Source organism: Stenotrophomonas sp. AR029, assembly GCF_047520695.2.
GTDB lineage: Bacteria > Pseudomonadota > Gammaproteobacteria > Xanthomonadales > Xanthomonadaceae > Stenotrophomonas > Stenotrophomonas sepilia.
In genome coordinates, this window is record NZ_JAXBQQ020000001.1 from 1,305,053 (window position 1) to 1,362,287 (window position 57,235).

Consider the following 57,235-nt stretch of genomic DNA (forward strand, 5'->3'; position numbering starts at 1 on the left):
GTTCGGCTGCCGTGACCGTGGCGTTCCGGTCTACATCCTCAATGCCCGGTTGTCGGCGCGTTCGCTGCGCGGCTACCGGCTGCTGGCCGCATTGATCCGCCGCGCCCTGCGCACCGTCACCTGCGTGGCCGCGCAGTCGCAGGACGATGCCGAGCGCTTCGTGCAGCTGGGGGCGGAGCCCGGCCAGGTGCAGGCACTGGGCAACCTGAAGTTCGACATCACCACGCCGGACGTGCAGGGCTTCGTCGAACAGTTCCATGCACGGGTGCCGGGCGCGCGCCCGGTATGGATCGCCGCCAGTACCCATGATGGCGAAGAGCAGGCGGTGATCGACCTGCACCGCCGCCTGCGCCAGCAGCATCCGGATCTGCTGCTGCTGTGGGCACCGCGCCATCCCGAACGTTTCCCGAAGGTGGAAGCGCTGGCGCGCGAACAGGGCTGGAGCGTGGCGACCCGCCGCGTGGACCAGTGGCCGCACGCCGCCACAGACGTGTTCGTCATCGACACCCTCGGCGAGCTGATGCCGTTCTACGCCTGCGCCCAGGTCGCCTTCGTCGGCGGCAGCCTGCAGGCCATCGGTGGCCACAACCTGCTGGAGCCCGCTGCGATGGGAACCGCGGCGGTGACCGGCCCGCACCTGCACAACTTCGCGGAAATCTCCCGGCGCATGCGCGAGGCCGGTGCGCTGCTGATCGGCGAAGATGCGCAGGCGGTGGGCGACCTGCTGCAGCATCTGCTTGAAGATGCGCAGGCCCGCGAAGACATGGCGCGTGCGGGCTGCACGTTGGTCAGCAATGGCCGTGGCGCGCTGCAGCGCACGCTTGCGCTGGTCGCACCGCACCTGCCACCACCGCGCGAGTGATCCCGGCAGCGCGGCGTCGGCGGCGCTGCGCTGCGTTGTCGTGATCAACTTCATCAATTCTGCTTAGCGACGATTTTTCTGTCGTTGCTGGACCGACCCTGCCGATGGCAGCGTGCCTGCCATCACATCGTGGCGCACGCAGCACCGATTCCGATTCCGCAGGACGACGCAGGCTGCCAGCCTGCTGTCGACCGCGCTTGGGCGGATATCAAGGGAACTTGCGATGGACGGCGACAGGGGCAGGGACGGCACCGGTGGGGCGCGCTTGGGGATGGACCACCTGGCTGTGGTGGCACTGACGCTGCTGGTGGGCGGCAGCGTGATCGCGCTGGTGGGCCAGCACACGGCGGCACAGGCTGGCCCGGCCATCGTACTGAGCCTGTTGCTGGCCGCACTGGGGGCTGGCCTGGTGCTGTGCTGCCTGCAGGATCTGGTGCTGCGACTGCCGGCGGCCGATGGCCTGTACGGACTGTTGGCCGCCAGCTGGGGGCCACGGGTGGCCATCGTTCTGGGCGCGATCCTGTTGCTTGAGCTGACGGCGACCACGGCGGGCGCGGCACAGTCCATGGCCCGCCATGTACATGCCGTGCTGGCTACCGGAGGCCTCCATGCCAACGACTGGCTGCCCGTGCAGGTAGCGGCGGCCATGGGTCTGCTGATGTTGAGCGCGCTCGCGTTGCTGCCGCCGCGGGGTGTGGCTCTGGCGGCCTGTGCGCTGCTGACGGTGAAGATCGGTGTGGGGGTGTTGCTGCTGGCGCTGGCGGCGCGTCATGTGCACTACGGGCATTGGATTCCCTGGCTGCCTCCGGCGACCGCACCGTATCGCTTCGGGCTGGGGGGCGTGCTGGCGGCTGCGGTGCCGCTGCTGGGCATATTTGCCAGCGTGGGCCTGGCACTGGGCTTTCCTGCGCTGCGCCGCCAGGGCGCGATGTGGCAGCCGGCGGTGCTGGCGCTGGTCTCGTTGCTGGCGATGCTGCTGCTGATCGTGCTGGCAGCATTGCAGGCCGGGCTGGTCGAGTTTTCCGCGCTCGCCAGTACCCGGCCACTGGCGGTTGCGCTGCAGGTGCACCCCCAGCTGCAGTGGATGCTGCCATTGTTGCCCCTGGCCGGGGCAGCGGGCCTGGCCGCCCTGCAGTTGGTGCTGCTGATGCTGGCCGTCCGGTTGGCCACATCGTTGTGGCCCCGCGCAGCTGACGCGGCGGGACGATCCCGCACGCGCCTGAGCGCAATGGTGGTTGCGCTGCCGGCGGTGATGCTGGTGCTGGGGCTGCCGCAGGGCACCTTGCCGGCGCTGCCGGGTCCGGCAACGCTGGTGGTCATGGCAGCGCTGTGCCTGGCGGTGCTGCGGCGTCGGGATGACACCCGGCAAGGCGCAGCCGGCTGCGGGCTGATGATGTCGATGCTGGCCCCCTTGGCAGCCGTGCTGTGCGCGCTCGCGGCGTTGGAACGCCTGCGCGCATGGCCGGGCTGACGGTTCGTGGGGCCACGCCGGGGCGCGCGCGTGTGGATACAGCATCTGCAAAAAAGCCACCCTCGCGGGTGGCTTTTTCGTTGCAGGGGCGACGACTCAGTGCGTGGTCGTGGCCGGGTTGCCCGCGTCCTGGGTCAGCAGCCGATTGACGTCCTGCAGTTCGGCCACGTCCAGCGCACCCAGCGACTGGCTCAGCAGCAGGCGGTTCTGCAGGAAGGTGTAGCGGGCCTGGGCATAGTCCAGCTGTGCCGAGAACAGGATGCGCTGGTTCTGGATCACATCCAGCACGGTACGGGTACCGACTTCCAGGCCGACCTGCGAAGCGTCGTACGCGCTCTGCGCCGAGACCACCGCCAGGCGGCGGGCTTCCACTTCGCTGATGCCCTGAACCAGGGTCTGGTAGGCATTGCGGGTATTGCGATCCAGGGCACGCTTCTGCTGCTCGTAGCCGTCCTGGGCGATGTCACGCTGCGCCAGCGCCTGGCGCACGCCGGACTGGGTGGCACCACCGGAGAAGATCGGCACGCTCAGGGTCAGGCCGATGCTGTTGGTGCGCGCATCCGGCGACAGCGAGCCGGCACCGGTGCTGTCGCCCCAGGTGGCGCTCTTGCCCCAGCTGCCGCCCAGCGACAGGGTCGGGTAATGACCACCACGGGCAGCCTGCACGCCGGCTTCGGCGGCACTGACCTTCAGCTCCTGCGCCTTCAGCGCCGGATTCTGGGTGGTGGCCTGCTGCACCAGCTCGTCGATGTTGCCGCGGTTGGCCGGCACTTCCGGGCGGAAGTCCGCCGGCAGGCCACGCAGGTTGGTCACCGGCTGGCCGGTCAGTTCGGTCAGGGCCTGGTAGTTATCGGCCAGGGTGTTCTGCGCGATGATGGTGTTGGCGCGCGCCTGGTCGTACTGGGCGCGTGCTTCGTGCACGTCGGTGATCGGCGCCAGGCCCACTTCCAGGCGCTTGTCGGCGAAGTCGAACTGCTTCTTCGCGGCCGCTTCATTGGTCTGTGCGGCGTTCAGCGATTCGATCGCCACCAGCACATTGAAGTAGGCCGCCGAGGTGCGCACGATCAGGTTGTCGTTGGCCGATTCGAGGGTGAAGTCCGCCGCCTTGCTCAGCTCACGCTGCGAGCGCAGGTTGTTGATCTGGGTCCAGTTGAACAGCGTCTGGCTGCCGTCGATCGTGTAGGTGCGGCGCTTGTTGGTGAACGAGCCGGAGTTGGCGTCGGCGTTCGGCTCGCTGCGCGTGCGGTTCAGCGCGGCCTGGCCGTTGATCTGCGGCAGCAGGGCGGCACGCGCCTGCACGGCGCCTTCCTTGTCGTACAGCCGGGTCGATTCGGCGGCCGACAGCTGCGGATCGCCGTTGCGGGCCATTTCGTAGACCTGCAGCAGGTCGGCGGCATGGGCGGACAACGGCAGCAGGGCAGTGGCCAGCGCAACAGCGAGGGATCGGCGGATCATTGCGGCTTCCTTGGACTCAGAGGTGGAACTGGGGGGCCGGGGCGGCACCACGCAGGTAATCGATATCGGTCTCGAACAGGGACTCGGAGCTACCGTCGGCCTTGACCAGCAGGGCCTCCATCGCCGGCGAGCGGCCGTGGATCACGAACAGGCGGCCACCCGGACGCAGCCACGAGGCGAACTGTGACGGCACCACGTCGACCGCACCAGTGACACAGATCACGTCAAAGCGGCGTTCGGTCTGCCAGGACAGGGCATCGGCCACTTCCACGCGGACGTTGCTGCCCAGGCCGGAGGCGTCCAGGCGGGCACGCGCAGCGGCGGCCAGCTCCGGGTCGATTTCCAGGCTCAGCACATCGCGCGCCAGCGCGCCGATGCAGGCCGACAGGAAGCCGCTGCCCGTGCCGATTTCCAGCACTTCGTCACCCGGCTGCAGGTCCAGTGCCTGCAGGGTACGGCCCTCGATGACCGGCTTCATCATCTTCTGGCCGTGGCCGATCGGCAGTTCGACATCGGCGTAGGCCAGTGCCCGGTGCGCGTCGGCGACAAAGGCCTCGCGCGGCAGGCGGGCCAGGACGTCGAGCACCTTGATGTCCAGCACGTCCCAGGGACGGATCTGCTGTTCCACCATCAGTTCGCGGGCGTGGGCGTAATCAATCGTCATGAGGTTCAAATCCAGCGCAGTGGGCCGGCCATTTTACCGGTGCCGGAGGCCGGCGGCGCGCCCAGAGCATCAGCTGCCGGGGGCCGGGGTCGCAGTGCCGGAAGTCATCGCGACCTCCGGTTCGTTCAGTTTTGGTTATTCAGCCGTTCCGGCCCCTCGCGGCGCGTAGGCGCGCAGGAAGAAGTCGATGCTGGCGGTCACGTGGGCAAGAGGGTCGCATTCCACGGGTGACAGTGGCATGCCGCACATCATATGCATGTGCACTTCGCCCTTGACCAGGGTCAGGAACTGCTCGCCGGCCAGAGCACAGTCGGGGATATCCAGTTCGCCACGTTCGGCGCGGGCACGCAGGAAATCGGCCAGCGCCTCGCAGGTACGCTCGGGGCCGGCTTTCCAGAACAGCGCGCGCAGGCGTTCGTCGGTCTCCGGCGCCATCATCATGCGCTGGATCGAGATCGCCGCGTCGGAGGTGATCAGCTCGAAGAAGGCCAGGCCGATACCGATCAGCTGGTCGCGCAGCGGGCCGTCCGCGTCGGCTACGAACAGCGCGTCGGGCAGCATTTCAATGCACTTTGACTGCACCGCCTCGGAGAACAGCGTCTCCTTGTCGCCGAAGTGGCTGTACACAGTCAGCTTCGAGACGCCGGCCTGAGCGGCGATGGTGTCCATGCTCACGCCGGTATAGCCCTGTTCGATGAACAGTGCCTTGGCTGCTTCAAGGATCGCCGCGCGTTTGCCGAGGTCCTTGGGGCGCCCGGGTCCGGCGGCCTTGGCAGCGGGCTTGGCCGACGGCTTGCGGGAAATGTGGGAACTCATCGCGACAATACTAGACCAAGCGGTTCGATATTTATACTATACCGGCCGGTTTATTAAATTGGGCCGGCAGTCGCGGCTCCTCCCTTAGTTGCAACCCTGCGTTTTCAGGACGTTGACCGATGAAGATCGTGCGCTGGATGGGCGGTATGGTGTGGATGGCTGCGCTGGCAGCCTGTTCGGGGCAGGAACAGGCGCCACCGGCGGCCGTACCGGTGCTGGTGGTTCACCCCGGCGAGCAGGCCGGGCAGGCGCCGGCGGCGTTCCCGGGCACGGTGCGTGCGCGACAGGAAAGCCCGCTGTCGTTCCGCGTTGGCGGCAACCTGGTCAAGCGCCACGTCGATGCCGGGCAACGGGTGAAGAAGGGCGACGTGCTGGCCGAGCTGGACGTGGCCGACTTCGCGCTGCAGGCCCGTGCCTCGCAGGCGCAGCTGGCGGCAGCCGAAGCCGATCTGGTGCGCGCCCGCGATGACCTCAAGCGTTACCAGGTGCTGGCCGACCAGCAGCTGGTCAGCCGCTCGCAGCTGGACCAGCAGTCCGCCGCGTTCAAGGCCGCGCAGGGCCAGGCCAACGCCGCCCGCGCCAACCTCGATGTGCTCCGCAACCAGGCCGGCTACGCACAGCTGCGTGCGCCGGCCGACGGTGTGATCGCCAGCCGCGAGGCCGAGGCCGGGCAGGTAGTGTCCGCCGGGCAGACCATCTTCAACCTGGCCGCCGACGGTGGCCGCGAAGTGCTGATCGACCTGCCCGAGGCCACCATCCGCGACTATGCTGTGGGCCAACCGGTCGAGGTGGAGTTGTGGAATCGCCCCGGCCAGCGCCTGCCGGGCACGATCCGGGAGATCGCCGCCGCTGCCGATCCGCAGGCACGTACCTATGCGACCCGGGTCAGCCTGCCCGCCGATGCGCTGGCCGACGTCGAACTGGGCCAGAGTGCACGCGTCTACAGCAGCGCCGGTCGCCACGGCACCCTGCAGCTGCCGCTGGGCGCGCTGCAGCGTGGTGCCAACGGTGCCGCCAGCGTATGGGTGGTCGATCCGGGCAACAGCACGCTGAAGGCCGCAACGGTTACCACCGGTGCGTTTGGCAGCGAGACGGTACCGGTACTGTCGGGCGTGAGCGGGGGCGACTGGGTAGTTGCTGCGGGTGGCCACCTGCTGCGGGCCGGCCAGCCGGTGATCGCCGTGGACCGGCAGAACCGTCCCGTGCTGAAGCCGGCTACGCCGGCCGCTGCCGCCAAGGCCAGGGAGTAAGCCGGTGCGCCGCTTCAATCTTTCCGAGTGGGCGTTGTCCAACCGCCCGCTGGTGCTGTTTGCGATGCTGGCTTTCGCGCTGATCGGCGCATGGTCGTACAAGCATCTGGGCCAGTCCGAGGACCCGCCGTTCACCTTCAAGGCGATGGTGGTGCGCACATTGTGGCCGGGGGCGACCGCCGAGCAGGTCTCGCGGCAGGTGACCGAGCCGCTTGAGAAGGCGCTGATGAATACCGGCGAGTACGAGTTCATCCGCTCGTACTCGCGCCCGGGCGAATCGCAGATCATCTTCATGGCGCGCGACAGCCTGCGTTCCAGGCAGATCCCGGACCTGTGGTACCAGGTGCGCAAGCGCGTGGGCGACATCCGCCCGACGCTGCCGCGCGAGATCGTCGGTCCGTTCTTCAACGATGAGTTCGGCGACACCTACGGCAACATCTATGCGTTGACCGGCAAGGGCTTCGACTACGCGGTGATGCGCGACTACGCCGACCGCATCCAGCTGGAACTGCAGCGGGTGCCCGACGTCGGCAAGATCGACCTGGTCGGCCTGCAGGACGAGAAGGTGTGGATCGAACTGTCCAACACCCGGCTGGCCACGCTGGGCGTGTCGATGCAGCAGGTGCAGCAGGCGCTGGCCGACCAGAACGCAGTGACCGGCACCAGCTTCTTCGAGACCGCCACCGATCGCGTGCAGCTGCGGGTGACCGGCCAGTTCAACGACATCGAAGCGATCCGCCAGTTCCCGATCCGCGCCGGCGACCGCACCGTGCACCTGGGCGACATCGCCGAGGTCAAGCGTGGCTTCGCCGATCCGGCGTCGCCGAAGATGCGCTTCATGGGCGAAGAGGCGATCGGCCTGGCGGTGGCGATGAAGGATGGCGGTGACATCCTCAAGCTCGGCGCCAACCTCGATGCCGAGTTCGAACGCCTGCAGAAGACCCTGCCGGCCGGCATGCAGCTGCGCAAGGTGTCCGACCAGCCGCAATCGGTGGAAGAGTCGGTCGGCGAGTTCGTGCAGGTGCTGACCGAGGCGGTGGTGATCGTGCTGCTGGTCAGCTTCTTCTCGCTGGGCCTGCGCACCGGCCTGGTGGTGGGCGTGACCATCCCGCTGGTGCTGGCGATGACCTTCTTTGTCATGCACTACTTCGACATCGGCCTGCACAAGATCTCGCTGGGTGCATTGGTGCTGGCGCTGGGACTGCTGGTGGACGATGCGATCATCGCGGTGGAGATGATGGCCACCAAGATGGAGCAGGGCTACGACCGCCTGCGCGCCGCCAGTTTCGCCTGGGAGTCGACCGCGTTCCCGATGCTGACCGGCACCCTGATCACCGCGGCCGGCTTCCTGCCCATTGCCACTGCGGCATCGAGTACCGGTGAATACACCCGCTCGCTGTTCCAGGTGGTGACCATCGCGCTGGTGGTGTCGTGGATCGCAGCGGTGCTGTTCATCCCTTACCTGGGCGACAAGATGCTGCCGGACCTGTTCAATCCGCAGCCGCCGAAGCCGGGCAGCCTGTCAGCGCGCTGGCACGCCAAGCGCCAGCAGTGGGCCGACCGCTATCCGGCGCTGGCCAATCTGATCGCGCCGCCGCAGCACGGGCACGACCACGATCCGTACCAGCGCCCGTTCTATCGTAGTTTCCGTCACTTCCTCGATACCTGCCTGCGGCATCGCTGGTGGGTGATCGCGGCGACCATCGGCCTGTTCGTGTTCTCGCTGATGATGTTCCGCTTCGTGCCGCAGCAGTTCTTCCCGGACTCGACCCGGCCGGAACTGATGGTGGACATCGAGCTGGCCGAGGGCGCCTCGCTGCGCTCGACCCAGGCCCAGGCCGAGAAGCTTGAGAAGCTGCTGTCCAGCCGCGAGGGCATTGCCAACTACGTGTCCTATGTGGGCACCGGTTCGCCGCGCTTCTACCTGCCGCTGGACCAGCAGCTGCCGGCGACCAACTTCGCCCAGTTCGTGGTGCTGGCCAAGGACATCACTTCACGCGAAAGCACCCGCGACTGGCTGCTGCACGAGGTGATCCCGAAGTTCCCGGACGTGCAGATGCGCGTGACCCGCCTGGAGAACGGCCCGCCGGTCGGCTATCCGGTGCAGATGCGCATCTCCGGCGAGCACATCGAGAAGGTGCAGGCGATCGCGCGGCAGGTCGAGGCCAAGGTGCGGGAGAACCCGCACGTGATGAACGTCAACCTGGACTGGAGCGAGCCGAGCAAGGTGGTGCGCCTGGTGGTCGACCAGGAGCGCGCCCGCGCGCTGGGCGTGAGCAGCGCCCAGGTCAGCCAGTTCCTGTCCAGTTCGTTGGCCGGGCAATCGGTAAGCGTGTATCGCGAGGGCAATCGCCAGATCGAGATGCTGCTGCGCGGGCCGGCCGATGAGCGCAATCAACTGGAGCTGCTGTCCAGCCTGTCGATGCCCACCGCCAACGGTGGCAGCATCACGCTGTCGCAGGTGGCGACGATGGAGTACGGCTTCGAGGACGGCATCATCTGGCACCGCAACCGGTTGCCGACGGTGACCGTGCGCGCCGACATCAGTGATGGCATGCAGGCGCTGGACGTGGTGCATCAGATCCTGCCCACACTGGACGGCATCCGTGCCGAGCTGCCCAGTGGTTACCTGCTGGAAACCGGCGGTACCGTGGAGGATTCGGCGCGTGGCCAGAACTCGATCAAGGCCGGCATGCCGCTGTTCCTGGTGGTGGTGGCCACGCTGCTGATGCTGCAGCTGCGCAGCTTCTCGCGTGCAGCGATGGTGCTGGTGACCGCGCCGCTGGGCATCATCGGCGCGACCCTGTTCCTGCTGCTGTTCCGGGCGCCGTTCGGCTTCGTGGCGCTGCTGGGCACGATCGCGCTGGCCGGCATGATCATGCGCAACTCGGTGATCCTGATCGACCAGATCCAGCAGGACATCGATGCCGGGCATGACCGTTGGCATTCGATCATCGACGCCACGGTGCGCCGCTTCCGCCCGATCGTGCTGACCGCACTGGCAGCCGTGCTGGCGATGATTCCGCTGTCGCGCAGCGCGTTCTACGGCTCGATGGCGATCTCGATCATGGGCGGCCTGATCGTCGGTACGGTGCTGACCCTGGTGTTCCTGCCGGCATTGTACGCGGCGTGGTTCCGGGTGAAGCCCGATGAATCCGGGGCGTGATGCCGACCGGGGTCGGATCCCTTTCCCTCGGGGAAAGGGCTCTGACCCCACCCATGCCGGTTGCTCCCTTCCCAGGTAGGTGCCAACCTTGGTTGGCACGGATGCATGCATTCACGCATGGCGTGGATCTACTGCAGCTGCAGGCCGCTCCGCAGCACCGGCAGCAGCCATTCGATGAACACCTGCACGCGCAGCGCACGGTGCTGCCGATGCGGCTGCAGCAGGGTGACCGGCAATGGCTGTGCGACGTGCTGTGGCATCACTTCCACCAGCGCGCCGGATTGCAGCTCGGCCTGTACGTCGTAGCGCGGAATCTGCAAAAGACCCAACCCCGCCACACAGCACGCAATCGATGCCTCGGCGCTGTTCACACGCACCCAGCCAGGCATCGGCAGCGTGCGCAGTTGGCCGCCGTCCTGCCACTCCCAAGGTTCCACCCGTGCCGTGGTCGGCGACGCGTAGTTCACCGCGCGATGCTGCGGCAGGTCGGCAGGATGCTGCGGCACGCCGTGTTCGCGCAGGTAAGCCGGCGCCGCAACGTTGGCAAAATCCAGTTGGCCCAGCGTGCGCGCCACCAGGCTGGAGTCGCCCAGCTGGCCGACCCGCAACACAGCATCGCAACCGTCCTCGATCAGGTTCACCGCGCGGTCGCTCATGCCCAGGTCCACTTCCACCTGAGGGTAGCGGGCGAAGAAGTCTGGCAGCGCCGGTGCGATGATGCGGCGGCCGATGCGGCTGGGTACGTCGATCTTCAGCAGCCCCGACGGCTGGGCGTCGACCTGGAGGAACAGCGATTCGGCGTCCTCGACCTCGGCGATCAGGCGCAGGCAGCGGGCATGGAACACGTCGCCGTCGTGGGTGGTGGACACCCGCCGGGTCGAGCGCTGCAGCAGGCGGGTGCCGAGCCGCTGCTCCAGCTCCGCAATGGCTGCCGAGACAGTGGAGCGGGGCAGGCCGAGCTGGTCGGCGGCGCGGGTGAAGCTCGCGCACTCCACGACCCGGGTGAAGATGCGGAAGCGATCGATCCGGTCCATTGTTCGCTGACTCTGGAAAGTTAAGTCAATGTGGCGGGCTTTATCCGCTTTTTCTGCACGATATCGTCGTCAGGGCAGGGTTGCCACCCCGGGCAGCCCCCTCCCGAGACCGAAGCCATGACCGAGCATTCCCTCAAGGGCAAGACCGTGCTGATCGCCGGTGGCGCCAAGAACCTGGGCGGCCTGATCGCCCGCGACTTCGCCGCACAGGGCGCCAAAGCCATCGTCATCCACTACAACAGTGCCGCTACCCAGGCCGATGCAGAAGCGACTGTAGCCACGGTGCAGGCCGCCGGCAGCAAGGCGGTGGCCCTGCAGGGCGACCTGACGTCGGCGGCAGCGATGGAGCGCTTGTTCGTCGATGCCGTGGCCGCAGTCGGCCGTCCTGACATCGCCATCAATACGGTGGGAAAGGTACTCAAGAAGCCGCTGCTGGACATCAGCGAGGCGGAGTACGACGAGATGAGCGCGGTCAATGCCAAGGCCGCGTTCTTCTTCCTGAAGGAGGCAGGTCGCCACGTCAATGACGGTGGCCGCATCTGCACCCTGGTCACCTCGCTGCTGGGTGCGTTCACGCCGTTCTATTCCAGCTATGCCGGCACCAAGGCGCCGGTCGAGCATTTCACCCGTGCGGCGTCGAAGGAGTTCGGCGAGCGCGGCATCTCGGTGACCGCGATCGGTCCCGGTCCGATGGACACGCCGTTCTTCTATCCGGCCGAGAGCGCCGATGCGCAGGCGTATCACAAGACTGCGGCGGCGTTGTCGGCGTTCACCCGCACCGGGCTGACCGACATCGCCGATATCGTGCCGTGGATCCGCTTCCTGGTGACCGATGGCTGGTGGATGACCGGGCAGACGATTCTGGTCAATGGTGGGTACACCACCAAGTAAGCAAAGCCATGCATGGCGTGGCCCTACCGCGCGGGAACCGAATCATCCACGCATGGCGTGGATCTACCGCTGTGGTAGGTGCCAACCTTGGTTGGCACGGAGTCGGGCAGTGGCCACGGGCCACCTGTAGAGCCGTGCCATGCTCGACTCTACAGGTGTTGCCCGATGGATCAGCCCAGCTTCGCCAGGACCGCGTCGGTTGCCGCGGCGGTGCTGACGGCCTGGCCCTTGGCCGCAAGGTCGGCGGTGAACACGCCGTCATCCAGCACCGCATGCACGGCGGCTTCCACCGCGGCCGCTTCGGCTTCCAGCCCCAGCGAATGGCGCAGCAGCATCGCGGCGCTGAAGATTGTTGCGTACGGATTGGCGATGCCCTTGCCGGCGATGTCCGGGGCCGAACCGTGGATGGGCTCGTAAATGCCCACCGCACCGGGCTCGCCCAGCGAGGCCGACGGCAGCAGGCCCAGCGAACCGGCCAGCATCGAGGCCTCATCGGTGAGGATGTCGCCGAACATGTTCTCGGTGACGATCACGTCGTACTCGCGTGGCTTGGCCAGCAGGTGCATGGCCATCGAGTCGACCAACTGGTGCTCCAGCGCCACGTCCGGGAACTCCTCGCGGCCGATGCGTGCGGCCACGTCGCGCCACAGGCGCGAGGTTTCCAGCACATTGGCCTTGTCCACCGAAGTGACCTTGCCGCGACGCTGCTGGGCCAGGCGGAAGGCGCTGCGCAGCACGCGCTCGATTTCGGCCACGGTGTAGCGGCACAGGTCGCTGGCGCTGTCGGCGTCGCGGGTCTTGTCGCCGAAGTAGATGCCGCCGGTCAGTTCACGCACCACCACGAAGTCCACGCCCTGCAGCAGCTCTGCCTTGATCGGCGAGGCGTGCAGCGCGGCCTCGTGGGTACGCACCGGGCGCAGGTTGGCATACAGGCCCAGCGCCTTGCGGATCGCCAGCAGGCCCTGTTCCGGGCGCACCTTGGCGTTCGGGTCGGACCACTTCGGGCCGCCGACCGCGCCCAGCAGCACCGCATTGGCGGCCTGGCAGGCGGCCAGCGTCGACGCCGGTAGCGGTTCACCGTGGCGGTCGATGGCGATGCCACCGATGTCGTGCTCGCTGAAGGTGAAGGTGTGATTGAAGCGTCCGGCGACCGCCTTCAGGACGGCAACTGCCGCGGCGGCCACTTCCGGGCCGATGCCATCACCGGGCAGGACAACAATTTCAGCGTGCATGCTCACTCTCGTAACGTTCGATTTCAGGGACACGGCCCAACAGATACCCCAACTGGTCGACGCCTTCCAGCAGGCAGGTCTGCGAGAAGCCATCCAGCGGGAAGGAATAGACCTGGCCATCGGGGGTGCGCAGTTCGCGCGCAGCCACGTCGATGGTCAGCGCATCGTCCGGGCGCTGCATCAGCGCCTGTACGTCGGCCTCGTCCAGCACGATCGGCAGCAGGCCGTTCTTCAGCGCGTTGCCGCGGAAGATATCAGCGATCTCGCTGCTGACGATGGCACGCAGGCCCAGGTCGGTCAGCGCCCATGGCGCGTGTTCGCGCGACGAGCCGCAGCCGAAGTTGCGGCCCGCCAGCAGGATGCTGCGGCCGGCGTTGTGCGGCTGGTTGAAGGCGAAGTCGGCCACCGGCGAACCATCAGCTTGCCAGCGCCAGTCGTTGAACGCGTTGCGACCCAGCCCGGCACGCTCGGTGGTGGACAGGAACCGCGCCGGGATGATCTGGTCGGTGTCGATGTTGGTCTGGCGCAGCACCACGCTGGCCGAGGTCAGGGTACGGAAACCGGCCATCACGCCACCTCCTGTGCGAACAGTTCGCGGGTGTCGGCAACGTGCCCGTTCACCGCGGCCCACGCCGCGCTCATCGGCGAGGCCAGCAGCGTGCGCGAACCGGGCCCCTGCCGGCCTTCAAAATTGCGGTTGCTGGTACTCACGGCCAGCTGGCCGGGGGCGACCAGATCGCCGTTCATCGCGATGCACATCGAGCAGCCCGGCTCGCGCCATTCGGCACCGGCCGCGCGCACGATCTCATGGATGCCCTCGGCCTCGGCCTCGCGCTTGACGATCTCCGAGCCCGGTACCACCAGCATGCGTACGCGCTCGGCAACACGACGGCCGCGCAGCACTTGTGCGACTTCGCGCATGTCGCTCAGGCGGCCGTTGGTGCACGAACCAACGAACACTACGTCCACCGGTGTGCCCGCCAGCGCCTTGCCGGCCTGGAAGTGCATGTAGTCCAGGCCCTTCTGTGCGGCGGCATCGTTGGCGGCGGGAATCGGCGCATCCACGGCGATCGCGGTACCCGGATGCGTACCCCAGGTCAGGGTCGGGCGGATGTCGGCGGCGTCGATGTGCACTTCGCTGTCGAAGCGCGCGCCGTCATCGCTGCGCAGCTGTTGCCAGCGCGCCACGGCAGCGTCGAAGTCGGCGCCCTTGGGGCCGCGCGGCGTAGCGGCGACGAAGTCGAAGGTGACCTGGTCGGGCGCGACCATGCCGGCGCGTGCACCGGCCTCGATCGACATGTTGCACAGGGTCATGCGCTGTTCCATGTCCATCGCTTCGATGGTGCTGCCACGGAACTCGATCACGTGGCCGGTGCCGCCGTTGACGCCGATCACGCCGATGATGTGCAGGACCACATCCTTGGCGCCGACGCCGGGTGCCAGCGCACCGTCAACGGTGATCGCGAAGGTCTTGGCCTTGCGCTGCAGCAGGCACTGCGTGGCCAGCACGTGGCCGACCTCGCTGGTGCCGATGCCGAAGGCCAGCGAGCCGAATGCACCGTGGGTGGAGGTGTGGCTGTCGCCGCAGACGATGGTCATGCCCGGCTGGGTGAAGCCCTGTTCCGGCGCAATGACATGGACGATGCCGCGGTTGTCCGAGGCCATGTCGAACAGTTCGATGCCGTGCTCGGCGCAGTTTCGCGCCAGGGTGGCGACCTGTGCCTCGGAAGCGGCGCTGGCGTAGGGCAACGTGCCGTCCGCCGCAGCCGGCAGGGTCGGCGTGGAATGGTCCATCGTCGCCTTGGTGCGGTCCGGCCGGCGCGGCGACAGGCCGCGCTCGCGCAGTTCAGTGAACGCCTGCGGCGAGGTGACCTCATGGATCAGGTGCAGGTCGATGTACAGCACGGCGGGTGCGCTGTCGGATTCGGGAACCACCACGTGGGCGTCCCACAGTTTGTCGTACAGGGTGCGGGGTGCGGAAGTCATGCGTATGCCTGGCAGAAGTACGAGATAGCGAACATCAGTAAAGAAAGCGGAACGGTCAAGTCAGCGACGGCGGGCGAGCACACGCAGGCGCACGTAGTCGGCCAGCGCCTGGCCGGCGGCATTGCGTGGCAGGTCGGCCAGCAACGCGGTGGCAGCCTCGCGCACGGTGGCGCGGGCCTCGGCGGGCAGGTCATCCAGCAGCGGCGCGGCGAATACCCGCAGCCAGCCGGCCACGCCGGTCGGCAGTGGGGTCGGGCGCGGCGTGCATTCGATCAGTTGCACCTGGAAGCCATGCTGGCGCAGGCGGTCGGCATAGGCATCGGCGGTCGGGAAGTACCACTGGAAGGTGCTGGCGCCATGGCCGTGGGCCACGCGTGCGGCCTGTACCGCCGCGACGATCGTGGCCACGTTGCCATGGCCGCCGAACTCGGCGACGAAGCGGCCACCGGGGCGCAGCGCGCGACGCACGCCTTCCAGCACGCGGTCCGGGTTGCCCATCCAATGCAATGCGGCATTGCTGAAGACCGCATCGAACTCGCTGTCGAACGACAGCGCGTGGCCGTCCATCACCTGCGCGTCGACGCCACGTGCACGGGCGGCGATCACCAGTTCCGGCGACGCGTCCACGCCGTGGATGCACGCGCCGCTCAGGGCCAGCTCGGTGCTGAGCACGCCATCGCCACAGCCCAGGTCGAGGATGCGCTCACCGGCGCGCGGATCGAGCAGGCGCGCGACCGCGCCACCGAGCAACGGTACGAAGCCGGCATCGATCGCATAGTCCTGGGCGTTCCACTGCTGGCCAGCGGCTGCGCTAGGAGTGTCGAAGGCGCTCATCTCGGGTTCCTCAGGCGGTGGCAGGGGCGGGAACGTCGGTGCTGCTGTGGGCGGTGGCCTGGCGCTGGCGCAGCAGGCGGTTGGCCACATCCAGCCAGGCCAGCGCGGAGGCTTCGATGATGTCCTTGCTGGTGCCGGTGCCGTCGTACTCCACGCCGTCGTGGCGCACGCTCAGATTGGCTTCACCGCGCGCATCGGCGCCGATGCCGACGCTGTGCACCTGGTAGCTGTCCAGCATCAGCTGCACGCCGGTGGCAGCCGACAGCGCGCCGAACAGCGCATCGACCGGGCCGTCGCCCTGCGCGGTCTCGGCCACGCGGTTGCCGTCCGGGTCGGACAGTTCGACCAGTGCATTGGCGCGGCTGCCGACGTCGCTGATGGTCATCGACGCCAGGCGATAGCCCTGCGCGTTGGAGCCGCCCTGCATCAAGGTTTGCAGGTCGGCATCGGTGACCACGCGCTGCTGTTCGCACAGGCCCTTGAACTGCTCGAACACCAGCTTCAGTTCGTCTTCGTCCAGCCAGAAGCCCAGTGCACGCAGGCGTGCTTCGACGGCGGCGCGGCCACTGTGGCGACCCAGCACCATCTGCGAATCTTCCCAGCCCACGTCTTCCGGGCGCATGATTTCGTAGGTGCCGCGATGGCGCAGCATGCCGTGCTGGTGGATACCCGATTCGTGGGCGAAGGCATTGGCACCGACGATGGCCTTGTTGCGCTGTACCGGCATGCCGACCAGGCGCTGCAGCAGCTGCGAGGTGCCGACGATGCGCGGGGTGTTGATCGAACTGTCCTGTTCGTAGAAGGCCTGGCGCACCTTCAGCACCATCGCGATCTCTTCCAGCGAACAGTTGCCGGCGCGCTCGCCGATGCCGTTGACGGTGCACTCGACCTGGCGTGCACCGCCTTCGATGGCGGCCAGCGAGTTGGCCACCGCCAGGCCCAGGTCATTGTGGCAGTGCGCGCTGAAGATCACATTGGCGGCATTCGGCACGTCGGCGACGCCGGCGATGACCTGCTGGAACATCGCGCGGATCTCTTCCGGCGTGGTGAAGCCGACGGTGTCGGGCAGGTTGATGGTGGTGGCGCCGGCGGCAATGGCCACGCGCGAGACTTCGATCAGGTAGTCCAGCTCGGTACGGGTGGCATCCTCGGCCGAGAACTCGACATCGTCGATGTAGGAGCGAGCCAGCGAGACGTGCTTGCGTACCGATTCCAGTACCTGCTCGCGGGTCATCCGCAGCTTGTGCTCGCGGTGCAGCGGGCTGGTGGACAGGAACACGTGCAGGCGCGGGTTGGCTGCGGCCTCCAGGGCACGTGCCGAGGTCTCGATGTCGGCCTGCAGGCAGCGCGACAGCACGGCCAGGCTCAGGCTCGGGCGGCGCAGTTCGCGGCCGATCAGCGCCATCGCCTCGCGGTCGGACTGCGAGCTGGCCGGGAAGCCGGTCTCGATGATGTCCACGCCCAGTTCGTCCAGCGCACGCGCCATCACCAGCTTCTGCGGCGGGCTCATGCTGCAGCCGGGGGACTGCTCGCCGTCACGCAGGGTGGTGTCGAAGATGCGGATGCGCGGGGTGGTAATTCGTTCGATGGTGGTCACAGGGAAATCTCCTCGACAGCGGGTGCGGCGGCTTGCAGGGGGGAAGGGGAAGAGGTGGGGGACGCGAGGGCGCTGGCCTTGCCGGGCGAGCGCGGGGTTTCACTACGCCGTCGCCGTGGTTTGCGCGGCGGGCGCGGCCGGATGTCGGTGAGCAGGCCGGCCAGGACACCCGCATCGATATTCCCGCCGGACACCACCGCGCACTTGCGGCGGCCAGCGACACGGCGGCCTGCTGCCAGCGCCAGCGCACCGGCGCCCTCGGCGATGATGTGTTCTTCCAGTGCCAGCCGGACCAGGGTTTCACGCAGTTCGGCTTCGCGCACGATCACTACGTCGTCCAGCAGCGAGGTGCACAGGCGTCGGGTCAGGAAACCGGGAATCTTCACCCGCACGCCGTCGGCCAGCGAGGCGACGGGGGCGATCTCGCGTACGTCGCCGCGGATGGCGCGCGCCATTGAGTCAACGCCTTCCACCTGGGCACCGATCACGCGCACGCCCTGTGATTTCAGCGCCAGTGCAACGCCGGAGGCCAGGCCACCGCCGCCGATCGGCACGATCACCACGTCCGGTGCGTGCGCGGCCAGCTCGATGCCGACCGTACCCTGGCCGGCAATCACATCGGCGTCGTCGAACGCGGAAAGGAAGCGGTAGCCGTGGCGTTGTGCCAGTTCAACCGCGAAGGCGTAGGCCTCGTCATAGCTGGTGCCATGCTGGCGCACGGTGGCGCCCCAGTGAGCGACGCCGGCGATCTTGGTGGCCGGCGCGCCATGTGGCATCACGGTGATGGCCGGAACGTCCAGGCGGTAGGCCGCCCACGCCACGCCCTGGGCATGGTTGCCGGCCGAGGCGCAAATCACCGGCCGGGTATCGCCGCGCTCGCGGCCGGCCAGCAGCGCGTTCAACGCGCCGCGCACTTTGTAGGACCCGGTGCGCTGCAGGTTCTCCAGCTTCAGCCAGGTGCCGAAGCGCTCGGCATGGTGCAGCGGGGTAGGCGGCAGGAAGCGGCGCAGCCGGGCCTGCGCCGCCAGTACGTCGGCGACGCTTACGTCGCCGACATCGCTTTCCTGGCTGGCATCAGCGGCCGGCATGGGCCACCAGCGGGGTGCAGGCGACCGCCGCATGCGGGCACGGGCGGCGAAGAAGACGCCTCCGTACCGGCACCGTGGTCACTACGGTACGGGTGTTCATACGGATGCTCCTTCCACGGCGGTGACCTGCACGGACACGCAGTCGTAGATCTTCTCGATCTGCCGGCACAGCGTTTCCGCCGGGCGCTGGCCATCCACCACCAGTTGCAGGTGCCAGCGGCCATCGTCGGCGGCCACCGGCGCACCGCTGATCGCACGCGGCGCGAAGCCACGGCGCTCGGCCATGCCGATCACGCGCAACAGCGCGCCTTCGGCCGGGTGCAGCACCAGGTCAAGCCGGTAGTGCATTGGGGATCTCCTGGCGGGCATGGGCGGGGTTGCTTTCCAGCATCGTGCTGTTGGCGGTGTTCGGTGGCACCAGCGGCCATACGTTGGCGCGTGCATCGATGGCCACGTGCAGCAGTGCCGGGCCGGGTTCGGCCAGCAGCGCGGCCAGGCCACCCTCGACGTCATCCCGCGCGTCGATGCGGGTGGCGGAAATGCCGAACACCTGCGCCAGCGCCACGAAGTCCGGGTTGTCGGACAGGTCGATCTCGCTGTAGCGCTCGGCGAAGAACAGCTCCTGCCACTGCCGCACCATGCCCAGCGAACTGTTGTCCAGCAGCACGATCTTCACCGGCAGGCGGCAACGCGCGATGGTCGCCAGCTCCTGCACGTTCATCATGAAGCTGCCGTCGCCGGACACCAGCACCACGGTGCGATCGGGGCAGGCGAACTGCGCACCCATCGCGGCCGGCAGGCCGAAGCCCATGGTCCCCAGCGCGCCACTGGTCAGGTGGTTGCGCGGGTGGTTGAAGCGGCAGTGCTGCGCCACCCACATCTGGTGCTGGCCAACGTCGCAGGCGATCACCGCATCGGCCGGGGCCAGCTCGCTCAGGCGCTTCAGCAGCGCCGGGGCGTAGATGTGCTGGCCCGGTGCGTCGTAGCGCGCTGCGAAACGATCGCGATGCTGTGCACAGCGCTTGCGCCATGCGTCCTGGTTGGCCTTGGGGGAGGGGAAGGCCGCACGCAGGGCGCGGATGGCATGGCTGACATTGCCAGGCACAGCGACATCGGCGCTGCGCAGCTTGGAGATCTCATATGCGTCCGCATCGATGTGAACGACGCGGGCGAACGGTGCGAACTCCGCCAGCTTGCCGGTGGCACGGTCGTCGAAGCGTGCGCCCAGCACCAGCAGCAGGTCGCTTTCCTGCACCGCCATGTTGGCCGCGCGGGTCCCGTGCATGCCCAGCATGCCCAGCGACTGCGGATGGCTGGCTGGCAGTGCGCCCAGGCCGCGCAGCGTCATCACGGTGGGGATGGCACTGGCCTCGACGAAATCGCGCAGGTCCTGCACCGCATCACCCAGCGCGATGCCACCGCCGGCGTAGACCACCGGCTTCTCGGCCGCGGCCAGCGCGGCAATGGCTTCGGCAATGGCGGCCTCGGCCGGCGCCGGCGGTGGTTCGACGCTGCTGGGCGCATGGGCCGGCAGATGGCTGGCGTCGGCCAGCTGCACGTCCTTGGGCAGGTCGATCAGCACCGGGCCAGGGCGACCTTCGCGGGCGATCCGGAACGCATCGGCCACCACGCGCGGCAGGTCATCGACGCTGCGCACCAGCCAGCTGTGCTTGACGATCGGCATCGTCAGGCCGAACACATCCAGTTCCTGGAAGGCGTCGGTGCCCAGCAGCGGCGTGCCGACCTGGCCGGTGATGCAGACCATCGGTACCGAGTCCAGCATCGCATCGGCGATGCCGGTGACCAAGTTCGACGCGCCCGGCCCGGAGGTGGCCACGCAGACGCCCACCTGGTTGCTGGCGCGGGCGAAACCATTGGCGGCCAGGGCGGCACCCTGCTCGTGGCGCACCAGGATGTGCTTCAGCGACGAGTCCACCAGCGCGTCGTAGAACGGCATGATGGTGCCACCGGGATAGCCGAACAGCGTGCGGACGCCTTCGGCCTCCAGCGCCTGGGTCAGCCAGCGCGCGCCGTTGGGCGGCGCGCTGCGGTGTGTGGAAGAGTTCATGGGGGAACCTTGCAAAGCGGGTGGGGGAGGGCCGCGCGGTTACGCGGCCTGTCCTTGCAACCAGACCATCTTGGCGCGCAGTTCCTTGCCCACCTTTTCGATCGGGTGCTCCAGGTCGGCCTGCTTGAACCTGTTGTAGTTCGGCAGGCCCGCTTCGTACTCGGCCACCCAGTTCTTGGTGAAGGTGCCGTCCTGGATGTCCTTCAGTACTTCCTTCATGCGTGCCTTGGTGCCGGCGTCGATCACGCGCGGGCCGCTGACGTAGTCGCCGTACTGCGCGGTCTCGGAGATGAATTCCAGCATGCGCGAGATGCCGCCTTCGTAGAACAGGTCGACGATCAGCTTCAGCTCGTGCAGTACTTCGTAGTAGGCGATCTCCGGCTGGTAGCCAGCTTCCACCAGGGTCTCGAAACCGGCCTGCACCAGCGCCGACGCACCACCACACAGCACCGCCTGCTCGCCGAACAGATCGGTCTCGGTCTCTTCCTTGAAGGTGGTCTGGATCAGGTTGGCGCGGGCACCGCCGAGGCCGGCCGCATAGGCCTGGGCATGCTGCGCGGCCTTGCCGCTGACGTCCTGGTAGACCGCCCAGATGCACGGCACGCCACGGCCGATCTCGTACTCACGGCGCACCAGCGCACCCGGGCCCTTCGGCGCGACCAGCACCACGTCCAGATCGGCGCGCGGCTCGATCATGCCGTAGTGCACGTTCAGTCCGTGGGCGAACAGCAGGCACGCCCCCTGCTTCATGTTCGGCGCCAGCACATCGTTGTAGAGCTTCTTCTGCACCATGTCGGGGGTCAGCACGGCGACCAGATCGGCGTCCTTCACCGCATCGGCGGGCGCGACCACGGTGAATCCATCGGCCTGGGCCTTGGCTTCGGTCGGACCGCCCGGACGCAGGCCTACCACCACGTCGAAGCCGGATTCGCGCAGGTTCAGTGCGTGGGCGCGGCCCTGGCTGCCGTAGCCGATGACGGCGATCTTGGTCTGGGGCAGGTCGTTGGTGCTCATGGGGGAGGTTCCTTGCGGTGGGAAGAAAAAAGAACGGCCGGTCGTCGAGGTGACGTGCCGGCCGGTCAGGGGAAAGCGGTGGAGGGGGCGCCGCGCATCGCACAGGCACAGCCACCACGAGGCGTGGTGCTGCAGGTCCGGGTTGTGCGATGAGCGTTGGTCATGGTGGTTGCGTCTGAAACCAGGTTCTGAAATGAAAAAACCCGCACCGGGGCGGGTGCGGGTTTTTGAAGAGTTCCGGTGTGTCTGTTGCTTACACGCTGGCTCGTCCCGCACCTGTGGGTTGGGTAATAAGTACGAGCACAAGAATCGAACGCAGCGAGGCGGCGCCGATGGCGGCGGCTTCGATGTGGGTTCGCGGTGGCGTGTTGTGATGCAACATGCGATCGAGAGAAACACAGGCGTTTTGGCGGTGTCAACCCTCACGACAGTTTTTTTATCGGTTTCCAGTGAGTCCAGCGAAATCGCTTGCGCCGCAAGGATGGTTGCCACTGAAAGTGTTTCAGTGAACCCGAATTCACTCCTTTCAACACGCTTTTTGCGCGGATTCCGGGTCGCTGTTCGCCATGCTGGGGCGGACCCTGGTCGGCACCCACCGAAAGGCCATCGCCCATGACCTCTGCCCGATACCGCATGAAGGCCGCAGCGGCGAAGATCGCGGAACCACCTTCCACCGGAACCCGACCGTGTCCCGACGCCTTGCCCGCTCCCTGCTCGCCGCCGCCGTGCTGGCTGCCGTGCCTGCACTGTCCATCGCCGCCGACCGCATCACCGGCCACGCCTTCGCCACCCGTTCGGAGGTGATCGCCCCGCATGCGATGGCGGCTACCTCGCAGCCGCTGGCCACCCAGATCGCGCTGGACGTGATGAAGGGCGGCGGCTCGGCGGTCGACGCGGCGATCGCGGCCAATGCCGCGCTCGGCTTGATGGAGCCGACCGGCAACGGCATCGGTGGCGACCTGTTCGCCATCGTCTGGGACCCAAAGACGCAGAAGCTCTACGGCTACAACGGCTCGGGCCGCTCGCCGAAGTCGCTCACCCTGGCCGAGTTCCAGCGTCGTGGCCTGAAGGACATCCCGGCCACCGGCCCGTTGCCGGTGTCGGTGCCCGGTGCGGTCGACGGCTGGTTCGCCCTGCACGACCGTTTCGGTCGCAAGCCGATGGCCGATAACCTGGCGCCGGCCATCCGCTACGCCCGCGAGGGCCACCCGGTGGCCGAGGTGATCGCCTACTACTGGGACCGTTCGGTGCCCAAGCTGTCGCAGTACCCGGGCTTCAAGGAGCAGTTCACGATCAACGGCCACGCCCCGCGCAAGGGCGAGATGTGGAAGAACCCGAACCTGGCCAGCACCCTGCAGAAGATCGCCGACGGCGGGCGCGACGCCTTCTACAAGGGCGAGATCGCGCGCACCATCGGTGACTACTTCAAGGCCAACGGTGGCTACCTGAGCTACCAGGACATGGCCGACCACCACGGTGAATGGGTCGAGCCGGTCAGCAGCAACTACCGTGGCTACGATGTCTGGGAGCTGCCACCCAACAGCCAGGGCATCGCTGCGCTTCAGATCCTCAACGTGCTGGAAGGCTACGATTTCTCGAAGATCCCGTTCGGCTCACCCGAGCATGTGCACCTGTTCGTTGAGGCGAAGAAGCTGGCCTTCGCCGACCGTGCGCGCTTCTACGCCGACATGGCATTCCAGCCGGCGCCGGTGCAGAAGCTGATCTCCAAGGAGTACGCCGCGCAGCGCCGCGCGCTGATCTCGATGGACAAGGCCTTGAAGGAAGTGCAGCCGGGCACACCGAAGCAGCTGGAGGAAGGCGACACGATCTACATGACGGTGGCCGACGCCGACGGCATGATGGTCTCGTTGATCCAGTCCAATTACCGCGGCATGGGCAGCGGCATGGCGCCGCCGGGGTTGGGCTTCATCCTGCAGGACCGCGGCGAGATGTTCGTGCTGCAGAAGAACCATCCCAACGGATACGCACCGGGCAAGCGCCCCTTCCAGACGATCATTCCGGCGTTCATCACCAAGGGGGGCAAGCCGTATGCCAGCTTCGGCGTGATGGGCGGCGCGATGCAACCGCAGGGCCATGCGCAGATCGTGATGAACCTGGTGGACTTCGGTATGAACCTGCAGGAAGCCGGTGATGCGCCGCGCATCCAGCACGAAGGCTCGACTGAACCGACGGGTCAGGCCACGGCGATGACCGACGGTGGTGAAGTGAATCTGGAAACCGGCTTCCCGTACGAGACCGTGCGCGCGCTGATGCGCAAGGGGCATCGCATCGTGTTCGCCGACGGTCCGTACGGCGGGTACCAGGCGATCATGCGCGATCCCGAGACCGGGGTGTACTACGGGGCTTCGGAGAGCCGCAAGGACGGGCAGGCGGCGGGGTACTGAGGTTTCCCGGCCACCGGGCTGAGCCCCCTCGCGGCTGAGCGCTGGAGCAGGTCCATGCGCTGGGGCGTGCGGGTGGGAGTGTCGGGGGACGCCGTAAATACGTCCTTGTAGGCTTAGCCGCGCCATCCATGGCGCGGATACCCCCGCCACTCCCACCCGCACGCCCCCCGAAAATTTCCGTGCGCGTCAGCCACGGAAGAGAAGGAAGAAGATCAAGAGCAAAGGCAACAGCGACAGCCGCGCGCTGTGGGTTGGGGTCGGATCCGTTTTCCGAAGGAAAACGGATCCGACCCCTTCTTGTTTTCCGATACACCTGATCCACGCATGGCGTGGATCTACTGCCGTCACTGGGAGATCGTCGGAGGCGGGGAGGGGGCAGATGGCGGGACCGTCCACGGCATGGATGCCGTGGTCGAGCCTACAGGGACGTACTTGCGGCGTGTCCCGCCATCTGCCCCCTCCCCGCCAAGCAAGCAGAAGCCCAGAGCCGCCTTGGCTTCTGCACTTGCACTTGCACTTGCTTGAAAAAGCGGTACAGCCGCAGGCTGCAAAACACCCTCAATCCTGATCGTGCGCGCGTGCGGCCTCGGCCTGCGTCTCCTCCTGCGCCGCCATCTCGCGTGCAATCCACGCATCGATCATGTGCCGCTGGCGCTGCGCCTGCCGCCGCTCCCGGGTGTATTCCTGGTCCAGCACCCGGTACAGGGACACCATCACAAGAAGCATCAGCAGCGCGAACGGCAGCGCAGCGATGGTGATCATGCCCTGCAGCGCCTCCAGTCCCCCTGCCAACAGCAAGGAACCCGCCACGAGCGCAATGCCGACACCCCACGCCACTTTGTGCTTGCGCAATGGCTCGCCCGCGTCGTCCGTGGACATGCTGGCCAGCACAAGTACCGCAGAATCAGCCGAGGTCACGAAGAAGATCATCAGTAGCACCAGCGCAATGCACGACAGCAGCAACGGCAGCGGCATGCTGTCGAACATGGTGAACAGCACCGTTTCATAGCCGTTGCCCAGTGCCTGCAGCAGGTCGGCCTGGCCGAAGATCTGCATCCAGATCGCGGTGCCACCGAACACCGAGAACCAGAAGAAGCCCAGCAGCGTCGGTGCCAGCACCACGCCGATCACGAACTCGCGCACGCTGCGCCCGCGCGAGATGCGCGCGATGAACGAACCCACGAACGGTGCCCAGGAGATCCACCAAGCCCAGTAGAAGATCGTCCAGTCCGCGACCCAGGTGCTGGACGAGAACGGTGACATGCGCAGGCTCATCGTCACCAGCTGATTGAGATAGGAGCCCAACGTCGTCGTGAAGGTGTTGAAGATCGCGCCAGTCGGGCCGAGTACCAGCACCAGCGCGAGCAGCAGTGCAGCCAATGCAAGGTTGAAGTTGGACAGCCATTTCATGCCGCGGCCGACGCCGCTGAGCGTGGACGCCATGTACAGTACGAAAGCCACTGCGATGATGGTCAGCTGCAGCGGCACGCCCGCCTGCACGCCGAACACGCGTTCCACGCCGGCCGCGATCTGTATCGTGCCGAAGCCCAGTGCTGTAGCCACGCCAACCGCGGTGGCGACGACCGCGGAGATGTTGACCATATGCCCGATCCAGCCACGATGGTGACGGCCGATGATCGGTTGCAACATATCGCTGATCTGGCCACGGCCGTTGCGGTTGAACTGGAACCAGGCCATTGCCAGGCCGATCAGCGCATAGATGGCCCACGGGTGCAGGCCCCAATGGAAGAACACATAGCGCATGGCAGCACGCGCGGCGTCCATGCTCTCTGGCGCCAATCCTTCGGGCGGCTTGCTGAAATGCGAGATCGGCTCGGCTGCGCCCCAGAAAACCAGGCCGATGCCCATGCCGGCGGCGAACAGCATCGACATCCAGCTGGCCCGCGAGAACTCCGGCTCGGCGTCTTCGCCGCCGATGCGCAGGTTGCCGAAGCGACCGAAGGCCAGGTACATCAGGAACACCAGGGCCAGGAACACCACCAGCAGGTACAGCCAGCCGATACCGCGGATGAGTTCGCCGAGGATGCTCTGCACCACGGTATTGAAGGGGCCGGGTGCAATACCGGCAAGCAGCACCAGCATCAGAACCAGTGCGATGGAAACACGAAACACCATGAAGGAGCTTCTCCGATCAAGGGATTGAGGGGAGCGAGCAGAGCTTGCAGCGAAGGGCCGGCGGCATGCGGCGCGAACCGGGCAGGGGCCGCGTCGGCGGCGAAGGAAGCATCGGTCGCGGGAGCGCGACGGACGTGCACGTTACTGAACGCGACGTCATGGTTCTGTTAACGAATAGCGATTGGGGTCAGATCCGGAGGCGGGCGGTCTATGCTCTAATGCACACCAAGAAGCGGGGGTACCGGGCCATGTGGCCACGGTTGAGACAGTCCCTTGGAACCTGATCCGGCTCATACCGGCGTAGGGAAGCTTTGCAATGCAGCCGTGCCCGGACTCCGCCCAAGGACCGTCCGTGCGCGGGTGCCGTGCGCCGCCGCTTCGTCCCTGACCTTCCTGGACGATGCCCGATGAACGCACAGCTCTCCGCCCTGCAGCAACAGGCCCAGCAACTCTCCGAATCCGTGACCCGGCCCATTCCCGGCTCGCGCAAGATCCACGTGCCCGGTTCGCGCCCGGATCTGCAGGTGCCGATGCGGGAGATCGCGTTGACCCGCACCCCGACGCTGTTCGGCGGCGAAGAGAATGCACCGGTCACGGTCTACGACACGTCCGGCCCCTACACCGATCCGGACGCGCGTATCGATCTGTCCGCCGGGCTGCCGGCACTGCGTCGCGGCTGGGTGGAGGAACGTGGCGATACCGAGCAGCTCGAAGGCCTGAGTTCGTCGTTCGGGCGTGATCGCGAGCACGACCCGAAGCTTGATGCCGTGCGCTTCCCCGCGCGCAGCCTGCCGCGTCGTGCACGGGCAGGCGCGAACGTCACCCAGATGCACTACGCGCGCCGCGGCATCATCACCCCGGAAATGGAATTCGTTGCCATCCGCGAGAACCAGCGGCTGGAAGCGATCCGCGATGCGGGCCTGCTGCAGCAGCATCCGGGCGAGGCGTTCGGCGCTTCGATCCAGAAGATCATCACCCCGGAGTTCGTGCGGGATGAAATCGCGCGCGGCCGCGCGGTGCTGCCCAACAACATCAACCATCCGGAAAGCGAGCCGATGATCATCGGCCGCAACTTCCTGACCAAGATCAATGCCAACATCGGCAACAGCGCCGTTTCCTCGGGAATCGCCGAGGAGGTAGAGAAACTGGTGTGGGCGATCCGCTGGGGCGGTGACACCGTGATGGACCTGTCCACCGGCAAGCACATCCATGAAACCCGCGAGTGGATCATCCGCAACTCGCCGGTGGCGATCGGTACGGTGCCGATCTACCAGGCGCTGGAGAAGGTCGACGGCCGCGCCGAAGCACTGACCTGGGAGATCTTCCGCGACACACTGATCGAGCAGGCCGAGCAGGGCGTGGACTACTTCACCATCCACGCCGGCGTGCTGCTGCGCTACGTGCCACTCACCGCCAAGCGGGTGACCGGCATCGTCAGCCGCGGGGGCTCGATCATGGCCAAGTGGTGCCTGGCGCACCACAAGGAGAATTTCCTGTACACGCATTTCGAAGAGATCTGCGAAATCATGAAGGCCTATGACGTGACCTTCTCGCTGGGTGACGGCCTGCGCCCGGGCTGCATCGCCGATGCCAATGACGCCGCGCAGTTCGGTGAGCTGGAAACGCTGGGCGAGCTGACGAAGACTGCCTGGAAGCATGATGTGCAGACCATGATCGAGGGCCCCGGCCACGTGCCGATGCAGCTGATCAAGGAGAACATGGACAAGCAACTGCGTGAGTGCGGCGAGGCGCCGTTCTATACGCTGGGGCCGTTGACCACCGATATCGCACCGGGCTACGACCACATCACCAGCGCGATCGGCGCGGCGATGATCGGATGGTTCGGCACGGCCATGCTCTGTTACGTGACGCCGAAGGAGCATCTCGGCCTGCCCAATCGCCAGGACGTGCGCGACGGCATCATGGCCTATCGCATTGCCGCGCATGCAGCCGACCTGGCCAAGGGCCATCCGGGGGCGCAGGTTCGCGACAACGCATTGAGCAAGGCGCGCTTCGAGTTCCGCTGGGAAGACCAGTTCCACCTTGGCCTGGATCCGGAGAAGGCCAAGGAGTTCCATGACGAGACGCTGCCGAAGGATGCGCACAAGCTGGCCCACTTCTGCTCGATGTGCGGCCCGCACTTCTGTTCGATGAAGATCACCCAGGATGTGCGTGACTACGCCGAAGCCGGCATGAAGGAGAAGTCGGAGGAGTTCCGCGCGGCTGGCGCAGAGGTCTACCACCAGGGATGACGAGCAGCCGGGTGCCGGCCGCTGGCCGGCGGCCGGTTGTGCAGGGGCCGGGAGGAGTGCTGGCCAGCGGCCGGCACCACCGCTCATCACGCCGCTCCCCGCTATGCTCCGCGCATCACCCTGGGGGAAGGACACCATGCCCGTTGCCATGACCACCCGTTGGCTGGCCATTGCCCGCCGTCATCCTTCGGCCTGGCTGCTGGGTGCCCAGTTGATCGCGGTGCTGCTGTACCCCGCGCTGGATGACACCGCTGCCGGCCGCGCGGCGCTGGGCATGTTCGGCATGGCGGTACTGGGCCTGGCGCTGTGGGTGGTCCAGCGCAGCCCACTGGGCACCTGGCTGGCACTGCTGCTGGCCATCCCGTCGGTGGTGTTCTCGCTGGCTGGCGCATTGCTCGACCGCAGCGCACTGCTGACCACCGCACAGTTGCTGGAGAGCCTGCTGTACTTCTATACGGCCGGCGCCCTGATTGCCTACATGCTCCAGGACCACAAGGTCACCCGCGACGAACTGTTCGCCGCAGGCGCGACATTCACCTTGCTTGCATGGGCATTTGCGTTCGCATTCGCGGTATGCCAGCAGTGGTACCCGGGCAGCTTCCAGGGCACCGGCGGAGGCTCGCAGCGCAGTTGGATGGAGCTGCTTTATCTCAGCTTCAGCTTGCTGTCTGGCGTCGGCTTGAGTGACGTTGTGCCGTTGCATCCACAGGCACGCGCACTGGTCATGCTGGAGCAGTTTTCCGGCGTGATGTACGTGGCTTTGGTGGTTTCGCGGCTGGTCGGATTGACCATGTTGCGGCGCATGTGAAAATGAACGCCAGATAAAAATTTCGCGCCCGAAAGGGCGCGAATGATGTCGCAAATTATGTGAATGCGTCGGCGAGAGAGAGCCTGATGTCGACCACGCGATAGGCGAGGTAACTTGCATAGGCTAGTATTCGCGCGCTCGATTGTTTTTGCGGTATGCGCCGATGCTTTGTGCGGAGTCTGGCTTTTCGCTGTTCCCAGGACGGGGCGGTATCGAAGGCAAACACTGCCCGGGACCTGTCTCTACTGTGTAGCAGAAAATGAACAGCAGCGAAATCCAGTTCCCGGTATCCGATCGGATCCGGATAGGAGAGTGCACCGTCACTCTGTCCTCGCGCGAAGTCGAGGTCGTCGGCGCGCGTCGCCCGCGCCGGCTGACGCCGAAGGCGCTGGGCGTGCTGCGCGTGCTGCTGCGGCAGCCGGGTCGCGTTGTCACCCGCGACGAGTTGTTCGCCGAGGTATGGCCGGACACGCTGCCGACCAACGATGTGCTGACCCAGGCCGTCACCCAGCTGCGCAAGGCGTTCAGCAACGACGACGACAACGGCCAGGCCTACATCGAAACCATCGCCAAGACAGGCTATCGGCTTCTGGTCCCGGTGCAGGTGCTGGACGATGCCGAGCCCGTGGCCGCAGGCGTCCCCGACGACGAAGGCATGGCCGCGCAGCCGGTGACCACTGCTGCGTTGCCTGCGCATTCACAGGCAGCGCGCCGCCGCTGGCGCCATATCCGTCGGCGCGTGCTGCTGGTGCTGGGCGTGTTGATGCTGGCCACGCTGCTGGTGTTGACCACGCTGCTGCTGCGTCGTGCACCGGCCGGCAGCTCGCCGGTGGAGGCTGCCGTGGAGAACGGTACGCGGGTGATCGGCAGCCCGCAGCGACCGTATCGGTTGATCACCGCAACCAGCGGCTTCGAAACCTATCCCACGCTGTCACCGGACGGTTCGCTGGTGGCCTATGAGGGCGCCAACGAGGATGGCAACGGCGGTGGCGCGATCAAGCTGCAGACCTCCGGCAACGCACCGGCGCGCCAGTTGCTGGCGCCACCGGCCGGTGCCGTCGATCGCTTCCCGAACTGGTCGCCGGATGGTCGCGAAATCGCCTTCGCGCGGTTCTCCGCCGACGGCGGCTGCCAGGTACTGATCGCCAGCGCCACCGGTGGCGCACTGCGCCAGGCCACACGCTGCGATGGCACGGAGCTGCTCAGTTTCGACTGGACGCCAGATGGGCGTGGCCTGGTGTTCGGCAGCATGGTCGGTCGCTACGCGCACCGTGGCATCCGCGTGCTGGACCTGGCCAGTGGCCAGTGGCGCGCGCTGGCCTACAGCGTCGACCAGGATGACTTCGACTACGCACCGCGTTATTCGCCTGATGGGCAATGGCTGGTGTTCGTGCGCAACCCGCAGCTGGGTGATCTGTGGCGGGTGCCAGCCGCAGGCGGTACGCCCGAGCAGTTGACCAACGAAGCGGCAGAGCTGCGCGGCTGGGCCTGGCTGGACGATGGCCGCACCATCGTCTTCGGTCGCCGTGTCGATAGCGAGGCGCGGCTCTATTACCTGGACGTCGAGCGGCACACGTTGCGCGATGCCGGCCTGGATGATGCGCAGTGGCCAGCGGTGTCGCGACGCGGTGGCATGCTGGCGTTCGTCCACCGGCGCGCGCAGTTCGGCGTGTTCAAGGTGCCGATGCAGGGCAGCGGCTCGCCCGAGCGACTGTTCGCCTCCAGTGGCCGCGATGGGCAGCCGATGGCAGCGCCTGATGGCCGCCAGCTGGTCTTCACCTCCGATCGTTCCGGCAGCTTCGCCCTGTGGTGGGCGGACATGCAGCGACCGGATTCGCTGCGTCCCATCGAAGGGCTGCGGCCGGAAGCGCGGCAGGCGCCTGACTGGTCGGCCGACAGCCGGCAGTTGCTGGTGGTTGGCCGCGATGCGCATGGGCGCACGGTGCTCTATGAAATCGCGCCACGCGATGAACGCCTGCAACCCTTGCCGGTTCCGGCCGAACAGCCGTTGCAGGCACTGTATGGCGCCTCGCCGCAGCAGCTGTTTGTGGTCGAGCGCGATGCCGACCAGCGCACGCGGTTGAGCCTGTTCGATCGCAGCGTCCAGCCCTGGCGCCGATTGGCCAGCATCGATGGGGTGTCGCAGGCGCGCTTTGACCGGAGCAGTGGCCGCGTGTTGTTCACCCGCTTGGCCGCCGGTGGCCTGTGGTCGGCGGATGCCGCGTTGTCCCCGGCCAGCGTGCAGCAGATCAGCGATGACCGGCCCAGCCGCTGGCGATACCGGGCCTGGACCGTGACCGGCAACAGCGGCATCGGCTACCTCGGTACCTCGACCACGTGTGGCACCACCTTCGTGCGCATCCAGCCCGGCCGCGAGGAGCCGGAACGTTGCCTGGACGCAGAACGGCTCAGCGCCGGCAACGGGCTCAGTGCCAGCGCCGACGGAAAGGACCTGTTCGTGGCGATGGCGGTCAGCGATGGCGCTGACATCGGCGTGATGCGGTTGCCCGAACGCCCGCCTGCACTGTTCCCCGCATTCTCCAAGTTGTTGTTGTTCAAGGGAAATGGGCCTTCGTAATTTCTTCGTCGGGATCTCGTCGCGAATTCGTGGCGATCTCGTCGGACCTTCCTGACGCAGTGCCGCCTGATTTGGCAAAACGGAGTCCTGTACTAGGCAAATCCGTGGTGCCCCCATGCGTCAACTCTCGCTGGCCGATCGCGGCCAAACTGTTTCCCTGGACCGGTCGCTCGACGACGTCGCACCGACCTGCCTGGGCGTGGCCCGGCTGGGCAGCCTGCAGACCGCCGGCTCCAGCTTCACTGTCTGGATGCAGGTGCGTGGCAGCTCGTGGGTCGAGGCCAAGGAAGGGCGCTTCCGCCTGCGCCAGGGCGAGTGGATCGCGTTCGAGAAGGAATCGCGGCCGCTGGTGCAGGCCGGTCGCAACGGGTTGTGCGTTGGCCTGAACCTGAACATCGAAGCGCTTCGCGTGCTGACCGAGATGGCCGACTGCGGCCTGTATGCAGGTCGTGGCCGGATGAACCGCACTGATGCGCGCGTGGCGCTGCGCCTGTGGCGCGACGCGCTGGCCAGCGGCCAGCCGGCACAGGCCCTGCGCCCGCTGCTGCTGCACCTCGCGGGCCTGCAGCGCGGCCTGGCCGACAACGTGCAGCGCTGCCCGGGCCGCTCGCGCAGCCGCAAGCGCCAGGTGTTCGGCCGCATGCAGCGCGCGCGCCTCTATCTGGAAGGCAACAGCCACCGGGTGGTGCGAATCGGCGAACTGGCCGAGCTGACCAACTTCTCCAGCTGGTACCTGTCCAAGACCTTCCAGAGCCTGTACGAGGAAAGCCCGCAGTCGCTTTCGGCACGACTGCGCCTCGAACGCGCCGCTGATCTGCTGCGCGACACCGACATGATGGTGGGCGAGGTCGCTGCCGCCAGCGGTTTCGACAACTGCTGCAGCTTCGCGCGTGCGTTCCGCGCCCGCTACGGCCAGTCCGCATCGCGCTTCAGGGAGAACGGCGGCTTGCTCCCGCCACAATCCGCAAAGTCTCCGGTTGGTTCGCGCAAATACAGCGCTGCAACGCAATCGTAACGTGCTGGGGTGTTTTAACACGCTGCTAACACGTACCTTGGAGAGATAGATGAACGTTCGTAATCCCGCAGTGCGGTTCGGCTTGCTGCCGGCCGGCATTGCGCTGGCGCTGGCGCCGGCCTTTGCTTCGGCGCAGGAAGCAAAGGGCACCACCGACCTGGACCGCATTTCGGTCACCGGCTCGCGCATCCGCGGCGCTGCCGTTGAAACCCAGCAGCCGATCGTCACCCTCAGCCGTGAGAACCTGGAAAAGCAGGGCTACACCTCGGTTGCTGACGTCCTGCAGAACCTGACCTCGGCCGGTTCCCCGGCCATTTCGCGTTCGGAGTCGCTGGCTTCGGGCGAGAACGTGGGCGGCTACTACGTCGACATCCGCAACCTGGGCGCCCAGCGCACCCTGGTGCTGATGAACGGCAAGCGCCTGGGCGCAACCACCGCCGGTTACCAGGATCTGAGCCAGATCCCGATGGCGGCCATCGAGCGCATTGAGATCCTGAAGGATGGCGCCTCGGCCATCTACGGTTCGGACGCCATCGCGGCCGTGGTCAACGTGATCACCCGCAAGCGCTTCGACGGCGCTGAAGCCAGCGTCTATGTCGGTCAGTACGGCAAGGGCGACGGCGACACCGAAACCTATTCTTTCACCCTCGGCAGCATGGGCGAGCGCGGCGGTGTCACCATGTCCGCCGAGTATTCCAAGCAGGATCCGGTGTGGGCGAAGGATCGTTGGTTCAGCCGTGACGGCAACGCCGGCCCGAACTACCCGCGTTCGGGCGCCAGCCCGATCAACCAGAAGGGTGGCTTCTGCGACCCGTGCGTCACCCCGAACTTGAAGCAGGGCGAGCCGGGCTATGTCGGCCCGAGCGACCAGCGCTGGTACACCCTGCGTGACGGCGGCAACCCGGCCAACCGCGCCGACTACCGTCTGGAAACCTCTGCTGACGCCGTCAATGCCAACGAGCAGATGATGGTGCAGACCGGTATCGAGCGTAAGTCGCTGTACGTCAACGGCAACTACGACTTCACCGACGCGATCTCGTTCAACGCTGACGTGCTCTACAACGAGCGCAACACCACCCAGCAGATCGCGGGCTATCCGTACCAGTCGGCGTCCTTCGGCACCCCGCTGTCGGCCGACAGCGCGTTCAACCCGACCGGTGAAGACCTGACCTTCCGACGCCGTCTGTGGGAAGTGCCGCGCACCACCGAAAGCCAGGTCAAGACCCTGCGCTTCGCCCCGAGCATCAGCGGCTTCTTCGACTTCGCCGGCAAGACCTTCGACTGGGACGTCGGCGCGCTGTGGAACCGCAACGAAACCACCAAGCGTGGTCACGGCGACATGAGCCTGATCGCATCGGAACAGGCGCTGGGCGCTTCGTTCATCGGTGCTGATGGCGTCGCCCGCTGCGGCACCAGCATGTCCGATCCGCTCGCCACCAGCGGCTGCCGTCCGTGGAACCCGCTGCTGCCGTTCGGCGTTGCCGGTGCCGGTTCGCTGGCCGACCAGGCCACCCAGGACTTCCTGTTCCCGTACTTCACCGATACCGGTCTGACCAAGACCACCAGCTTCACCGCCAACCTGTCGGGTTCGATCGTGACCCTGCCGGCCGGTGACCTGGGCTTCGCCGTGGGCGTCGAGCACCGCAAGGAAGAAGGCCGCTTCTCGCCGGACGCCTTCGCGCAGTCGGGCCAGTCCACCGGCCTGGGCGCGCAGACCACTCAGGGTGAGTACTCGCTGGACGAGGTCTACCTGGAACTGAACGTGCCGGTCCTGGCGGACATGCCGTTTGCCAAGGAACTGACCCTGAATGCTGCGACCCGTTACTCGGATTACAGCAACTTCGGCGACACCCTGAATTCCAAGTTCGGCTTCACCTGGCGTCCGCTGGACGAGCTGCTGGTTCGCGGTACCTGGGCTGAGGGCTTCCGTGCTCCGACGATCGACAACCTGTACGGTGGCCTGAGCAGCAGCTTCGAGTCGTACACCGATCCGTGCGGCATCACCGCGCCGGGTTCGGTCAACGGCAACGCGGCCTGCTCGGCGGCGGGCGTCCCGGTTGGTTACACCCAGCTGGGCCAGGGCCTGATTCCGTGCACCTCGACCCCGTGTGCGACGCCGGACCAGTTCATCTCGGGTGCCAACCCGAACCTGACCCCGGAAACCTCCAAGAGCACCACCATCGGCCTGGTCTGGAGCCCGCGCTGGGTGCAGGGCCTGGACATCTCGCTGGACTGGTACAAGTACGAAATCAGCGACATGATCATCGCTGACAGCGTCGACCGCATCCTGCGTGACTGCTACGTGTTGGGCGATGCTTCGCGTTGCGCCGCACACACCCGTGCAGGCGATGGCCACATCAACGGCATGACCTACGGCCTGGCCAACCTCGGCCAGATGGAAACCCAGGGCTACGACCTGGGCATCAAGTACCGCCTGCCGGAGCTGGCCATCGGCCAGTTCGCGATCGACTGGCAGACGAGCTACCTGGCCAAGTACGACGAGCAGGGCCAGAACGCTGACGGTGACAACATCACCATCGGCCGTGTGGGTGAGCCGGGCCTGTTCCGCGTGCGTTCGAACCTGGGCCTGACCTGGTCGAAGGGTGACTTCGGCGTGGCGTACACCGCGCGTTACTACTCGGGCATGAACGAAGCCTGCGTGGCCAACCGTCCGTGCGACGACGCCGACCGCTACCAGAACGGTGAGAAGTCGCCGCTGCGCAAGACCGGCTCCAACACCTTCCACGACCTGCAGGTCAGCTGGAAGGCACCGTGGGATGCCACCATCGCGCTGGGCGCCAACAACGTGTTCGACCATAAGGGTCCGATCATGTTCACCCAGCCGAACTCGAGCTTCGCCTACTACGGCGGCTTCGACGTGGGTCGCTTCCTGTACATGAAGTACACCCAGCGCTTCTGATCCATCGAAGTGCGATAGCAGAACGAGGAGGGCGGACCGCAAGGTCCGCCCTTTTCATTTCTGTAAGGAAATTCTGATCATGTCGAGAAGGTGAGTGCAGTCACTGTCTGCTCTTGTCACATTCAGCACAGTAGGCGCGTCCAATACCGGACACTGGGAGATGGATATGAAGCGCACGCTTTTCCGCCAGGTATCGGCCGCAGTCCTGATCTATGCAACGCTGGTGGGCTCGCTGTCCGCACAGAACATCATCGTCTGCGGCGGCGGTGTGTACTGCGAGCAATTCCGGCTGGAGTGCCTGGCCAAGGGCAACGCCCCGGCCCTGTGCGAGCGCCAATGGCGTCTGTGCGTGCTGGACGCCTGTCCGCAGCGCTGAGACAGGAAAAAGGGCGCGTCCGTTGGACGCGCCCTCATGCGAGGCGGAGGCAGGCGCCCGCGTGCCGCTCAGGCGTCAGTGGGTGTCAGTCCCATCAGTGCATTGGCGTGCTCGCGCCATTGCGGCAGTTTGTTCAGCACGCCTGCACGCTGCAGGTAGTCCTCGTCCACCGGATCGCCATTGACCAGCGCCAGGGCCACGTGCACCGCGCCGGTCACCCAGAAGCTGCGGGTGTTGGCGCGCTGCGGCTGCAGGTGGAAGGCCACCGCTTCGATGATCGGCATCGGCAGGCCCCACAGGCCCAGCAGGTAGGCGCCGGCCTCGGCATGGCCTGGGCGGGTATCGCCGGCCAGCGCGGGCTCGCTGCGCTCGTTGCGCACGCCGGGCAGCAGCAGGCCGATGTCGGCCAGCAGTGCGGCGGTCGCCCCCAGTTCGGCGCTGGACTCGGGCAGCAGGCGCGCGGCCAGCCGGGAGGCGAGCAGGGCGCGCTGCTGCAGTGAGTTGCGCTCGGCAGCCGACAGCGTCGGCGCGGAGAACACTTCGCTGGCCAGCACCAGGTCACGCAGCGTGGCCAGGCCCAGCCGGGTGACCGCGGTGCGCAGGTCGGCAATGGTGCGGCCCTGGCTGAAGAAAGCCGAGTTCGACAGTTGCAGCACCTTGGCCGCGATGGCCGGATCGGCGGCGACCAGCTTGGCCACATCGGCACTGTCGGTATCGTCGTCATGTTCCAGGGCCTGGGTCAGGCTCAGGTACAGGTGCGGTGGCGATGGCAGTTTCTCGATACGGCCGATGGCATCGCGCAGGCGCGGGCTGTCCAGCACTTCGCGCAGTTCTTCCAGGCTGGTCAATGCCTCCAGCAGCACTTCCGGCGCCAGCGGCAGCGGCAGGAAGCGGTGGGCGACACCGATCAGGCGCGCCGGCGGCGGGCGGTTGCCATGGTGCGCATCGACCAGCGCGATGCGGATGGTTTCCGGGCGCAGTGTCCGGATCTGGCCCAGCAGCGTGGTGGCATTGAGATCGGGCAACTGCGGGCAGACGATCACCGCGTCCACGCCCTGCGTGGCCACCGCGGTCATCGCGGTCTGGCCATCGGCGGCGGTCAGCGGCTGCCAGTCTTCCCCAAGATCGGCAATGAATTCGGTCAGCTCAGCCGGCAGGCTGGCTGCATCCCCAACAAGCAGAATACGCACGACACGTTCCCCTGGCTGTCTCGACGATGGATGTCGATGACGTGTGAAGTGACGCAATTTACCTAATACGGCAGCAAGAGTGATGTGCCGTCGTCATGAAACGTGACCCGCATCGCTCCGGCAGGGTATCGCCGGAGCGATGCGGTTCAGGCTCAGGCCTTGCTGTCGAGATGGCGCTGGTGCGCCTCGATCAGGATCTGCTTGGCCTCAGCGGCGCCACCCCAACCGTCCAGCTTGACCCACTTGCCCTTCTCCAGGTCCTTGTAATGCTCGAAGAAGTGGCCAATGCGCTCCAGCCAGTGGCTCGAGACCTGGGCGATGTCTTCGACGTGGGCGTAGCCGCTGAAGATCTTCGAGACCGGCACGGCCAGGATCTTCTCGTCGCTGCCTGCCTCATCGCTCATCTTCAGCACGCCGACCGGACGGCAGCGCACGACCGAGCCCGGCACCAGCGGCAGCGGCAGCACCACCAGCACGTCGGCCGGATCGCCGTCGCCACACAGGGTGCTCGGCACGTAGCCGTAGTTGCACGGATAGCGCATCGGGGTGGACAGGATGCGGTCGACGAAGATCGCGCCGGTTTCCTTGTCCACTTCGTACTTCACCGGCTCCGAGTCCTTCGGGATCTCGATGATGACGTTGATTTCTTCCGGCGGGTTCTTGCCGGGCGAGACGAGTTCCAGGCCCATGGTGTGCTCCAGGTGGGGATATAGACGGATAGCTCACCATTTTATGCCTTTGCCGGGCGCTGTGCAGGGTAGGGCAGGGCCGACCTGGGTGCTCGGCCATCGCGGAGGAGCCAGAGCGGGGTTTCCCGATGGGTTCGACCCGGTCCCCGCGGCAGGCTGGACGTCCTTGCCAAGGAGACTTGCCATGAACTGGAACCGCTTGGGCTGTTGTGCCTTGCTGCTGCTGGCGCCGCTGCCCGCGCTCGCGCGCGGGTTGCATGTCAACCTGATTGACTATCCCTCCGACGAGGCCGGATGGGACCGTGCCTTTGCGCTGGAGGACGCGGTCGCCGGCGGATTCGCCGCATGGTGTGCCGACACCTTGTGTGAAGGTGATTACAGCAACTACCGGGTGATGGAGTTCCGCTGCGCCGTGCTCGCCCACCGCGGCACCGTGCAGCGCTGTGTCTGGGTGGTGGCCGCCAGCGAGCTGGAGGTTGAGCCCGACACGGGACACGTGCGGATCGACAACGGGAGCTGGGTCTGTCCGGTCGAAATGCAGCCCGGGGTGCCCGTCGACGCGTTCTACGCCTCCCTGGAAGCGCCGGGCGGCCTGACCGCGCCTTTGCCTGGGCTTGACCACGGCATCTTCGATGGGTTGCCTGAATGCCTGCGCACGCAGGGGAGGGTGGGCTGATGGGGAGCTTCCGTAGATGCTGGCTGTTGTGCGGCGTGCTGTCTGTCAGCCTGCCGTGCGCCGGTGTCGCGCAGGCTGCGCCTGCGTTCGTCGATGCGCGGGATTACGCCGGCCCGGGGGGCGGCCACGAGCGTTTCCTTGCTGCCGAGCGGCAACTGGTGCGTGGCTTCGATGAGGTATGTGGCGATACCTTCTGCGAGGGCGAGTACATCAATCTGTGGGCCATGCGCCTGCGCTGTTCCGTGGACCAGGCCACGGGGGTGGTTGTCCAGTGTGTATGGACCTTCGCCGGTAGCAACACCAGGGTAAAGTCCAGCGGCCTGATCACGGTCAACCGCGGACGCTATGCCTGCGTGCTGCCGCTGGCAACCGGAACACGCCTGGAAACCCTGTTGCAGGTGTGGGAAACGGGGGACGGGTTCGATGCGTTGCACGCGCCGCTGCCCGGCACGACTGCCAATACGTACGACGCACTGGTTGATTGCCTGTAGTCCCGGCAACGATACGAATGTGACTTATTCGCATTACCGGAGTAGCATGCGCGGTGCCTCCCGTCTGTCGTCCCGGCTCCGCGCATGTCCTCCAATGCTGCCTCCCTCACTGAGCTGCTGATCCGCGAGCGGCCCGCGCTGCTGCGCCGGGTGCAGCGCATCCTCGGGGGCGACAACGGCGCCGAGGACGTGATCCAGGCGGTCTGGTTCAAGGCCCGTGGGGTCGGTGACAGCCAGGCGATCGGCAACCCGCGGGCCTATCTGTATCGGCTGGCCGCCAACCTTGCCACTGACCACGGCCGCGAATCGAGCCGCCGCAACCGGCTGCTGGTCGACCACTACCTGTGGGGGGCCGACGAGGTGATCTCCACCGAGGAGCAGGCCATGGCACAGGATGAGCTGCAGCGGGTGCTCGATGCGGCGGGTCACCTGCCGGAGCCGACCCGCACCATCTTCCAGCTCAACCGCCTGCAGGGCCTCACCCAGGCCGAGATCGCACGCCGCTTGGGGGTGTCGGTGACCACCGTCGAGAATCATGTGCGCTCCGCGCTGCAGCGCCTGGCCTGGGCGCGCAGCGGTCGATGAGCGCGCCGGCTTGGGGCTGGCCTTCGCGCAGACGTCTTGATCACTGGACCGTGGATGCGGTCTAGTTCCCCGCCTGCGCTTGAATGCGCCTGTCCGCCAGCGGATGAGCCCGCCGAACATGCAGCCCGCCGAACATGCAGCCCGCCGCCAATGACGATGCCCTGGCCGAACAAGCCCGGGACTGGATCGCGTGGCTGGCCTCGGGTGACATCAGCGATGCACGCATGCAGGCGTTCGAGCACTGGCTGCAACAGCCGGGGCACCGCAGGGCCTTCGAACACGAGCGCGCGTTGTGGCGCAGTGTCGGGCCGCGCCCACAGGCCGCCGGGGCCAGCCGATGGCGTGGGCCGCATCGACTGCGCTGGGCGATGGCTGTGGCGGCAATGCTGGCGATGCTGGTGGCATGGCCGGAGGCGTGGCTGCGCCTGCAGTCCGATCATCGCAGCACGCATCAGGTGCAGCACGTGCGGCTCCCCGATGGCAGTCGGGCGGTGCTGGATGCGGACAGTGCGATTGCCGTGCGCTTCGATGCGAACGCCCGCGAGGTCGAGCTGCTGCGCGGGCGCGCCTGGTTCGAGGTCAGCCCGGATGCACAGCGGCGTTTCAGCGTGCGCGCCGGCAATGGCCTGGTCGAGGACATCTCGACCGCGTTCACCGTGGCGCGTGGAGACGAGGGGGTGGAAACCCAGGTTGGGCAGGGCAGGGTGCGCGTGGCCAGCCCGGCCGACGGTGGCTGGACCTACCTGCAGCAGGGGCAGCGTGCCGTCTACACTGAACGTGGCGGGGTCATGCGACGGGCTGACGTGACCGCCGACAGCGTCGGCGCCTGGCGCCAGGGCGAGCTGCTGCTGGAGCAGGTCCCCGTTGCCGATGCGTTGCAGTGGGTGGGGCGCTATCGCGCGGGGCCGACCTTCGTGCGCGGCGATCTGTCACGTCTGCCTGCAGTGAGTGCTGCGTTGCGCATCGACCGCCCGGAACAGGCGCTGGACGCGCTGGCGGTAACGGCAGGTCTTCAGGTTACTCGTCTTCCATTCGGCGTCGCCATCGTGCAGTAGATCCACGCCACGCGTGGATGAGCGTCCCTGTGCCGACCATCGGTCGGCACCCACCGCTACCACCGGCCGACCAACGGTCGGCACCCACCGCGCCACGTCGGCATCCCCCGTGACCGCAAATCGCTCTTGGGGTTGTCGCGCGCCCAGCCGTCTTACCCGGCGAACGTACCCGCCGTCGCCACGTACGTCGCCGTGTCCGCCCGTGTTGCGGATGACGCCGCGTTCGCGGCACCGATTACCTGACAGGTTCTTCCATGTTCGACTCCCACCGCTCGGGCCGCGTACTGCGCCCGTCCCGTCTGTGCATTGCGTTGCTTGCCGCCGGGCTGGCCAGTACGACGCCACCCGCACTGGCGCAGAGCGCCCGCAGCGAGCACGCGGCCGTACTGCGCTTTGATATTCCTGCACAACCGCTGGATGAGGCCCTGCGCAGCTACATGCGCCAATCCGGCGTGCAGGTGGTGTACCCCGCATCGCTGGCACACGGCGTAACCTCCCACGCGGTCAGCGGCAGCCTGTCGGCCGACCAGGCGTTGCAGCGCCTGCTGCAGGGCAGTGGCGTGGCGGTGCGCCGGGTCAGCGCCGATGCGGCCACTCTGGGGGCAGCAACGCCGGTGCCGGCCGATAGCGGTGTGATCGTCACCAACACGCTGAGTGTGGCCGGCGACCGCGTCGACAGCGGTGCGAACAACGATGAAGCGCGCCTGCTCGACAGCTATCGCAGCGCGGGTTCGACCACCACGCTCGACCGCACGCATCTGGAGCGTTTCCGCGGCACCTCCAACGGTGACATCGTCAAGGGGGTGGCCGGTGTCACCGCCGGTGATCCGCGCGTGGGCAACGGCTTCGACGTCAACATCCGTGGCATCCAGGGCCAGGGCCGCGTACCGGTGATCATCGACGGTGGCCAGTCCAGCATGGACACCTACCGCGGCTATGCGGGCCAGTCACAGCGCACCTACCTCGACCCCGACCTGATCTCCAGCCTGACCATCACCAAGGGCCCGAGCCTGCAGGCCAACGCGTCCGGTGGCATCGGCGGCGTGGTCGAGATGGAGACGTTGAAGATCGGTGACGTGCTGCGCGAGGGCCGCGACTTCGGCGTGCGCGTGCGCGGTGGCCTGGCCAATGGCAGTGCCAACAACCTGCCGTCATACAGTGCGGCGCCGCGCAGCGATCGCAGCGCTACCGGCAGCCAGTTCTTCAACGTGGCCGGTGCCGGTCACTGGGACCGCTTCGACCTGGTTGCGGCCTACGCGTACCGGGACAACGGCAACTACTTCTCCGGCAAGCACGGCTACGATGATTTCCCGCAGACCCGTCGTACGCTGGCGCCGCTGAATCCGCCGCGTACCGAAGTGTTCAATACCTCCTCGCGTTCGAAGTCGGCGCTGCTCAAGGGCACCTGGCGCATCGATGACACGCAGAGCCTGGAAGCCGGCTACCGTCGCTATGAAGGCACGGCCGGCGAGATCATGGCCTCGCAGATCATCCGCGTCGACCGTGACCGCATCCCGCAGTGGGACCCGGGCCACGTCGACATGGACAGCTACACCCTGCGCTATCGCTTCAACCCGGACAGCGGGCTGATCGACCTGCGCGTCAACGCTGCGTACACCGACACCGACAGCGTGATGTACAACAGCCTGACCGGCATCACCCCGTGGTACTTCGACCGCCGCACAGAGTGGTATGACGCGCCCAGCTTCAGTGGCGATCCCGGTTACAAGGATGCCTACCGCAATCCGTTGCGGCAGAAGCGCTTCGGCCTGGATGCCAGCAATACCTCCAGGTTCGACACCCGCGCCGGTGCGTTCACGCTCGACTACGGCCTGTCCTACAGCGACGAAAACATCGCCCCGGGCAGCTCGGGCCCGATCATGCACGATGACCTGGTCAACAACCGCTTCCTGCGTAATGCCGAGCGCAAGGAATACAGCGCCGTGGCCGCGCTGAAGTGGCAGCCCGACGAACACTGGGAGCTGCTGGCCGGTGGCCGCTGGAACCGCGTGGACGTGCACGACCGCAACCGGCTGGCCACGCCCGATGCCTACGAGGTGCAGGGCCAGTACCGCTACACCGAGCTGCTCAACGGAAACCCGGCACTGCCCTCGTGGCGCGCCAAGCGCATCGCGCTGCTGAACTGGTATCCGGATGCCAACGGCAACTTCACCCAGGCCTCGCTGCTGGCCTCGCCGTACAAGAAGGGTACGGTGGGCGACATCGCCGGCTGGAACTTCTACGACGCCGGCAAGCCGCAGGATCTGGAAGTGCCGGTCAGCTGGAGCTGGTCGCAGCCGATCCGCCGTCGCGACACCGCGTTCTCGCCTACCGCCAGCGTGGCCTACCGTTTCAGCGAAGACACCCTGGTCTACGTGAAGTACGCCGAAGGCACCAAGCTGCCGAGCCTGTTCGAGACCACGCTGGGCCTGTTCACCGCTGCCAAGCCGGTCGGTGAGCTGAAGCCGGAGCGCGCGCGCAGCTGGGAAATCGGTGCCAGCACCCTCCGCTACGACCTGTTTACCGCTGGCGACCGCCTGGCGCTGAAGCTGGCGTACTTCGATACCCGCATCGACGACCTGATCACCCGTGACTACCGCACGCTTTCGGCCGGCCTGATCCGCAACGTCGATCAGTTCAAGGTCTCGGGCATGGAATTCCAGTCCAGCTATGACAGCGGCAAGGTCTTCGCCGACCTGTCCGCGCATTACTATCTCAAGGCCAAGACCTGCGCGCCGGACATCGCCGCCGAGCGTCGTGCCTATGGTGCGCAGCGCGGGAACGACGAGGTGGCCAATACACCCAACTGCGTGGACGGTGGCTTCGAGGGCTCGTACACCAACACCCAGAACCCGCCGCGCTACACAGTCAACCTGATCCTGGGCTCGCGCCTGTTCGACGAGCGCCTGACCTTCGGCACCCGCATGGTCCGCAACGCTGGCCCGATCAGCAAGTTGGACAAGGACTGGAACGTGGGCCTGTCGGCGATCCAGCAGCTGTACCGGCCGAACACCTTGGTCGACCTGTTCGCCAGCTGGAGCTTCAACGACCAGCTGTCGGTGGAAGCCGGCGTCGACAACCTGACCGACCGTTACTACCTGGACCCGCTGGCCCTGGGCGTGATGCCGGCACCGGGCCGCACCGCGCGGTTGGCGTTGACCTGGACGTACTGACCGCCAGCGCAGAGCGCCTTTGGTGGGTGCGGACCTCGGTCCGCACCGCTTCTGCCGTGCAATCGCCAGCGTCTGGTCACGCCCGGCGTCTGCTTACAGCCCGGTCGACGCCTTCACCGCATCTTCGTGCAGCGACTCGTTCAACTCGTCCACCACGGTGGTCCATGCCGCATCGGCCTGCAGCGACTCGGCCAGGAACTGGCGCTGGGCATCGTTCCAGTAGGGCGCCTCGACGACTTCGACGTCGGTGGCCAGCTGGTGCTCGCGGATGAAGCGGGCGATGCCTTCGGCGCTGGCGTCCAGGCCCAGCTGCAGGAACAGGTTGGTCATGCGCGGTTCGGTGGTGATCATCGTCGGTTCCGGATGGACAAGGGGATGGCCCATTATCGGTGTAGACGGCCTTGGGGAAAGCCCCGCGGCAGACGTCTACAGCAGGACGACCCTCCTGGCATTCCCCCATGAACGCACACATCGCTCCCGAAGACAGCCGCAGCCTGCGGCTCAAGGCCGCCACCCGCGACAGCCACGTTGCGCTGGACAAGCGCATCATGGCCGGTGACATCTTCGCCGACCGCAGCAACTTCGCCCGTTTCCTGCGCGGGCAGTATCGCTTCCACCGCAGCATCGATGCGCTGTATGCCAACCCTGCCCTGGGCGAATTGCTGCCCGATCTTGGAGAGCGCCGGCGCCTGACACAGGTCGCGCGCGACCTGCAGGACCTGGAGCAGGCCCTGCCTGGCGCGGACATCGACGCGCTGCCCTCGGACCTCGCGCTGCCGACTGCGTTGGGTTGGCTGTACGTGGCCGAAGGCTCCAATCTCGGTGGCACCCTTCTGTACAAGATGGCGGCCAGGCTCGGCCTGCACCGTGATTTCGGCGCCCGCCACTTGGCCGCCCATCCCGATGGCGCAGCGCGCCACTGGCGCGAGTTCACCGCTGTGCTGGACGCGGTGCCGCTGAGTGCCGAGCAGGACCAGCAGGTGATCGATGCAGCCGACGCTGCGTTCCGCAGCGTGTACCGCCACGTCGAAGTGGAATTCGCCTGATGCGCGGCGCGCGCCCGCAGGTGCAGCGCTGATGCGCTGGCTCTGGTTCGCGCTGGGCTGGCTGATGGTCGGCCTCGGGGTGATCGGCGCATTGCTGCCAGTCATGCCGACCACCATCTTCCTGATCCTCGCGGTGGGCTGCTTCGCGCGCAGCTCGCCGAAGTTCGAGCAGCGCCTGCTGGCGCATCCACGCTACGGCCCGTCGCTGCGGCTGTGGCGCGAGCAGGGTGCCGTGTCGGGCAAGGGCAAGGCGTTTGCCAGCGCAGGCATGGCGGCGGGCTTTGCCCTGTTCTGCTGGGGCGCGCATCCGTCGTGGCGCCTGTTGCTCGGCGTGGGCCTGTTCTTTGCCGCCAGCGCCGGTTACGTGCTCAGCCGGCCGGCACCGCGACCGGAGCCCCATCCGGCCGTGGAAGTGGACGACGCCAACGATCCTCGCGCGGCCCGCCGCCGCCCGAGGTGGCCGGCGACCCGGTGAACGTGATGGTGCCCGTGTGGTTCTTCCTGCGCGGGCGGTGACCGCCATCGGGGTCGGATCCCTTTCCGCAGGAAAGGGTTCTGACCCCGTCGAGCCTGCCATCCACGCGTCGCGTGGATCTACAGCAGCGGCACCAGCAGCAGCGCCACGATGTTGATGATCTTGATCAGCGGATTGATTGCCGGGCCGGCGGTGTCCTTGTACGGGTCACCGACGGTATCGCCGGTCACCGCAGCCTTGTGCGCTTCGCTGCCCTTGCCACCGAAGTGGCCATCCTCGATGTATTTCTTGGCGTTGTCCCAGGCGCCGCCGCCGGTGGTCATCGAGATGGCCACGAACAGGCCGGTGACGATCGTGCCGATCAGCAGGCCGCCCAGTGCGCGCGGCCCCAGCAGCAGGCCGACCACCACCGGCACGGCGACCGGCAACAGCGAGGGCACGATCATTTCGCGGATCGCCGAGCGGGTCAGCATGTCCACCGCCTTGTCGTACTGCGGCTTGCCGGTGCCCTGCATGATGCCGGGGATCTCGCGGAACTGGCGGCGCACTTCTTCCACCACTGCGCCCGCCGCGCGGCCGACCGCTTCCATCGCCATCGCACCGAACAGGTAGGGAATCAGGCCGCCGATCAACAGGCCGATGATCACCGTGTGGTCGCTGAGATCGAAGCGGAACTCCTGGCCGGGATTGGCTGCCTGCAGGTTGTGGGTGTAGTCGGCGAACAGCACCAGTGCCGCCAGCGCCGCCGAGCCGATCGCATAGCCCTTGGTCACGGCCTTGGTGGTGTTGCCCACCGCATCCAGCGGGTCGGTGATGTCGCGGATCTCCGAAGGCAGCTCGGCCATTTCGGCGATGCCACCGGCGTTGTCGGTGATCGGGCCGTAGGCATCGAGGGCGACGATCATCCCTGCCATCGACAGCATCGCGGTGGCGGCGATGGCGATGCCGTACAGGCCGCCCAGCGCGAACGCACCCCAGATCGCCGCACACACCGCCACCACCGGCAGCGCGGTGGATTTCATCGAGATGCCGAGTCCGGCGATGATGTTGGTGCCGTGGCCGGTGGTCGAGGCCTGCGCCACGTGCTGCACCGGCTTGTACTGGGTGCCGGTGTAGTACTCGGTGATCCACACGATCAGGCCGGTCAGGACCAGGCCGATCAGCGCGCAGCCATACAGCGCCATCGGTCCATGCACGTTGTCGGACATCAGTCCGGTGGTGATCGGGTAGAAGGCGATGGCGGCCAGCACGCCGGAAACGATCACGCCCTTGTACAACGCGCCCATGATCGAGCCGCCTGGCTTCACCTTGACGAACAGCGCGCCGATGATCGAAGCGATGATCGACACGCCGCCCAGTACCAGCGGATACAGCACCGCGTTGGCACCGGCTTCGGCCAGCATCAGGCTGCCCAGCAGCATGGTGGCGATGACGGTCACCGCGTAGGTCTCGAACAGGTCGGCCGCCATGCCGGCGCAGTCGCCGACGTTGTCACCGACGTTGTCGGCGATCACCGCCGGGTTGCGCGGATCGTCCTCGGGAATGCCGGCTTCGACCTTGCCGACCAGGTCGGCACCGACGTCGGCGCCCTTGGTGAAGATGCCGCCGCCCAGGCGCGCGAAGATCGAGATCAGCGAGGAGCCGAAGGCCAGGCCGACCAGCGCGTGCAGCGCCTGTTCCATCGGCAGGCCCATGCGCAGCAGCAGTGCGTAGTAGCCGGCCACGCCCAGCAGGCCCAGCCCGACCACCAGCATGCCGGTGATCGCGCCGCCGCGGAAGGCGACGTCCATCGCCGCGCTGATGCCGTTGCGCGCCGCCTCTGCGGTACGCACGTTGGCGCGTACCGACACGTTCATGCCGATGTAGCCGGCGGCGCCGGACAGCACCGCGCCGACTGCAAAACCAATCGCGGTGTACCAGCTGAGGAAGATGCCGACCAGCACGAACAGCACCACGCCGGCGATGCCGATGGTCAGGTACTGGCGGTTGAGATAGGCACGCGCACCTTCCTGGATCGCGGTGGCGATCGCGATCATGCGTGCATTGCCGGTGGGTTGGCGCAGGATCCAGCGCGCCGAGACGATTCCGAACAGGATCGCGAGAATGGCGCAGCCCAGCGCCAGTGACAGCCCGTGACGTTCCAGCATTAGACCCCTCCGCAGAATGGATGTAGGCATCCAGTGGCGATGAACGGCACCACGAGGGGGACGACGGGCTGCAGCCTGGAACCAACCCGTACCGACCTTGGCGGTCGTCCGACGTATGGCGGTGTTCAGCATTCCCTGGTGCCCGCAGTATGCGTGCCGCCACTTGTAGAGTCGAGCCATGCTCGACCGGCTCCTCGGAGCCGCGGCGCATGCCGTCGGGCCCTGGGCATGATTCGCGAGCCAACGGCCTTTGCACCCCGTTAAGGCAGCCTCTGCAAGCCTGCGCACAGCCCCGTAGGAGATTCCCCATGCGCCTGTCCCTGTTGATGCTTGCCGCCCTGGTCCCGGCCGCACCGGCCTTCGCTGCGGAAACGCCGGAACTGCAGCGTGCGGTCGGTGCGCCGCAGGCGGTGGGCGCGGTGCATACGCTGCGGCAGATCCCCGAGGCCTGCGCGCGGCTGGAAGGTGCGTTCACCGGTGATGCCGCCGCGCCATATCGCTTCTCCGCCGTCCGGACCAGCGAGCAATGCCAGCCACGCGCGCGCTTCGTCGATTACACCAAGGCGCAGCCGAGTGCCGACAAGGGCTGGAAGCTCAATGATGTGATCCGCGTGCCCAACGCCGCGTGCCCGGCGCAGCAGGCGGTGGTGCGGGTGTGGCGCCTGCCGTCGAGCCACAAGGTAGAGCTGGACGGGCAGGGCCAATCGCGCATTTACCTGGAGGAGGCGAAGAAGCAGGCCGCCGCCGGCCAGATTCCGCAGGTGACGATGTTCGCCGCGCAGCTGCAGATGGAAGGCAAGGCCTGCAATTGAAGTCGCGTGGGTGGTGCACCCGTGCCGTCATCCACGGCCGACATCCGGCTGATCAATCCGCCAGCATTGCCCCGCGCGCCACCAGCAGCTCGCGCAATGCCCTGCGGTGGCAGTGCGCTTCATCCTCGCAGTAGCAGCCCACGCTGATGTCGCTGTGTTGCGACATCGCGGCCAGAAGGTCCAGCGCGTGGGCGGCATCGGGCGCCTTCATCTCGGCCTTGTAATGGCGGAAGAAGGCGGTCCAATCGGCCGCCGTCGTTGCCTCATGTGCCCGCTTCACCAGCTCCGCGCTGGGTGACAGCGTAGGAAACCAGACGTCGTACCAGTCCTGTCGGGCGAACTCGCTGCGCGGCACGCCGCGCGGTGGGCGCCGAACGGTGCCGATGCGCAGTCCCTCGCCGGGTTGGCGCGGCGTACCGAGTCGGACAACACGCAGTGCCATGATGATCTCCATGAAAAGGGGACGGAGGGAATTAAGTCGTATCCGACCCACTGCTGATGCTGTTGGAGATGACAGAGGGGCGTATGCGACTTAATCCCCTCCGTTCCCTTTTTCAGGTCAGCCTTCGAAGGCCGGCAGTTTCTGCTTCACCGCTACGTTCTTCAGGGTGACGTACTTCGGCAGGCCATCGGTGCCATAGGGAAGCGGTGCTTCGCCCTTGATCAATGGTGACAGGTAGGCGCGCGCCCTGGCCGTGATGCCGAAGCCATCGCGGCGGATGAAACCAGCCGGCATCTTCTTCTCGTGGTTGGCGATCTTCGACAGCGGCGCCGCTTCGATCTTCCAGCGATAGGGCGCATCGCTGCTGCGCACGATCACCGGCATCACGCCATTCTGGCCCTTCAGTGCCAGCTGCACCGCGGCCTTGCCCACCGCCTGCGCCTGCTCCCAGTCGGTCCTGCTGGCCAGGTGGCGGGCCGAGCGCTGCAGGTAATCGGGCAGTGCCCAGTGCACCTTCAGGCCCAGCTGATCCTTGACCCGGCCGGCCAGGTGCGCCGCCACGCCGCCGAGCTGCGAATGACCGAACGAGTCCTTGCCACCGCCGGCATCGGCAACGAAGCGGCCATCGGCGGTTGCAATGCCTTCCGACGCCACCACCACGCAGTAGCCGACGCGCTCGACCACGGCTTTCACCTTGGCCAGGAACGTGGCCTCGTCGTAGGCGCGCTCGGGCAGCAGGATGATGTGCGGCGCTTCGTCATCACCGTTGCCGGCCAGGCCGGCGGCGGCGGCCAGCCAGCCGGCGTGGCGGCCCATCGCTTCGTAGATGAAGACACGGGTGGACGTTTCGGCCATCGCCGCCACGTCCAGTGCTGCTTCGCGCACCGAGACCGCGGTGTACTTGGCCGCTGACCCGAAGCCGGGGCAGGTATCGGTAACGGCAAGGTCGTTGTCGATGGTCTTGGGCACGCCGATACAGGTCAGGTCGTAGCCGGAGGCCTTGGCCAGCTGCGAGACCTTCAGTGCGGTGTCGGCCGAGTCGTTGCCGCCGTTGTAGAGGAACCAGCGCACGTCGTGGGCCTGTAGCACCTCCAGCAGGCGGTCATAGCGGGCGCGGTCGGCATCCAGCGATTTCAGCTTGACCCGGCACGATCCGAAGGCGCCGCCCGGGGTATGGGCGAGGGCGCGGATCGCGGCGGCACTCTCCCTGCTGGTGTCGATCAGCTCCTCGCGCAGCGCGCCGAGGATGCCGTTGCGGGCCGCCAGGACCTTGATGCCCTTGGCCCGGGCCTGCTCGATCACCGCTGCCGCCGTGGCATTGATGACGGCGGTGACACCGCCGGACTGGGCATAAAGGAGAGTACCGTTGCGCATGCTTCTACCTGCTCGGGGGAGGGGACATTGCAGGGACATTACCCGGATGCGGTAAAGTGGCGCTATTGCGGTGCAGCGATACCGGACCGTCCGGGACGCGAACCTTCTTTGTTTTCAACACGTTGGAGTCAGGTCAATGCGATTGGTTCTGTTGGGACCGCCCGGTTCGGGCAAGGGGACACAGGCGACGCGCCTGAAGGAAAAGCTGGGGATCGCCCACATTTCGACCGGTGACATGCTGCGCGCGGAAATCGCCGCCGGCACGGAGCTGGGCAAGCAGGCCAAGACGGTGATGGATGCCGGCAACCTGGTGTCGGACGACATCCTGCTGGGCATGCTGGAGTCGCGCCTGACCCAGGCTGATGTCGCCAAGGGCTTCATCCTCGATGGCTACCCGCGCAATGTGGCCCAGGCCAATGCGATGGATGGCCTGCTGGCCAAGATCGGCCAGCCGCTGGACGCGGTGGTGCAGCTGGATGTGCCCACCGAGCTGTTGGTGGACCGCATCGCCGGCCGCGCCAAGGAGCAGGGCCGCGCCGATGACAACCCGGAAGCGGTGCGCCAGCGCCTGCAGGTCTACAACGACCAGACCGCCCCGGTGGTCGATTTCTACGCCGGCCGTGGCACCCTGGCCCGCGTCGATGGCGTCGGTGAGCTGGACGAGATCGAAGCCCGCATCCTGGCAGCGATCAAGGCCTGATCCGGCGGGGCCGGCATGCGTCCGGTCCTTCGGGCGCAAAAAACACAGGCCTGGTCCGCGAGGATCAGGCCTGTGTCGTTTGATAGGCGCCAGCGAAGGGCTTGCTCAGGGCCCCGCAGCATGAGCTCCCTTGGGGATGGCCTCTTGGGGAGTAGGACCGGTTCGGGTACTGCGGCTGGCAGTTCGAATTGTGTCCGGGTTCACAGAACATCGCTATCGGGAATTCCCTGACAGCTGATTGGAGTTTTCTCACATCCCGTGTAGGGGTTGTCTTACCCGATAGCGGACATTGGCCCTATACAGCCGTCATCGGTCACAATCCTCGGTCATGAGCAGCGTACATATCCTTGCAATTGCCGGCACCTTCATGGGCGGCGTGGCCGCCCTGGCGCGGGAACTTGGGCATTCCGTCAGCGGCAGCGACCAGGCCATCTACCCGCCGATGTCGACCCAGCTCGAACAGCTGGGCATCACACTGGACCAGGGCTACCGTGCCGACAGCGTGCCGGCCGGTACCGACGAGGTGGTGATCGGCAACGCGCTGTCGCGCGGCAATGCCGCCGTGGAAGCCGTGCTCGATGCCGGCCAGCGCTATATCTCCGGCGCGCAGTGGCTGTCCGAGCAGGTGCTGCCGGGCCGCGACACGCTTGCCGTGGCCGGTACCCACGGCAAGACCACCACCACCACCATCCTCACCTGGCTGCTGGAAAGTGCAGGGCGCTCGCCGGGCTTCCTGATCGGCGGTGTCGCCGAGGATTTCGGTGTCTCCGCCCGCCTGGGCCAGGGGCGCGAGTTCGTGGTCGAAGCTGATGAGTACGACACGGCCTTCTTCGACAAGCGCAGCAAGTTCGTGCACTACCGGCCGCTGGTGGCCATCCTCAACAACCTTGAGTACGACCACGCCGACATCTTCCCGGACGTGGCCGCGATCCAGCGCCAGTTCCACCATCTGGTGCGTACCGTACCCGCACGTGGGCGGCTGATCGTCAACGGCGAGGATCAGTACCTTGCCGAAGTGCTGGCGATGGGCTGCTGGACCCCGGTCGAGCGCTTTGGATTCGATCCGTCGCTGGAATGGCATGCCGAGCTGCTGGCCGCTGATGGCAGCGCCTTCCGCGTGCACCATCGTGGGCAGGCGCTGGGTGATGTGCAGTGGTCGCTGCTGGGCCGCCACAACGTGCTCAATGGATTGGCCGCGCTGGCCGCCGCGCATGCAGTGGGCGTGGCACCTGCCCAGGTTATTCCGGCGCTGGCACGCTTCCGCAGCGTCAAGCGCCGCATGGAAGTGATCGGCAGCCATGACGGCATCACCGTCTACGACGATTTCGCCCACCATCCGACTGCGATCGCCACCACGCTGGAGGGCCTGCGTTCCAAGGTGGGTGATGCGCGCATCGTGGTCGCGATGGAGCCGCGCAGCAACTCGATGCGGCTGGGCGCACATGCGCAGGCGCTGGCTCCCTCGCTGGCGCTGGCCGATGAAGTGGTGTTCCTGCATCGCCCGGAACTGGCCTGGGATGCTGCGGCGGTGATCGCCGCGGTGCGTGGCGAAGCCCACGCGGTGCCCGATACCGACGCATTGCTGGCGCAGCTGCAGGCCAGCGCGCGCAGCGGCGACCACGTGGTATTCATGTCCAACGGTGGCTTCGACGGTGCCCCGCGCCGCTTCCTCGCCGCGCTGCAGGCCCGATGAGCGGCGACGGCTCGCTGCCGCTGTTCCCGCTGCACACCGCGCTGGTACCGGGTGCAGCGGTAGGCCTGCGCGTGTTCGAGCGGCGCTATCTGGACCTGGTCCGCGACAGCGGCCGCAGTGGTGAGGGATTTGGCGTCTGCCTGATCCTCGAGGGCGAGGAGGTCGGCGCACCGGCGACACCGGCCGCCTTTGGCGTGCAGGTACGCATCGAAGACTTCGATGTCGGCGCCGACGGCGTGCTGCAGCTGCGCCTGCGCGGTACCCGTCGCTTCCATGTCGAGCGCACCCGCGTGCGCGACAACGGCCTGGTGGTGGCTGACGTGCGCTGGTGCGAGGAAGACCCCGATGACGAACTGCGGCCGCAGCATGCACTGCTGGCCACGGTGCTGGGGCACATCATCGAGCAGGCCGGCGAGGCCTATGCGCCGGCCAATCCGGCGCTGCTGGACCAGGCCAGCTGGGTCGGCTGGCGGCTGGCCGAGCTGCTGCCGCTGAGCGAGCAGCAGCGCCTTCAGCTGCTGCAGATGGACGATCCGCACCAGCGGTTGCAGCAGCTGCTGGGCTGGATGCCGTAGAAGCCATCCATGTAGGGCGTGGATCTGCTGTAGAGCCGAGCCCATGCTCGGCTTGATGGATCCCGCGAAGAGCAGCCGAGCATGGGCTCGGCTCTACACTGGGTGATCGCGACCGGTACCGGTCAGGGCGTGGTGGTCTTCAACCGCAGCACCGGCAACCCGGTTTCGCTGTGCACGTCCTCGCGCTGCGGCAGGTCCTGCACGGCGTCCTTTACGGCATTCAATGCCGGGTCGACGCCACGCAGCGGGTGCCACATGCCGATCCACTCGAAATGGCGTTCGTAGCGCAGGGTCTGTGCACTGCCCAGCCACAGCGGCGTGTTGCCCGGCTGCAACTGCGCAGGGGCCGGCCACAGGCGCAGTACGTAGCGCTCATCACGGTGTGTACCCGGGCGTACCATCAACAGCGCTTCCACGCGGGTTTCCAGCGTCGCCGGCAGTACCGGCAGTTCATCGGCGCCGGTGTTCTTGTCCAGCATCAGCAGCGCCTGCTGCCAGCCAGCCTGCTCCTGCCGCTTCCAGCCGCGCGCTTCCAGTTGCGCCTGCAGCGGTGCCAGCGGACCGGCCACCTGTACGTCCAGCGGCCAGCGCTGGTCGTCATCGAACTCGTTGCGGCGCGCCGGCAGTGTCGCCCAGTCGTGCTGCCACCAGGCCTGCGTGTCCATTGCCTGCGGGGCCGGCAAGGTCGGCTCGAAGCGTTCCAGCTTCACCGGGATGTTGCGCGGTGCGTACCACATCGCGGCGACGGCGAAGACGCCGTAGAACAGCCATGCCACCGGCTTCACCCAGAACGAGCGGTTGAAGCGGCGGCGGTAGGCGATGCCCAGCACCAGCAGCCAGAAGGTGCCGAACAGCATGCCGCCGATCACATCGCTCAGCCAATGCGCGCCCAGGTACAGGCGCGAGAAACCGATCAGGCTGACCACGATGCCCGACACCAGGTACGGCCAGACGCGGGTACGGCCGGGCATCTCGCGGGCGATCAGCACCGCGAAGAAGCCGAAGGTGATGGTGGCCATCGTCACCGACACCGACGGGAAGCCGAAGCCGCTGCTGGCGTCGACCGGGCGCACAACATCGACGGTAGCGCCGAGCAGCATGGTCAGCGCCAGGCCGAAGGCCAGCGCGGCCAGCCAGTGCGCGGCCGCCATCCAGCGCCGGCGCCAGACCAGGTAGCCCATCGCCGCCGCAGTGGCCGGCAGCAGCACCTGCCAGGCGCCCAGCGACGCCAGCGCGGCCATCGGGTAATCGGCCAGCGGGTTGCGCAGGGCCAGCATTGCCTGGTGTACCAGCAGGTCGATCGCCAGTGGCTCGCCATGCGCGACCACCACGGTCAGCAGCGCGAACCAGCCCCAGCCCAGCACCAGCAGCATCAGCGCCAGCATCGCCAGCGGCACCGACTCGCGCCGCTTCGGATCCAGCACGCCGACGGTGTAGCGGCCCAGCGTCGGATGGCGGTTGGACCAGTCGAGCAGGCGTGCCAGCCAGTTGTCCATGCGCGCGGCCGACCAGCGGTAGCCGTACAGCACGAGGGCCCAGACCAGGCCAAGGATCACCGCCAGCAGGCCGACCACCACCACCAGCCGACCGGCTACTGCGGCCACCGCGTCATAGGCCTCGCCAAGAATCCAGCCGGGGGCCAGGAACAGCACCGCCCATGAAATGCTGGCGATACCACTGGCCTGTACATAGCGGCTGGCTGGCATCTTCATCATGCCCGCGATGGCCGGCACGAACGGCCGGATCGCGCCGACGTAGCGTGCCACCAGAATGCTCTTGAACGCGTTGCGGCGGAACAGGTTTTCGCCGCGGTCGAGCAGCTGCGGGTAACGGCTGAACGGCCACACGCCACGCAGGCGGTCGCCCCAGCGGCGCCCGATCCAGTAACTGATGCCATCGCCGGCGAATGCGCCCAGTGCGGCCGCCGCCACCGCGTAAGGTCCGGAGATCTGGCCCAGGCCGATGAACACGCCCACCGCAAATAGCAGCGGCAGCGCCGGCACGATGGCGCCGAGAATGATCACCGCATCGCAGAAGGCGATGAGGAAGATAACGGCACCCGCCAGCACGGGGTGAGCGGCAATCCACGCAAGCGTGGCGTCGATCCATGAAGAGTCCATTGCCCGATTATAGGGGCGTGAAGGTGACTGGTTCCCAGCCGCTTGGTGACCGTTTGCAACCGGCGCCATCGCCTAGAATGGGCCCATGCCGCATACGCCAGACACGCCACCACATGCTTTGAAGGCCGACAGCTTCGGTCGCATCCTCCGTGTGGAAGGGCCTGCCGGCCCCTTCGTACGCCGTGACCTGGGCGCCACGCCGCTGTGGTTGCGCCTGCCGGCCTGGTGGCTGGCCCGCCGCGAAGCGCGCGCGCTGCGCCATATCCATGGCATGGCCGACGTGCCGCAGCTGCTGGCGTGGAATGGGCATCATCTCGACCGCAGTTTCATGGCCGGCGACGCCATGTACCAGCGCCCACCGCGTGGCGACCTGGCCTGGTTCCGCGCCGCGCGTCGGCTGCTGCAGCAGCTGCATCGGCGCGGCGTGGCCCACAACGACCTGGCCAAGGAAGCCAACTGGCTGGTGACCGAAGACGGCCGCCCGGCATTGATCGACTTCCAGCTGGCAGTGATCGGCAACCCGCGCTCGCGCTGGATGCGCCTGCTGGCCCGCGAGGACCTGCGCCACCTGCTCAAGCACAAGCGCATGTACTGCCGTGGGTCGCTCACCCCAGTGGAAAAGCGCGTGCTCAAGCGCACCTCGTGGGTGCGCGAACTGTGGTTCGCCACGGGCAAGCCGGTCTACCGCTTCGTTACCCGTCGCATCCTGCATTGGGAAGACAACGAGGGGCAGGGGCCCAAGCCGTGAGTCCACTGCAGGTAGTGACCGGCCCACCGAGTGCGGGCAGCGTCCTGCGCCCACAGCTGGCCGGTGCCGACTTCGTGCACGCCTGCCAGGCAACAACCCATCGTGATGGGCGCTCGGCCTTGCAGGCCTATCGCGATATGGCCGCGACCATTCCCGGCTGGTTCGATGGGCTGATGGCGCTGCGCAATCGCGGCATGCGCCTGCTCGGCATGAAGCACCTGGGCTCGTTGCGCGCGGTGCAGGATGTTGCGGATCCTCAACCCGGGCAGCGACTGGGCATCTTCACCCTGCAGTCGCTCAGTGACGATGCCATCGTGCTGGAAGACGACGACCGCCACCTGCGTGTGCAGCTGGCCCTGCAGTGGCAGGGCGACGTACTGGAAGTGGCGACCGTGGTGCATACGCACAACGCGTTCGGGCGCGTATACATGCTGCCGGTTGCGCCGGTGCATCAGCTGATCGTGCCGCATCTGCTGAGGAAGCAGGCGCAGGCGTACCGGTAGATCCACGCGATGCGTGGATGCGCCCGCTGACGGCCTTGATGTAGTGCCGGCGACCTTACGGCGTTGCCGGCACTACCTGCTGGCCGATGAAGTTGCGCTTGGCGTCGAAGTCGTAGGCGATCTGCAGCTGGCCTACATCCGGGCAGGCGTGGCAGTCACGCAGCGGCGTGCGGTACAGCAGGCGGATGCCGCCGTTCTCCAGCGGCGTGGCCCCGCCCGACTGCGCCGGTGCGAACGGCGTGGCCTGCGGGTGGTCCTTCAGCAGGGCCTGCACGGCGGGGTCGGCACGCAGGGTGTCGTCCAGCTGCACGGCATCCACATCGATGCGCTTGCCGGTGGCGTCGACCAGGCGGGTGCCCTCGTTGGTGTTGGCGCGGAACGGATACTCGACCGTGGCAATGCCCAGGCCTTCGTTCTCGTGCCAGGCCGTCACGTAGGCCAGCTCGCCGCCGGTGGACAACTGTTCGGCGGCAGCAATGGCATCGGCGCTTGCGCCACCAGCGCGCATCGCATCGCGCAGGCACTCACGCGTGGCTGCATTCCCGCCCTGGCGGCAGGCGTTGAGGTCGCCATCCCACACCACTGCCTCGCTCCAGCGCAGCTTGCCGTCTGCGGCGGCTTTCTCCGCGCTGGGCGTGTCACCGGCCGACGGTTCCTTGCCGGGTTCCGGCGAACGGCCCTGGCAGGCGGTCAGCAGGGCAAGCCCCAGGGCAGGCAGCAACAGGCGGGAACGGCGCATGGCGTGGACCTCGTGCGTTGACTGGAGGCGCCAGTATCGTCAAGGCCGGGTGAACTCCACGTCGGCGCGGCATACTAGCGGCTC

The 57,235-nt window shown here is 67.0% G+C and carries 47 protein-coding genes and 1 riboswitch (1 of these 48 only partly in view); of the genes, 25 read left to right on the top strand and 22 right to left on the bottom strand.

From position 1 onward, the window contains the following. Window positions 1–862: the 3' portion of a lipid IV(A) 3-deoxy-D-manno-octulosonic acid transferase gene (waaA, locus tag ACM0PB_RS06090; protein WP_065178339.1), read on the top strand. Its footprint begins 437 nt before the window's first position; 862 of the gene's 1,299 nt are visible here — the last part of the coding sequence; its start codon lies beyond the left edge, outside the window; the stop codon is at window positions 860–862. Window positions 863–1,133: 271 nt separating this feature from the next. Then, entirely contained in the window at window positions 1,134–2,333 is a 1,200-nt protein-coding gene (locus tag ACM0PB_RS06095; protein ID WP_374082902.1) for an APC family permease, read from the top strand. Window positions 2,334–2,429: 96 nt separating this feature from the next. On the opposite strand, the gene ACM0PB_RS06100 is transcribed toward ACM0PB_RS06095, so the two are convergent. From ACM0PB_RS06100 to ACM0PB_RS06110, 3 genes are all read right to left on the bottom strand, one after another. Beyond that, on the bottom strand, window positions 2,430–3,788 hold the full coding sequence (locus ACM0PB_RS06100) for a TolC family outer membrane protein (protein ID WP_005419128.1): 1,359 nt from the start codon (window positions 3,786–3,788) through the stop codon (window positions 2,430–2,432). A gap of 16 nt (window positions 3,789–3,804) precedes the next feature. Further along, window positions 3,805–4,452 (bottom strand): protein-L-isoaspartate O-methyltransferase family protein, encoded by a 648-nt coding sequence (locus ACM0PB_RS06105; protein ID WP_049416694.1) that lies wholly within the window; start codon window positions 4,450–4,452, stop codon window positions 3,805–3,807. Between the two features lie 135 nt (window positions 4,453–4,587). Next, on the bottom strand, window positions 4,588–5,268 hold the full coding sequence (locus tag ACM0PB_RS06110) for a TetR/AcrR family transcriptional regulator (protein ID WP_005419125.1): 681 nt from the start codon (window positions 5,266–5,268) through the stop codon (window positions 4,588–4,590). A 119-nt stretch (window positions 5,269–5,387) separates the two neighbouring features. Between ACM0PB_RS06110 and ACM0PB_RS06115 the strand changes: the two genes are divergently transcribed. Beyond that, the gene (locus ACM0PB_RS06115) at window positions 5,388–6,518 is read left to right on the top strand and encodes an efflux RND transporter periplasmic adaptor subunit (protein ID WP_065185352.1); all 1,131 of its coding nucleotides are present in this window, start codon (window positions 5,388–5,390) and stop codon (window positions 6,516–6,518) included. Between the two features lie 4 nt (window positions 6,519–6,522). Further along, the gene (locus ACM0PB_RS06120; RefSeq protein WP_414604779.1) at window positions 6,523–9,684 is read left to right on the top strand and encodes an efflux RND transporter permease subunit; all 3,162 of its coding nucleotides are present in this window, start codon (window positions 6,523–6,525) and stop codon (window positions 9,682–9,684) included. 128 nt (window positions 9,685–9,812) lie between these two features. Here the strand turns inward: ACM0PB_RS06120 and ACM0PB_RS06125 are convergent, their stop codons facing one another. Next, complete coding sequence (locus ACM0PB_RS06125; protein ID WP_053499076.1) at window positions 9,813–10,718, bottom strand: LysR family transcriptional regulator; 906 nt, start codon at window positions 10,716–10,718, stop codon at window positions 9,813–9,815. Window positions 10,719–10,835: 117 nt separating this feature from the next. Between ACM0PB_RS06125 and ACM0PB_RS06130 the strand changes: the two genes are divergently transcribed. After that, window positions 10,836–11,609 carry an SDR family oxidoreductase gene (locus tag ACM0PB_RS06130; RefSeq protein WP_065178342.1) on the top strand — a complete coding sequence of 258 codons (774 nt, stop codon included), beginning with the start codon at window positions 10,836–10,838 and terminating at the stop codon, window positions 11,607–11,609. A gap of 170 nt (window positions 11,610–11,779) precedes the next feature. Here ACM0PB_RS06130 and leuB read toward each other — a convergent pair whose 3' ends face one another. From leuB to ilvC, 9 genes are all read right to left on the bottom strand, one after another. Next, window positions 11,780–12,841 (bottom strand): 3-isopropylmalate dehydrogenase, encoded by a 1,062-nt coding sequence (gene leuB, locus ACM0PB_RS06135; RefSeq protein ID WP_053499071.1) that lies wholly within the window; start codon window positions 12,839–12,841, stop codon window positions 11,780–11,782. Then, window positions 12,831–13,409 carry a 3-isopropylmalate dehydratase small subunit gene (gene leuD, locus ACM0PB_RS06140; protein WP_005419117.1) on the bottom strand — a complete coding sequence of 193 codons (579 nt, stop codon included), beginning with the start codon at window positions 13,407–13,409 and terminating at the stop codon, window positions 12,831–12,833. Before leuD ends, leuB begins: the two co-directional genes overlap by 11 nt. Continuing rightward, complete coding sequence (leuC, locus tag ACM0PB_RS06145) at window positions 13,409–14,827, bottom strand: 3-isopropylmalate dehydratase large subunit (protein WP_065178343.1); 1,419 nt, start codon at window positions 14,825–14,827, stop codon at window positions 13,409–13,411. Before leuC ends, leuD begins: the two co-directional genes overlap by 1 nt. Window positions 14,828–14,887: 60 nt before the next feature. Further along, a complete protein-coding gene (locus ACM0PB_RS06150) occupies window positions 14,888–15,661 on the bottom strand; it encodes a class I SAM-dependent methyltransferase (protein ID WP_065178344.1) in 774 nt (257 codons plus the stop codon). A 10-nt stretch (window positions 15,662–15,671) separates the two neighbouring features. Next, window positions 15,672–17,258, bottom strand: a complete 1,587-nt coding sequence (locus tag ACM0PB_RS06155) for a 2-isopropylmalate synthase (protein ID WP_065178345.1) — start codon at window positions 17,256–17,258, stop codon at window positions 15,672–15,674. Beyond that, window positions 17,255–18,346, bottom strand: a complete 1,092-nt coding sequence (locus ACM0PB_RS06160) for a threonine dehydratase (protein ID WP_053499063.1) — start codon at window positions 18,344–18,346, stop codon at window positions 17,255–17,257. The genes ACM0PB_RS06155 and ACM0PB_RS06160 overlap by 4 nt, the downstream gene beginning before the upstream one ends. Before the next feature lie 96 nt (window positions 18,347–18,442). Next, window positions 18,443–18,694 carry an ACT domain-containing protein gene (locus ACM0PB_RS06165; protein ID WP_005419108.1) on the bottom strand — a complete coding sequence of 84 codons (252 nt, stop codon included), beginning with the start codon at window positions 18,692–18,694 and terminating at the stop codon, window positions 18,443–18,445. Further along, window positions 18,678–20,414: an acetolactate synthase 2 catalytic subunit gene (gene ilvG / locus ACM0PB_RS06170; protein ID WP_414604897.1), complete on the bottom strand. Its 1,737-nt coding sequence runs from the start codon at window positions 20,412–20,414 to the stop codon at window positions 18,678–18,680. The genes ACM0PB_RS06165 and ilvG overlap by 17 nt, the downstream gene beginning before the upstream one ends. Window positions 20,415–20,453: 39 nt before the next feature. Continuing rightward, window positions 20,454–21,428 (bottom strand): ketol-acid reductoisomerase, encoded by a 975-nt coding sequence (ilvC, locus tag ACM0PB_RS06175; protein WP_053499062.1) that lies wholly within the window; start codon window positions 21,426–21,428, stop codon window positions 20,454–20,456. A 686-nt stretch (window positions 21,429–22,114) separates the two neighbouring features. Here ilvC and ggt point away from each other — a divergent pair. Then, entirely contained in the window at window positions 22,115–23,833 is a 1,719-nt protein-coding gene (ggt, locus tag ACM0PB_RS06180) for a gamma-glutamyltransferase (RefSeq protein WP_065178369.1), read from the top strand. A gap of 558 nt (window positions 23,834–24,391) precedes the next feature. Here ggt and ACM0PB_RS06185 read toward each other — a convergent pair. Beyond that, window positions 24,392–25,969 carry a BCCT family transporter gene (locus ACM0PB_RS06185; protein ID WP_065178347.1) on the bottom strand — a complete coding sequence of 526 codons (1,578 nt, stop codon included), beginning with the start codon at window positions 25,967–25,969 and terminating at the stop codon, window positions 24,392–24,394. 224 nt (window positions 25,970–26,193) lie between these two features. Further along, window positions 26,194–26,294: riboswitch (TPP riboswitch) on the top strand. Window positions 26,295–26,376: 82 nt separating this feature from the next. Between ACM0PB_RS06185 and thiC the strand changes: the two genes are divergently transcribed. The 6 genes from thiC to ACM0PB_RS06215 all read left to right on the top strand — a co-directional run bounded on the left by thiC (window position 26,377) and on the right by ACM0PB_RS06215 (window position 35,918). Continuing rightward, window positions 26,377–28,221, top strand: coding sequence for a phosphomethylpyrimidine synthase ThiC (gene thiC / locus ACM0PB_RS06190; RefSeq protein WP_065185349.1), 1,845 nt, complete (start codon window positions 26,377–26,379; stop codon window positions 28,219–28,221). 136 nt (window positions 28,222–28,357) lie between these two features. Then, window positions 28,358–29,029: an ion channel gene (locus ACM0PB_RS06195; protein ID WP_050562719.1), complete on the top strand. Its 672-nt coding sequence runs from the start codon at window positions 28,358–28,360 to the stop codon at window positions 29,027–29,029. Window positions 29,030–29,288: 259 nt separating this feature from the next. Further along, window positions 29,289–31,607 carry a winged helix-turn-helix domain-containing protein gene (locus ACM0PB_RS06200; RefSeq protein WP_414604755.1) on the top strand — a complete coding sequence of 773 codons (2,319 nt, stop codon included), beginning with the start codon at window positions 29,289–29,291 and terminating at the stop codon, window positions 31,605–31,607. A 115-nt stretch (window positions 31,608–31,722) separates the two neighbouring features. Continuing rightward, window positions 31,723–32,622 (top strand): helix-turn-helix transcriptional regulator, encoded by a 900-nt coding sequence (locus ACM0PB_RS06205; RefSeq protein WP_053497516.1) that lies wholly within the window; start codon window positions 31,723–31,725, stop codon window positions 32,620–32,622. A gap of 49 nt (window positions 32,623–32,671) precedes the next feature. Next, window positions 32,672–35,542, top strand: coding sequence for a TonB-dependent receptor plug domain-containing protein (locus ACM0PB_RS06210; protein WP_032954497.1), 2,871 nt, complete (start codon window positions 32,672–32,674; stop codon window positions 35,540–35,542). A 166-nt stretch (window positions 35,543–35,708) separates the two neighbouring features. Next, window positions 35,709–35,918, top strand: coding sequence for a hypothetical protein (locus ACM0PB_RS06215; RefSeq protein WP_032954496.1), 210 nt, complete (start codon window positions 35,709–35,711; stop codon window positions 35,916–35,918). A gap of 68 nt (window positions 35,919–35,986) precedes the next feature. On the opposite strand, the gene ACM0PB_RS06220 is transcribed toward ACM0PB_RS06215, so the two are convergent. Then, window positions 35,987–37,108, bottom strand: coding sequence for an HDOD domain-containing protein (locus ACM0PB_RS06220; RefSeq protein WP_065178351.1), 1,122 nt, complete (start codon window positions 37,106–37,108; stop codon window positions 35,987–35,989). Window positions 37,109–37,260: 152 nt separating this feature from the next. Further along, on the bottom strand, window positions 37,261–37,797 hold the full coding sequence (gene ppa, locus ACM0PB_RS06225) for an inorganic diphosphatase (RefSeq protein ID WP_005410935.1): 537 nt from the start codon (window positions 37,795–37,797) through the stop codon (window positions 37,261–37,263). A gap of 184 nt (window positions 37,798–37,981) precedes the next feature. Between ppa and ACM0PB_RS06230 the strand changes: the two genes are divergently transcribed. The 5 genes from ACM0PB_RS06230 to ACM0PB_RS06250 all read left to right on the top strand — a co-directional run bounded on the left by ACM0PB_RS06230 (window position 37,982) and on the right by ACM0PB_RS06250 (window position 43,777). Then, window positions 37,982–38,473, top strand: a complete 492-nt coding sequence (locus tag ACM0PB_RS06230; protein ID WP_279946206.1) for a hypothetical protein — start codon at window positions 37,982–37,984, stop codon at window positions 38,471–38,473. Between the two features lie 35 nt (window positions 38,474–38,508). After that, window positions 38,509–38,964, top strand: coding sequence for a hypothetical protein (locus ACM0PB_RS06235; RefSeq protein WP_081275746.1), 456 nt, complete (start codon window positions 38,509–38,511; stop codon window positions 38,962–38,964). Between the two features lie 84 nt (window positions 38,965–39,048). After that, window positions 39,049–39,549, top strand: coding sequence for an RNA polymerase sigma factor (locus ACM0PB_RS06240; protein ID WP_279946208.1), 501 nt, complete (start codon window positions 39,049–39,051; stop codon window positions 39,547–39,549). Window positions 39,550–39,683: 134 nt separating this feature from the next. Then, a complete protein-coding gene (locus ACM0PB_RS06245) occupies window positions 39,684–40,604 on the top strand; it encodes a FecR family protein (RefSeq protein WP_171955739.1) in 921 nt (306 codons plus the stop codon). A 254-nt stretch (window positions 40,605–40,858) separates the two neighbouring features. Next, window positions 40,859–43,777, top strand: coding sequence for a TonB-dependent receptor (locus ACM0PB_RS06250; protein WP_414604756.1), 2,919 nt, complete (start codon window positions 40,859–40,861; stop codon window positions 43,775–43,777). Window positions 43,778–43,870: 93 nt separating this feature from the next. Here the strand turns inward: ACM0PB_RS06250 and ACM0PB_RS06255 are convergent, their stop codons facing one another. After that, complete coding sequence (locus ACM0PB_RS06255; RefSeq protein WP_065185344.1) at window positions 43,871–44,128, bottom strand: DUF2789 domain-containing protein; 258 nt, start codon at window positions 44,126–44,128, stop codon at window positions 43,871–43,873. Between the two features lie 107 nt (window positions 44,129–44,235). Here ACM0PB_RS06255 and ACM0PB_RS06260 point away from each other — a divergent pair, with 107 nt between their 5' ends. Next, entirely contained in the window at window positions 44,236–44,823 is a 588-nt protein-coding gene (locus tag ACM0PB_RS06260; protein WP_414604757.1) for a biliverdin-producing heme oxygenase, read from the top strand. A 31-nt stretch (window positions 44,824–44,854) separates the two neighbouring features. Beyond that, the gene (locus tag ACM0PB_RS06265) at window positions 44,855–45,298 is read left to right on the top strand and encodes a YbaN family protein (RefSeq protein ID WP_065178358.1); all 444 of its coding nucleotides are present in this window, start codon (window positions 44,855–44,857) and stop codon (window positions 45,296–45,298) included. Window positions 45,299–45,417: 119 nt separating this feature from the next. On the opposite strand, the gene ACM0PB_RS06270 is transcribed toward ACM0PB_RS06265, so the two are convergent. Further along, entirely contained in the window at window positions 45,418–47,445 is a 2,028-nt protein-coding gene (locus tag ACM0PB_RS06270) for a sodium-translocating pyrophosphatase (protein WP_065185342.1), read from the bottom strand. Window positions 47,446–47,753: 308 nt separating this feature from the next. Between ACM0PB_RS06270 and ACM0PB_RS06275 the strand changes: the two genes are divergently transcribed. Further along, entirely contained in the window at window positions 47,754–48,257 is a 504-nt protein-coding gene (locus ACM0PB_RS06275) for a hypothetical protein (RefSeq protein ID WP_061480501.1), read from the top strand. 52 nt (window positions 48,258–48,309) lie between these two features. On the opposite strand, the gene ACM0PB_RS06280 is transcribed toward ACM0PB_RS06275, so the two are convergent. After that, window positions 48,310–48,699, bottom strand: coding sequence for a DUF488 domain-containing protein (locus tag ACM0PB_RS06280; RefSeq protein ID WP_005419050.1), 390 nt, complete (start codon window positions 48,697–48,699; stop codon window positions 48,310–48,312). Window positions 48,700–48,816: 117 nt separating this feature from the next. Continuing rightward, entirely contained in the window at window positions 48,817–50,073 is a 1,257-nt protein-coding gene (locus ACM0PB_RS06285) for a 6-phosphofructokinase (RefSeq protein ID WP_005419049.1), read from the bottom strand. A gap of 136 nt (window positions 50,074–50,209) precedes the next feature. On the opposite strand from ACM0PB_RS06285, the gene ACM0PB_RS06290 reads away from it, so the two are divergent. The 3 genes from ACM0PB_RS06290 to ACM0PB_RS06300 all read left to right on the top strand — a co-directional run bounded on the left by ACM0PB_RS06290 (window position 50,210) and on the right by ACM0PB_RS06300 (window position 53,041). Further along, window positions 50,210–50,773, top strand: a complete 564-nt coding sequence (locus tag ACM0PB_RS06290; RefSeq protein ID WP_005419045.1) for an adenylate kinase — start codon at window positions 50,210–50,212, stop codon at window positions 50,771–50,773. 328 nt (window positions 50,774–51,101) lie between these two features. Next, window positions 51,102–52,466 carry a UDP-N-acetylmuramate:L-alanyl-gamma-D-glutamyl-meso-diaminopimelate ligase gene (gene mpl, locus ACM0PB_RS06295; protein WP_005419043.1) on the top strand — a complete coding sequence of 455 codons (1,365 nt, stop codon included), beginning with the start codon at window positions 51,102–51,104 and terminating at the stop codon, window positions 52,464–52,466. Further along, a complete protein-coding gene (locus ACM0PB_RS06300) occupies window positions 52,463–53,041 on the top strand; it encodes an LON peptidase substrate-binding domain-containing protein (protein WP_005419042.1) in 579 nt (192 codons plus the stop codon). Before mpl ends, ACM0PB_RS06300 begins: the two co-directional genes overlap by 4 nt. Before the next feature lie 122 nt (window positions 53,042–53,163). Here the strand turns inward: ACM0PB_RS06300 and ACM0PB_RS06305 are convergent, their stop codons facing one another. Next, the gene (locus ACM0PB_RS06305) at window positions 53,164–55,161 is read right to left on the bottom strand and encodes a bifunctional DedA family/phosphatase PAP2 family protein (protein WP_065178360.1); all 1,998 of its coding nucleotides are present in this window, start codon (window positions 55,159–55,161) and stop codon (window positions 53,164–53,166) included. A gap of 85 nt (window positions 55,162–55,246) precedes the next feature. On the opposite strand from ACM0PB_RS06305, the gene ACM0PB_RS06310 reads away from it, so the two are divergent. Both ACM0PB_RS06310 and ACM0PB_RS06315 read left to right on the top strand, forming a co-directional pair. Beyond that, the gene (locus ACM0PB_RS06310; protein WP_065178361.1) at window positions 55,247–55,909 is read left to right on the top strand and encodes a serine/threonine-protein kinase; all 663 of its coding nucleotides are present in this window, start codon (window positions 55,247–55,249) and stop codon (window positions 55,907–55,909) included. Then, window positions 55,906–56,412 (top strand): DUF2867 domain-containing protein, encoded by a 507-nt coding sequence (locus tag ACM0PB_RS06315; RefSeq protein WP_065178362.1) that lies wholly within the window; start codon window positions 55,906–55,908, stop codon window positions 56,410–56,412. The genes ACM0PB_RS06310 and ACM0PB_RS06315 overlap by 4 nt, the downstream gene beginning before the upstream one ends. A gap of 55 nt (window positions 56,413–56,467) precedes the next feature. Here the strand turns inward: ACM0PB_RS06315 and ACM0PB_RS06320 are convergent, their stop codons facing one another. Then, window positions 56,468–57,151 carry a hypothetical protein gene (locus tag ACM0PB_RS06320; RefSeq protein ID WP_065178363.1) on the bottom strand — a complete coding sequence of 228 codons (684 nt, stop codon included), beginning with the start codon at window positions 57,149–57,151 and terminating at the stop codon, window positions 56,468–56,470. Window positions 57,152–57,235: the final 84 nt, after the last annotated feature.

What these genes read in the sequence shown, in the direction of transcription:
- ACM0PB_RS06320 (WP_065178363.1), bottom strand. Translation starts at nt 57,151, where the DNA reads ATGCGCCGTTCCCGCCTGTTGCTGCCTGCCCTGGGGCTTGCCCTGCTG.
- ACM0PB_RS06210 (WP_032954497.1), top strand. Translation starts at nt 32,672, where the DNA reads ATGAACGTTCGTAATCCCGCAGTGCGGTTCGGCTTGCTGCCGGCCGGC.
- ACM0PB_RS06215 (WP_032954496.1), top strand. Translation starts at nt 35,709, where the DNA reads ATGAAGCGCACGCTTTTCCGCCAGGTATCGGCCGCAGTCCTGATCTAT.
- leuC (WP_065178343.1), bottom strand. Translation starts at nt 14,827, where the DNA reads ATGACTTCCGCACCCCGCACCCTGTACGACAAACTGTGGGACGCCCAC.
- ACM0PB_RS06255 (WP_065185344.1), bottom strand. Translation starts at nt 44,128, where the DNA reads ATGATCACCACCGAACCGCGCATGACCAACCTGTTCCTGCAGCTGGGC.
- ACM0PB_RS06265 (WP_065178358.1), top strand. Translation starts at nt 44,855, where the DNA reads ATGCGCTGGCTCTGGTTCGCGCTGGGCTGGCTGATGGTCGGCCTCGGG.
- ACM0PB_RS06130 (WP_065178342.1), top strand. Translation starts at nt 10,836, where the DNA reads ATGACCGAGCATTCCCTCAAGGGCAAGACCGTGCTGATCGCCGGTGGC.
- ACM0PB_RS06105 (WP_049416694.1), bottom strand. Translation starts at nt 4,452, where the DNA reads ATGACGATTGATTACGCCCACGCCCGCGAACTGATGGTGGAACAGCAG.
- ACM0PB_RS06115 (WP_065185352.1), top strand. Translation starts at nt 5,388, where the DNA reads ATGAAGATCGTGCGCTGGATGGGCGGTATGGTGTGGATGGCTGCGCTG.
- ACM0PB_RS06125 (WP_053499076.1), bottom strand. Translation starts at nt 10,718, where the DNA reads ATGGACCGGATCGATCGCTTCCGCATCTTCACCCGGGTCGTGGAGTGC.
- thiC (WP_065185349.1), top strand. Translation starts at nt 26,377, where the DNA reads ATGAACGCACAGCTCTCCGCCCTGCAGCAACAGGCCCAGCAACTCTCC.
- ACM0PB_RS06110 (WP_005419125.1), bottom strand. Translation starts at nt 5,268, where the DNA reads ATGAGTTCCCACATTTCCCGCAAGCCGTCGGCCAAGCCCGCTGCCAAG.
- ACM0PB_RS06150 (WP_065178344.1), bottom strand. Translation starts at nt 15,661, where the DNA reads ATGAGCGCCTTCGACACTCCTAGCGCAGCCGCTGGCCAGCAGTGGAAC.
- ACM0PB_RS06165 (WP_005419108.1), bottom strand. Translation starts at nt 18,694, where the DNA reads ATGCACTACCGGCTTGACCTGGTGCTGCACCCGGCCGAAGGCGCGCTG.
- ACM0PB_RS06250 (WP_414604756.1), top strand. Translation starts at nt 40,859, where the DNA reads ATGTTCGACTCCCACCGCTCGGGCCGCGTACTGCGCCCGTCCCGTCTG.
- ACM0PB_RS06185 (WP_065178347.1), bottom strand. Translation starts at nt 25,969, where the DNA reads ATGGTGTTTCGTGTTTCCATCGCACTGGTTCTGATGCTGGTGCTGCTT.
- ACM0PB_RS06195 (WP_050562719.1), top strand. Translation starts at nt 28,358, where the DNA reads ATGCCCGTTGCCATGACCACCCGTTGGCTGGCCATTGCCCGCCGTCAT.
- ACM0PB_RS06240 (WP_279946208.1), top strand. Translation starts at nt 39,049, where the DNA reads ATGTCCTCCAATGCTGCCTCCCTCACTGAGCTGCTGATCCGCGAGCGG.
- ACM0PB_RS06270 (WP_065185342.1), bottom strand. Translation starts at nt 47,445, where the DNA reads ATGCTGGAACGTCACGGGCTGTCACTGGCGCTGGGCTGCGCCATTCTC.
- ACM0PB_RS06205 (WP_053497516.1), top strand. Translation starts at nt 31,723, where the DNA reads ATGCGTCAACTCTCGCTGGCCGATCGCGGCCAAACTGTTTCCCTGGAC.
- ACM0PB_RS06275 (WP_061480501.1), top strand. Translation starts at nt 47,754, where the DNA reads ATGCGCCTGTCCCTGTTGATGCTTGCCGCCCTGGTCCCGGCCGCACCG.
- ACM0PB_RS06100 (WP_005419128.1), bottom strand. Translation starts at nt 3,788, where the DNA reads ATGATCCGCCGATCCCTCGCTGTTGCGCTGGCCACTGCCCTGCTGCCG.
- ilvG (WP_414604897.1), bottom strand. Translation starts at nt 20,414, where the DNA reads ATGAACTCTTCCACACACCGCAGCGCGCCGCCCAACGGCGCGCGCTGG.
- ACM0PB_RS06290 (WP_005419045.1), top strand. Translation starts at nt 50,210, where the DNA reads ATGCGATTGGTTCTGTTGGGACCGCCCGGTTCGGGCAAGGGGACACAG.
- ACM0PB_RS06095 (WP_374082902.1), top strand. Translation starts at nt 1,134, where the DNA reads ATGGACCACCTGGCTGTGGTGGCACTGACGCTGCTGGTGGGCGGCAGC.
- ACM0PB_RS06305 (WP_065178360.1), bottom strand. Translation starts at nt 55,161, where the DNA reads ATGGACTCTTCATGGATCGACGCCACGCTTGCGTGGATTGCCGCTCAC.
- ACM0PB_RS06310 (WP_065178361.1), top strand. Translation starts at nt 55,247, where the DNA reads ATGCCGCATACGCCAGACACGCCACCACATGCTTTGAAGGCCGACAGC.
- ACM0PB_RS06260 (WP_414604757.1), top strand. Translation starts at nt 44,236, where the DNA reads ATGAACGCACACATCGCTCCCGAAGACAGCCGCAGCCTGCGGCTCAAG.
- ppa (WP_005410935.1), bottom strand. Translation starts at nt 37,797, where the DNA reads ATGGGCCTGGAACTCGTCTCGCCCGGCAAGAACCCGCCGGAAGAAATC.
- ACM0PB_RS06245 (WP_171955739.1), top strand. Translation starts at nt 39,684, where the DNA reads ATGCAGCCCGCCGCCAATGACGATGCCCTGGCCGAACAAGCCCGGGAC.
- mpl (WP_005419043.1), top strand. Translation starts at nt 51,102, where the DNA reads ATGAGCAGCGTACATATCCTTGCAATTGCCGGCACCTTCATGGGCGGC.
- ACM0PB_RS06300 (WP_005419042.1), top strand. Translation starts at nt 52,463, where the DNA reads ATGAGCGGCGACGGCTCGCTGCCGCTGTTCCCGCTGCACACCGCGCTG.
- ACM0PB_RS06280 (WP_005419050.1), bottom strand. Translation starts at nt 48,699, where the DNA reads ATGGCACTGCGTGTTGTCCGACTCGGTACGCCGCGCCAACCCGGCGAG.
- leuD (WP_005419117.1), bottom strand. Translation starts at nt 13,409, where the DNA reads ATGGCCGGTTTCCGTACCCTGACCTCGGCCAGCGTGGTGCTGCGCCAG.
- ACM0PB_RS06200 (WP_414604755.1), top strand. Translation starts at nt 29,289, where the DNA reads ATGAACAGCAGCGAAATCCAGTTCCCGGTATCCGATCGGATCCGGATA.
- ACM0PB_RS06230 (WP_279946206.1), top strand. Translation starts at nt 37,982, where the DNA reads ATGAACTGGAACCGCTTGGGCTGTTGTGCCTTGCTGCTGCTGGCGCCG.
- ACM0PB_RS06160 (WP_053499063.1), bottom strand. Translation starts at nt 18,346, where the DNA reads ATGCCGGCCGCTGATGCCAGCCAGGAAAGCGATGTCGGCGACGTAAGC.
- ACM0PB_RS06285 (WP_005419049.1), bottom strand. Translation starts at nt 50,073, where the DNA reads ATGCGCAACGGTACTCTCCTTTATGCCCAGTCCGGCGGTGTCACCGCC.
- leuB (WP_053499071.1), bottom strand. Translation starts at nt 12,841, where the DNA reads ATGCACGCTGAAATTGTTGTCCTGCCCGGTGATGGCATCGGCCCGGAA.
- ilvC (WP_053499062.1), bottom strand. Translation starts at nt 21,428, where the DNA reads ATGAGCACCAACGACCTGCCCCAGACCAAGATCGCCGTCATCGGCTAC.